Origin of the sequence: Natrinema salinisoli, assembly GCF_020405205.1 — an archaeon.
GTDB classification, from domain to species: domain Archaea; phylum Halobacteriota; class Halobacteria; order Halobacteriales; family Natrialbaceae; genus Natrinema; species Natrinema salinisoli.
This window is the reverse complement of the sequence record NZ_CP084469.1, coordinates 1,410,455-1,466,417: the sequence shown is the minus strand read 5'-3', so window position 1 is coordinate 1,466,417 and position 55,963 is coordinate 1,410,455. Positions and strand designations below refer to the sequence as shown.

General features: G+C 65.3%; 55 protein-coding genes (2 of these 55 cut by a window edge). 28 read left to right on the top strand and 27 right to left on the bottom strand.

Annotated features, from left to right (window positions below; translation table 11 throughout):
- The 4 genes from LDB05_RS07285 to LDB05_RS07270 form a co-directional block, all read right to left on the bottom strand.
- Positions 1 to 572, bottom strand: the beginning of a protein-coding gene (locus tag LDB05_RS07285; RefSeq protein ID WP_226007258.1) for a class I adenylate-forming enzyme family protein. 1,111 nt of this gene lie to the left of the window's left edge; 572 of the gene's 1,683 nt are visible here — the first part of the coding sequence; it begins with the start codon at positions 570 to 572; its stop codon lies beyond the left edge, outside the window.
- A gap of 67 nt (positions 573 to 639) precedes the next feature.
- Positions 640 to 972, bottom strand: a complete 333-nt coding sequence (locus LDB05_RS07280) for a (2Fe-2S) ferredoxin domain-containing protein (protein ID WP_226007257.1) — start codon at positions 970 to 972, stop codon at positions 640 to 642.
- Positions 969 to 1,754 (bottom strand): CbtA family protein, encoded by a 786-nt coding sequence (locus LDB05_RS07275; protein WP_226007256.1) that lies wholly within the window; start codon positions 1,752 to 1,754, stop codon positions 969 to 971. Before LDB05_RS07275 ends, LDB05_RS07280 begins: the two co-directional genes overlap by 4 nt.
- A complete protein-coding gene (locus LDB05_RS07270; protein WP_226007255.1) occupies positions 1,754 to 1,939 on the bottom strand; it encodes a CbtB domain-containing protein in 186 nt (61 codons plus the stop codon). Before LDB05_RS07270 ends, LDB05_RS07275 begins: the two co-directional genes overlap by 1 nt.
- A 240-nt stretch (positions 1,940 to 2,179) precedes the next feature.
- On the opposite strand from LDB05_RS07270, the gene LDB05_RS07265 reads away from it, so the two are divergent.
- The 9 genes from LDB05_RS07265 to LDB05_RS07225 are packed head-to-tail and all read left to right on the top strand — an operon-like array spanning position 2,180 to position 10,623.
- The gene (locus tag LDB05_RS07265) at positions 2,180 to 3,214 is read left to right on the top strand and encodes a monovalent cation/H+ antiporter subunit E (protein ID WP_226007254.1); all 1,035 of its coding nucleotides are present in this window, start codon (positions 2,180 to 2,182) and stop codon (positions 3,212 to 3,214) included.
- Positions 3,214 to 3,492, top strand: a complete 279-nt coding sequence (locus tag LDB05_RS07260; protein ID WP_425498594.1) for a cation:proton antiporter — start codon at positions 3,214 to 3,216, stop codon at positions 3,490 to 3,492. The genes LDB05_RS07265 and LDB05_RS07260 overlap by 1 nt, the downstream gene beginning before the upstream one ends.
- Positions 3,489 to 3,854, top strand: a complete 366-nt coding sequence (gene mnhG, locus LDB05_RS07255; RefSeq protein ID WP_226007252.1) for a monovalent cation/H(+) antiporter subunit G — start codon at positions 3,489 to 3,491, stop codon at positions 3,852 to 3,854. Before LDB05_RS07260 ends, mnhG begins: the two co-directional genes overlap by 4 nt.
- Positions 3,851 to 4,390, top strand: coding sequence for a DUF4040 domain-containing protein (locus LDB05_RS07250; protein ID WP_226007251.1), 540 nt, complete (start codon positions 3,851 to 3,853; stop codon positions 4,388 to 4,390). Before mnhG ends, LDB05_RS07250 begins: the two co-directional genes overlap by 4 nt.
- Positions 4,390 to 4,908: an MnhB domain-containing protein gene (locus tag LDB05_RS07245; protein WP_226007250.1), complete on the top strand. Its 519-nt coding sequence runs from the start codon at positions 4,390 to 4,392 to the stop codon at positions 4,906 to 4,908. The genes LDB05_RS07250 and LDB05_RS07245 overlap by 1 nt, the downstream gene beginning before the upstream one ends.
- Positions 4,901 to 5,278: a cation:proton antiporter subunit C gene (locus LDB05_RS07240; protein WP_226007249.1), complete on the top strand. Its 378-nt coding sequence runs from the start codon at positions 4,901 to 4,903 to the stop codon at positions 5,276 to 5,278. Before LDB05_RS07245 ends, LDB05_RS07240 begins: the two co-directional genes overlap by 8 nt.
- On the top strand, positions 5,271 to 6,854 hold the full coding sequence (locus LDB05_RS07235; protein WP_226007248.1) for a proton-conducting transporter transmembrane domain-containing protein: 1,584 nt from the start codon (positions 5,271 to 5,273) through the stop codon (positions 6,852 to 6,854). Before LDB05_RS07240 ends, LDB05_RS07235 begins: the two co-directional genes overlap by 8 nt.
- Positions 6,854 to 8,767 (top strand): proton-conducting transporter transmembrane domain-containing protein, encoded by a 1,914-nt coding sequence (locus LDB05_RS07230; protein WP_226007247.1) that lies wholly within the window; start codon positions 6,854 to 6,856, stop codon positions 8,765 to 8,767. Before LDB05_RS07235 ends, LDB05_RS07230 begins: the two co-directional genes overlap by 1 nt.
- A complete protein-coding gene (locus LDB05_RS07225) occupies positions 8,767 to 10,623 on the top strand; it encodes a Na(+)/H(+) antiporter subunit D (protein WP_226007246.1) in 1,857 nt (618 codons plus the stop codon). The genes LDB05_RS07230 and LDB05_RS07225 overlap by 1 nt, the downstream gene beginning before the upstream one ends.
- A gap of 82 nt (positions 10,624 to 10,705) precedes the next feature.
- On the opposite strand, the gene LDB05_RS07220 is transcribed toward LDB05_RS07225, so the two are convergent.
- The 4 genes from LDB05_RS07220 to LDB05_RS07205 form a co-directional block, all read right to left on the bottom strand.
- Positions 10,706 to 11,854, bottom strand: coding sequence for a tyrosine-type recombinase/integrase (locus LDB05_RS07220; RefSeq protein WP_226007245.1), 1,149 nt, complete (start codon positions 11,852 to 11,854; stop codon positions 10,706 to 10,708).
- A 335-nt stretch (positions 11,855 to 12,189) separates the two neighbouring features.
- On the bottom strand, positions 12,190 to 12,354 hold the full coding sequence (locus tag LDB05_RS07215; RefSeq protein WP_226007244.1) for a hypothetical protein: 165 nt from the start codon (positions 12,352 to 12,354) through the stop codon (positions 12,190 to 12,192).
- A gap of 95 nt (positions 12,355 to 12,449) precedes the next feature.
- Positions 12,450 to 13,481 (bottom strand): hypothetical protein, encoded by a 1,032-nt coding sequence (locus LDB05_RS07210; protein WP_226007243.1) that lies wholly within the window; start codon positions 13,479 to 13,481, stop codon positions 12,450 to 12,452.
- The gene (locus tag LDB05_RS07205) at positions 13,478 to 14,440 is read right to left on the bottom strand and encodes a S49 family peptidase (protein ID WP_226007242.1); all 963 of its coding nucleotides are present in this window, start codon (positions 14,438 to 14,440) and stop codon (positions 13,478 to 13,480) included. Before LDB05_RS07205 ends, LDB05_RS07210 begins: the two co-directional genes overlap by 4 nt.
- A 193-nt stretch (positions 14,441 to 14,633) precedes the next feature.
- Here LDB05_RS07205 and LDB05_RS07200 point away from each other — a divergent pair, with 193 nt between their 5' ends.
- The 4 genes from LDB05_RS07200 to LDB05_RS07185 all read left to right on the top strand — a co-directional run bounded on the left by LDB05_RS07200 (position 14,634) and on the right by LDB05_RS07185 (position 17,050).
- Positions 14,634 to 15,374: an alpha/beta hydrolase family protein gene (locus LDB05_RS07200; protein ID WP_226007241.1), complete on the top strand. Its 741-nt coding sequence runs from the start codon at positions 14,634 to 14,636 to the stop codon at positions 15,372 to 15,374.
- A 305-nt stretch (positions 15,375 to 15,679) separates the two neighbouring features.
- Positions 15,680 to 16,027, top strand: a complete 348-nt coding sequence (locus tag LDB05_RS07195) for an ArsR/SmtB family transcription factor (protein WP_226007240.1) — start codon at positions 15,680 to 15,682, stop codon at positions 16,025 to 16,027.
- Entirely contained in the window at positions 16,024 to 16,335 is a 312-nt protein-coding gene (locus LDB05_RS07190) for a DUF7521 family protein (protein ID WP_226007239.1), read from the top strand. The genes LDB05_RS07195 and LDB05_RS07190 overlap by 4 nt, the downstream gene beginning before the upstream one ends.
- Positions 16,336 to 16,666: 331 nt before the next feature.
- A complete protein-coding gene (locus LDB05_RS07185) occupies positions 16,667 to 17,050 on the top strand; it encodes a universal stress protein (protein ID WP_226007238.1) in 384 nt (127 codons plus the stop codon).
- A 93-nt stretch (positions 17,051 to 17,143) separates the two neighbouring features.
- Here the strand turns inward: LDB05_RS07185 and LDB05_RS07180 are convergent, their stop codons facing one another.
- The 3 genes from LDB05_RS07180 to LDB05_RS07170 all read right to left on the bottom strand — a co-directional run bounded on the left by LDB05_RS07180 (position 17,144) and on the right by LDB05_RS07170 (position 21,026).
- Positions 17,144 to 17,932 (bottom strand): VOC family protein, encoded by a 789-nt coding sequence (locus tag LDB05_RS07180; RefSeq protein WP_226007237.1) that lies wholly within the window; start codon positions 17,930 to 17,932, stop codon positions 17,144 to 17,146.
- A gap of 48 nt (positions 17,933 to 17,980) precedes the next feature.
- A complete protein-coding gene (locus tag LDB05_RS07175) occupies positions 17,981 to 19,696 on the bottom strand; it encodes a Na+/H+ antiporter NhaC family protein (RefSeq protein WP_226007236.1) in 1,716 nt (571 codons plus the stop codon).
- Between the two features lie 217 nt (positions 19,697 to 19,913).
- Positions 19,914 to 21,026, bottom strand: coding sequence for an OBG GTPase family GTP-binding protein (locus tag LDB05_RS07170; RefSeq protein WP_226007235.1), 1,113 nt, complete (start codon positions 21,024 to 21,026; stop codon positions 19,914 to 19,916).
- 223 nt (positions 21,027 to 21,249) lie between these two features.
- Here LDB05_RS07170 and LDB05_RS07165 point away from each other — a divergent pair, with 223 nt between their 5' ends.
- Entirely contained in the window at positions 21,250 to 22,887 is a 1,638-nt protein-coding gene (locus tag LDB05_RS07165) for a COG1361 family protein (protein WP_226007234.1), read from the top strand.
- A 184-nt stretch (positions 22,888 to 23,071) separates the two neighbouring features.
- Positions 23,072 to 23,275, top strand: coding sequence for a VNG_1110C family protein (locus LDB05_RS07160; protein ID WP_226007233.1), 204 nt, complete (start codon positions 23,072 to 23,074; stop codon positions 23,273 to 23,275).
- A gap of 20 nt (positions 23,276 to 23,295) precedes the next feature.
- On the opposite strand, the gene LDB05_RS07155 is transcribed toward LDB05_RS07160, so the two are convergent.
- A complete protein-coding gene (locus tag LDB05_RS07155) occupies positions 23,296 to 24,609 on the bottom strand; it encodes a tRNA(Ile)(2)-agmatinylcytidine synthase (RefSeq protein ID WP_226007232.1) in 1,314 nt (437 codons plus the stop codon).
- A 167-nt stretch (positions 24,610 to 24,776) separates the two neighbouring features.
- Between LDB05_RS07155 and LDB05_RS07150 the strand changes: the two genes are divergently transcribed.
- A complete protein-coding gene (locus tag LDB05_RS07150) occupies positions 24,777 to 25,742 on the top strand; it encodes a transcriptional regulator (RefSeq protein WP_226007231.1) in 966 nt (321 codons plus the stop codon).
- Between the two features lie 149 nt (positions 25,743 to 25,891).
- Here LDB05_RS07150 and LDB05_RS07145 read toward each other — a convergent pair whose 3' ends face one another.
- Complete coding sequence (locus LDB05_RS07145; protein ID WP_226007230.1) at positions 25,892 to 26,149, bottom strand: glutaredoxin family protein; 258 nt, start codon at positions 26,147 to 26,149, stop codon at positions 25,892 to 25,894.
- Between the two features lie 107 nt (positions 26,150 to 26,256).
- A complete protein-coding gene (locus tag LDB05_RS07140; RefSeq protein ID WP_226007229.1) occupies positions 26,257 to 27,672 on the bottom strand; it encodes an NCS2 family permease in 1,416 nt (471 codons plus the stop codon).
- Positions 27,673 to 27,890: 218 nt separating this feature from the next.
- Here LDB05_RS07140 and LDB05_RS07135 point away from each other — a divergent pair, with 218 nt between their 5' ends.
- Positions 27,891 to 28,553 carry a potassium channel family protein gene (locus LDB05_RS07135; RefSeq protein WP_226007228.1) on the top strand — a complete coding sequence of 221 codons (663 nt, stop codon included), beginning with the start codon at positions 27,891 to 27,893 and terminating at the stop codon, positions 28,551 to 28,553.
- Between the two features lie 184 nt (positions 28,554 to 28,737).
- Here LDB05_RS07135 and LDB05_RS07130 read toward each other — a convergent pair whose 3' ends face one another.
- The gene (locus LDB05_RS07130) at positions 28,738 to 29,850 is read right to left on the bottom strand and encodes a DNA methyltransferase (RefSeq protein WP_226007227.1); all 1,113 of its coding nucleotides are present in this window, start codon (positions 29,848 to 29,850) and stop codon (positions 28,738 to 28,740) included.
- Between the two features lie 117 nt (positions 29,851 to 29,967).
- On the opposite strand from LDB05_RS07130, the gene LDB05_RS07125 reads away from it, so the two are divergent.
- Together LDB05_RS07125 and LDB05_RS07120 are read left to right on the top strand one after the other, a co-directional pair.
- On the top strand, positions 29,968 to 30,942 hold the full coding sequence (locus LDB05_RS07125; protein ID WP_226007226.1) for a calcium/sodium antiporter: 975 nt from the start codon (positions 29,968 to 29,970) through the stop codon (positions 30,940 to 30,942).
- Between the two features lie 99 nt (positions 30,943 to 31,041).
- Positions 31,042 to 32,052, top strand: coding sequence for a glutathione S-transferase family protein (locus LDB05_RS07120; RefSeq protein WP_226007225.1), 1,011 nt, complete (start codon positions 31,042 to 31,044; stop codon positions 32,050 to 32,052).
- A gap of 21 nt (positions 32,053 to 32,073) precedes the next feature.
- Here the strand turns inward: LDB05_RS07120 and LDB05_RS07115 are convergent, their stop codons facing one another.
- The 3 genes from LDB05_RS07115 to LDB05_RS07105 all read right to left on the bottom strand — a co-directional run bounded on the left by LDB05_RS07115 (position 32,074) and on the right by LDB05_RS07105 (position 34,653).
- Positions 32,074 to 32,439, bottom strand: a complete 366-nt coding sequence (locus LDB05_RS07115; RefSeq protein ID WP_226007224.1) for a DUF7535 family protein — start codon at positions 32,437 to 32,439, stop codon at positions 32,074 to 32,076.
- Between the two features lie 108 nt (positions 32,440 to 32,547).
- A complete protein-coding gene (locus tag LDB05_RS07110) occupies positions 32,548 to 33,354 on the bottom strand; it encodes an NAD-dependent epimerase/dehydratase family protein (protein ID WP_226007223.1) in 807 nt (268 codons plus the stop codon).
- A 285-nt stretch (positions 33,355 to 33,639) separates the two neighbouring features.
- Positions 33,640 to 34,653 carry an alcohol dehydrogenase catalytic domain-containing protein gene (locus LDB05_RS07105; protein WP_226007222.1) on the bottom strand — a complete coding sequence of 338 codons (1,014 nt, stop codon included), beginning with the start codon at positions 34,651 to 34,653 and terminating at the stop codon, positions 33,640 to 33,642.
- Between the two features lie 165 nt (positions 34,654 to 34,818).
- Here LDB05_RS07105 and LDB05_RS07100 point away from each other — a divergent pair, with 165 nt between their 5' ends.
- Together LDB05_RS07100 and LDB05_RS07095 are read left to right on the top strand one after the other, a co-directional pair.
- Positions 34,819 to 35,193, top strand: coding sequence for a 2Fe-2S iron-sulfur cluster-binding protein (locus LDB05_RS07100; protein WP_226007221.1), 375 nt, complete (start codon positions 34,819 to 34,821; stop codon positions 35,191 to 35,193).
- 80 nt (positions 35,194 to 35,273) lie between these two features.
- Positions 35,274 to 35,708 carry a DUF393 domain-containing protein gene (locus LDB05_RS07095; protein ID WP_226007220.1) on the top strand — a complete coding sequence of 145 codons (435 nt, stop codon included), beginning with the start codon at positions 35,274 to 35,276 and terminating at the stop codon, positions 35,706 to 35,708.
- Positions 35,709 to 35,830: 122 nt separating this feature from the next.
- Here the strand turns inward: LDB05_RS07095 and LDB05_RS07090 are convergent, their stop codons facing one another.
- The gene (locus tag LDB05_RS07090; protein WP_226007219.1) at positions 35,831 to 37,111 is read right to left on the bottom strand and encodes a DUF7405 family protein; all 1,281 of its coding nucleotides are present in this window, start codon (positions 37,109 to 37,111) and stop codon (positions 35,831 to 35,833) included.
- Between the two features lie 190 nt (positions 37,112 to 37,301).
- Here LDB05_RS07090 and dps point away from each other — a divergent pair, with 190 nt between their 5' ends.
- Both dps and LDB05_RS07080 read left to right on the top strand, forming a co-directional pair.
- The gene (gene dps / locus LDB05_RS07085; RefSeq protein WP_226007218.1) at positions 37,302 to 37,964 is read left to right on the top strand and encodes a DNA protection during starvation protein; all 663 of its coding nucleotides are present in this window, start codon (positions 37,302 to 37,304) and stop codon (positions 37,962 to 37,964) included.
- Between the two features lie 123 nt (positions 37,965 to 38,087).
- Positions 38,088 to 38,582, top strand: coding sequence for an SRPBCC family protein (locus tag LDB05_RS07080; protein ID WP_226007882.1), 495 nt, complete (start codon positions 38,088 to 38,090; stop codon positions 38,580 to 38,582).
- A gap of 42 nt (positions 38,583 to 38,624) precedes the next feature.
- On the opposite strand, the gene LDB05_RS07075 is transcribed toward LDB05_RS07080, so the two are convergent.
- Positions 38,625 to 39,284 (bottom strand): HAD family hydrolase, encoded by a 660-nt coding sequence (locus LDB05_RS07075; protein WP_226007217.1) that lies wholly within the window; start codon positions 39,282 to 39,284, stop codon positions 38,625 to 38,627.
- 180 nt (positions 39,285 to 39,464) lie between these two features.
- On the opposite strand from LDB05_RS07075, the gene LDB05_RS07070 reads away from it, so the two are divergent.
- Together LDB05_RS07070 and LDB05_RS07065 are read left to right on the top strand one after the other, a co-directional pair.
- Positions 39,465 to 41,021 (top strand): HTTM domain-containing protein, encoded by a 1,557-nt coding sequence (locus LDB05_RS07070; RefSeq protein ID WP_226007216.1) that lies wholly within the window; start codon positions 39,465 to 39,467, stop codon positions 41,019 to 41,021.
- Positions 41,022 to 41,222: 201 nt separating this feature from the next.
- A complete protein-coding gene (locus tag LDB05_RS07065) occupies positions 41,223 to 41,813 on the top strand; it encodes a DUF6735 family protein (protein ID WP_226007215.1) in 591 nt (196 codons plus the stop codon).
- Positions 41,814 to 41,852: 39 nt separating this feature from the next.
- On the opposite strand, the gene LDB05_RS07060 is transcribed toward LDB05_RS07065, so the two are convergent.
- Positions 41,853 to 43,628, bottom strand: coding sequence for a MutS-related protein (locus tag LDB05_RS07060; protein ID WP_226007214.1), 1,776 nt, complete (start codon positions 43,626 to 43,628; stop codon positions 41,853 to 41,855).
- Positions 43,629 to 44,025: 397 nt separating this feature from the next.
- Here LDB05_RS07060 and purF point away from each other — a divergent pair, with 397 nt between their 5' ends.
- Entirely contained in the window at positions 44,026 to 45,498 is a 1,473-nt protein-coding gene (gene purF, locus LDB05_RS07055; protein ID WP_226007881.1) for an amidophosphoribosyltransferase, read from the top strand.
- Positions 45,499 to 46,041: 543 nt separating this feature from the next.
- Positions 46,042 to 47,763 (top strand): histidine kinase N-terminal 7TM domain-containing protein, encoded by a 1,722-nt coding sequence (locus tag LDB05_RS07050; RefSeq protein WP_226007213.1) that lies wholly within the window; start codon positions 46,042 to 46,044, stop codon positions 47,761 to 47,763.
- A 453-nt stretch (positions 47,764 to 48,216) separates the two neighbouring features.
- On the opposite strand, the gene LDB05_RS07045 is transcribed toward LDB05_RS07050, so the two are convergent.
- Entirely contained in the window at positions 48,217 to 51,279 is a 3,063-nt protein-coding gene (locus tag LDB05_RS07045) for an FAD-binding and (Fe-S)-binding domain-containing protein (protein WP_226007212.1), read from the bottom strand.
- Between the two features lie 160 nt (positions 51,280 to 51,439).
- Here LDB05_RS07045 and LDB05_RS07040 point away from each other — a divergent pair, with 160 nt between their 5' ends.
- Positions 51,440 to 53,104, top strand: a complete 1,665-nt coding sequence (locus LDB05_RS07040; RefSeq protein ID WP_226007211.1) for a sensor histidine kinase — start codon at positions 51,440 to 51,442, stop codon at positions 53,102 to 53,104.
- A gap of 121 nt (positions 53,105 to 53,225) precedes the next feature.
- Here LDB05_RS07040 and sod read toward each other — a convergent pair whose 3' ends face one another.
- The 5 genes from sod to LDB05_RS07015 form a co-directional block, all read right to left on the bottom strand.
- The gene (sod, locus tag LDB05_RS07035) at positions 53,226 to 53,828 is read right to left on the bottom strand and encodes a superoxide dismutase (RefSeq protein ID WP_226007210.1); all 603 of its coding nucleotides are present in this window, start codon (positions 53,826 to 53,828) and stop codon (positions 53,226 to 53,228) included.
- 205 nt (positions 53,829 to 54,033) lie between these two features.
- On the bottom strand, positions 54,034 to 54,444 hold the full coding sequence (locus tag LDB05_RS07030) for a DUF7344 domain-containing protein (protein WP_226007209.1): 411 nt from the start codon (positions 54,442 to 54,444) through the stop codon (positions 54,034 to 54,036).
- Between the two features lie 538 nt (positions 54,445 to 54,982).
- Entirely contained in the window at positions 54,983 to 55,447 is a 465-nt protein-coding gene (ndk, locus tag LDB05_RS07025) for a nucleoside-diphosphate kinase (RefSeq protein ID WP_226007208.1), read from the bottom strand.
- A complete protein-coding gene (locus tag LDB05_RS07020) occupies positions 55,444 to 55,836 on the bottom strand; it encodes a 50S ribosomal protein L24e (protein ID WP_226007207.1) in 393 nt (130 codons plus the stop codon). The genes ndk and LDB05_RS07020 overlap by 4 nt, the downstream gene beginning before the upstream one ends.
- Positions 55,836 to 55,963: the 3' portion of a 30S ribosomal protein S28e gene (locus LDB05_RS07015; protein WP_006064297.1), read on the bottom strand. 97 nt of this gene lie beyond the right edge of the window; only the last 128 of its 225 coding nucleotides appear in the window; its start codon lies off the right edge, out of view; it ends in the stop codon at positions 55,836 to 55,838. The genes LDB05_RS07020 and LDB05_RS07015 overlap by 1 nt, the downstream gene beginning before the upstream one ends.

The window sequence follows — 55,963 nt, the reverse complement described above, 5'->3', positions numbered from 1 at the left end:
ATCGCCGCCGGCGCGTCTGGGTCGGTCGCCGGCTCGAAGCCGTCTCGGTCCAGTGACCGCCCCGCCTCGAGCACGTCGTCGTAGCCGCGAAGCGCCGGCAGGTCCGGTGACGGCTCGAGACTCACGACCGCCTCGAGCCCCGGGACCGAGTCGGGATCGAACTCGTCGGGCGACTGTTCCTCGAGTTCGGGAACGGCCGTCCCGAGCATCTCGTGGTAGTCGCGATCGAGCAGCGCTCTTTCGGTGACGAGAACGCTCGCGCCCGAATCCGCGAGCATGTACTCGAGTTCGTGGGTCCGATAGCGCGTGTTGACCGCGACCATCGCTGCGCCCAGATACGAGGTCGCGAGCTGGCAAGCGATCCACTCGGGGCGGTTGCCGAGCCAGACCGCGACGACGTCGCCGTCCGAGACGCCGAGGTCGGCGAGGCCGCGGGCGAGCGCACGGCTCTCGTCCAGCAAGTCGCCGTAGCTCCACACCGTTTCGTCGGAGACGACGGCCCGGCTGTCGGGTCGGTCCCTCGCGATCGTCGCGATCCCCTCGTATATCGTCTCTTCCGGCCACGTGAGCATCTGTAACGGGTATGGTATCGAAGACCACAGGTAAAACCGTTGTGTGGCCCTCGACTCGGTCGCTGATTCAGTCCCCGTTGCCGATCCGTTCCGCGTTCGGGCCGAACTCGGACTCGAGTAACTCGGGAACGGTTTCGGGAGTTACGTCCGAGTACCAGGTGTTTCGCGGCTGAATCGAGATCGCGGTACCGCCCTCGCTGCACAGCCCGAGACACGAGGTTTCGCTGACGGAGACCGCCGTCCAGAACGCGTCGCGTTCTCGCAGCCAGTCTTTGACCGCCGTGACCGTCTCCTCGGCACCGACCGCACCGCAGCTCGCGTATTCCGAATCGCGGTCGTTGGTACAGACGAAGACGTGTGCGTCGAGGCGCTCGCGGTGTTCTTCGGTTCGATCCTTCATGGACTGGTCAGCAGATCTTCGCGTCGGTCGGTCGCCGACCGCACGCCGGCTCGAGCCTGGAGCCAGCCGAACGAGCCGGCGACGAGCGTCCAGAGTGCGGCCTGACTGAGCGCGGTCAGGCCGCGGAACGCGGTCACGAGGGCGGTCGGCGTCGAACCGGATTCGACGACCGTCGGCGCCGCAACTGCGGTGATCGCGACGAGCGAAACGATCGGGACTGCCGCTGTGACTACCCCGAGCAGGTCGCTTCTGGTCGAACCACGTCTGTACCCGTAGATCGACGCTGCGGCCGCGGCTGCGCCGACGACCATCATTCCCGCGTAGATCGCGCTCCGGACCGTGGGATCGAACGCCAGTTCGGCACCCGGCGTCGCCGGCGGAAGCACCAGCCACGGCGCGATCGAAACGGTGAGCAACCCTGCGCCGGCCAGCACGTAGGTCTTCAGCCGCCCGCGGCCGGGCAGCGCCGGCTCGAGGAAGTAGAACGCCAGTGCGAAGACGCCTCCGAGCAGGATCCCCCAGAGGACGCCGCTGCCGACGCTCACGACGGCGGTCGTCGCCTCACTGACCGCGTGAGCGTGTTCGGCGGCCTCGTGGGTGTGCTCACCGGCTCCGTGAGTGTGGGATCCGCTTTCGTGGGAGTGGTCGCCGTGTTCACCGCCCTCGGCGAGCCCCTCCATGTAGCCGATCAGCGGGTTCGCGACGATCGCCATATAGACGCCGTACGCGATTCCCGCGATCGCACCGGCGAGCACGCCCCGCTCGAGGTAGTCGACCAGCATCAGTGACAGATGACACCGGCCGCGTGCCGGAAGTTGTGCATCGAGTCGTGAGCTAGGGGGTCCTGGAGGAAGAGCAGCGCGAACGTCGCCGCCGCGACGAACGCGAAAACGGCCAGCAGCTGACCGGTCGATAGTTCGTCGCGTGCGGTCCCGATTCGATCGTGAACGGTTTCAGTCGTCGTCATGCAAATCAGCTTTCCCTACTGAAACTGTGTTTGTAAAACTACCGATCGGCCAGCAGGGTCTGCGGGTTTCACTCCCTCCGGTGGTGTCGTTCCGATCCGACTGCGACGAGCGGGTCGCGAGAATCCGCGGATCGAGTTGCTGCTGGCGAATAACGAAATCGTTTTCCTACGGCTACCGCTTGATTCGGATACCAACGAGAGCCATGAGTATCCAACGACGGTCACCCGGAGGGAGACGCCGTGGCGGTTGAACGCCTGCTCGTCCCGCTGTCGGACACGGTGACCGTCCGGCAAACGGTCGGATACGCCGTCCGATCGGGGCTCGAGGGGGCCGACTCGCTCGAATGCCACCTCGTCGTCGCGATGCCGTACGACGCGGACGTCCCCGAGAGCGACCAGTACGACGAGGACGCCGACGGACTGCTTTCGCGAGCGCGAAACTGGGTCGAGGAAGACGCGGGTGGGGCCGACGTGACGATCGAAACGGCCAGACTCGGCGCGGACGAGTACCTCTTCGGTCCCCGGGACTACGCCGAAATCTTCGACGCTTACGCCGACGAACACGGGATCGACCGGGTCATCCTCGATCCGGAGTACCAGCCCGGCGTCACCGCACAGATGCTCCAGCCCCTCGAGCGCGAACTCGAGCGCATCGGGCTGGCCTACGACGAAGCCCCGGTCGAGCGATCGGCTCGGCGCGGACGACTCGCCGGCGGGACCGAGGACTTCGACCGCCTGTTCGCGGCCTTCCTGATTTCTTACGGCTTCTATCTCCTACTCGGCGACCCCACCTACTGGTTCGATCTGGTCACGGGGGCGGCGGTCGCCGGTATCGTCGCCGTCTCGCTCGCACGGGTGACGTTTACCGTGCCCCTTGATCGCGTCCAGTCGCCGCTCCGAATCGTTCGGTTCGCCATTTACGTACCGTACCTGCTCTGGGAAATCCTCAAGGCCAACATCGCGGTATCGGCCGTGATCCTCCGGCCGTCGATGCCGATCGAGCCCACGCTGACGCGGGTCAACTCTCGGGTCCGAAGCGGACTGCCGCTGACCGCGCTGGCCAACAGCATCACCCTCACGCCGGGGACGCTGACCGTGCGGGCGAACAACCAGCAACTGCTCGTCCACACGCTGATTCCCGCCGCCCAGGAGGACCTCTTCGACGGCGGCCTCGAGCGCGGCATCCGGTACGTCTTCTACGGCCGCGATTCGGCGGCGATTCCCTCGCCGCGCGAGCGCGACGATGCGGAAATCGTCGGGGGTGACGAGCTGTGATGCCGGCGTCGCTCGAGGACGTCTTCCTCGTCGCGGCCGCATTGTTCGTCGTTCTGGCGATCGCAGTGTTTTATCGGGCCGTCGTCGGCCCGACGACGCAGGATCGGCTGCTGGCCGTAAACGTTCTCGGAACGAACACAGTGGTCATCCTCGCGCTGCTCGCGGCGGGGCTCGATCAGGCGTGGTTCCTCGACGTCGCGTTGATCTACGCCCTGCTCAACTTCCTGATGTCGATCGCCATCTCGAAGTTCACCGTCGAGCGGGGTGGTGTGCTGTGATCGAGACGATCCGGTTCTGGCTGATCGCGGTCCTGCTGGGACTGGGCGTGTTCTTCACGCTCGTCTCGACGATCGGCGTCATCCGCCTTCCGGACATCTACGCCCGTGCGCACACCGCCTCGCAGACGGACACGCTCGGTGCGGGCTTCGCACTCGCCGGCGTCGCCCTGGCCTTCGGCTGGGAACAGGCGGCGGTCTACACCGTCCTGTTGTTGTTTTTCGTGTTCATCACGAACCCGACGGCGGCCCACGCGATCGCCCGGTCCGCGGCGGAGACGGGCGTCGAACCGCTCCTCGCCGACGAGGGGACGGACGCGGACGAAACCGACGGCCCCGCGGAAACGGACGGTGAGACGACATGAGTCTGTTCGCCTACTCCCTCGCGGTGTTCATCCTCGCGACCGCCGTCGCGACGGCGCTGTTTCGCGACGTCCTGTCGGTAATCATCGTCTTCGGGGCGTACAGCCTCGGAATGGCGATTCTCTACACCTTCTTGCTGGCTCCCGACGTGGCGATGACCGAGGCCGCGATCGGAGCCGGCGTGACCACGCTCTTGCTGTTGCTGACGATCGCACGCACGACCCGGCCCACGACCGACCGGCTCAGAGAGCGGATCCACCTGCCGGCGGTCGCCGTCGTCGGCGCGTTCGTGGTCCTGCTCTGCGTCGCAGTTCTGCCCGAGATGTACGAGGTCGGTGTCACGGATGCGCCGGTCTGGGATAACGGCGACGTAACCCAGTACTACATCCAGAACACGTATAACGACACGAAGGTACAGAACGCAGTCACGTCCGTCCTCGCCGCCTACCGTGGGTTCGACACCTTCGGCGAGGCGGTCGTCGTCTTCGCCGCCGGCGTCTCGACCCTGCTCGTCCTGAAACGCGAGGTGTTCGCCTAATGTCCGGCTCCATCGACGACACGTACACCGAGAGTCAGGTGATCATGACCGCGGTCAAGATCATCGCACCGTTTACGCTCACCTACGGGCTGTTCATGACCTTCCACGGGGGCGACGCCCCCGGAGGCGGCTTCCAGGGCGGCACTATCGTCGGCGTGACGGTGCTGATGCTCGCCTTCGCCTTCGGGATCGAACCGACCCGACAGTGGCTTCGCAACACCTTCCTCGTCGGGATCATCACCGGCGGCGTCGTCATCTTCGGCGCGGTCGGCCTCGCGATGGTCGCCCTCGGCGGGGACTTCCTCGAGTTCTACCGGCTCTACGAGGTCTTCGGCCAGAAACCCAAGTGGGGGCTCGAGGCAGTCGAGATCGGCGGTATTTCGCTGATCGTCACGGGGACCATCATCAGTCTCTTCTTCACGATGGCGGCGGGCTTCTCGCCGGATCGGCCGAGCGGGACCGGCGGCCTCGAGGAGAACGACGAACCGACCGAGGGAGAGGTGAGCGACGATGATTGAGTACCTCTTCAGTCACTACACGTACGTGCTGATGTTCGTCATCCTGGGAATCGGGATCTACATGGTGATCGCCAGCGAGAACCTCGTCAAGAAGCTGATCGGCGTCAACCTCTTCCAGACGGCCATCTTCCTGTTTTTCGTCTCGATGGCCTACATCGACGTCGAGGGTGCATCCGCACCGATCGTCCCCGCTACGAAAGACCCCGGAAAACTCATGGTCGCCAGTCCACTCCCACAGGTCATCGTGCTGACCGCCATCGTCGTCGGGATCGCACTGACCGCGGTCGGGCTGGCGCTGATCATCCGCATCTACGCGGAGTACGGCACGCTCCGCGAGGACACCCTCAGGGAGGTGCGTGCCGATGAGTAACGTCGATCTGATCCTCCCATTGCTGATCGTCGCCCCGATCCTCGCCGCGACGCTCCCGATCGCGCTGGGCCTCCGGTTCGACCGAACGGGCTGGCCCGTCGCCGGACTCACGACGCTCGGCCTGTTCGGCGCGGCCGGCTATCTCGCGACCGTCGTCTACACCGGCGGGAAGGAAACCCACAAGCTCGGCGGCTACTCCCCCGAGTTCGGAATCCAGCTCGTCGCTGACGAGTTCTCGATGCTGATCGTCCTGCTCATTACGGCCGTCGCAACCGGTGTCCTCGCGTACACCCGACGCGGCGGTCCCCGCGGGAACACGTTCTACACCGCCTACCTCCTGCTGGTCGGCGGCTTGCTCGGCATCTCGCTGACCGGCGACGTGTTCAACCTGTTCGTCTTCCTCGAGATCACGAGCATCGCGACCTACGCGCTCGTCGCGAGCGGCGACGGTCCCGAAGCGGCGGTCGCGTCCCTGAAGTACCTGATCCTGGGAACCGTCGCCGCGTCGATGTACCTGATCGGCGTCGCGTTCGTCTTCATGGCGACGGGGACGCTCAACATGGTCGAACTCGCGACGGCGATTCCAGACGCGAATACCACGTTAGTTCGGACCGGGTTCGGCTTCATCGTCGTCGGCTTCGCCGTCAAGGTCGCCCAGTGGCCGCTGCACACCTGGCAGCCCAGCGCCTACCAGCAGGCCCCCGACGGCGTGACGCCGCTGATCGCGGCGCTGGTCTCGACGGCCTCCGCGTACGCGTTCGGCCGGCTGATCGTCACCGTCTTCGAGGTCGACTACCTCGCCGCCATGCCGAACGCGGCCGCGATCGTCCTCACCGTCGGCTGCGTGAGCGTCCTCGCGGGCACTGCGCTCGCCGTGATCCAGACCGAAGTCAAACGGATGCTGGCCTACTCGTCGGTCTCGCAGTTCGGCCTGGTCATCGCCGCCTACGGAGTCGTCATCGCCGGTAGCTCCGAGACGGCGTTTATCGGGGCCGCGATCCACCTCGTCGGGCACGGGCTCCTGAAAGCCGGCCTCTTCCTCGGGGTCGCACTCGTCGCAGCGAGCTACGGCGCACGCACCGTCGACGAGTACGCCGGCCTCGCGAAAGAGCGGCCGTTCGTCGCCGGTTCGATGGCCGTCCTCCTGTTCTCGCTGGTCGGCGTCCCGCCGGGCGTCGGCTTCGTCGGCAAATGGTACATCGCCCTCGGTGCCGTCGAATCCCAGCTCTGGCCCGTCGCCGCCGTGATCTTCCTCAGTACCATGCTCACCCTCGCCTACGCCGCCCGCCTGCTCGAGAAGATGTACTTCACCCCGCCGGCCGTGGTCGATTCGCCTCACGCACCCGGATCGGTCGCGACCGACGGCGGCGACACTGATGACGATGAGTCCGGCGAACGCACCGTCGACGATACGGAGGCCGCCGCTGCCATCCGCGGGGCGAATACCCACGACGCGGTCTCCGTCGGCATGGTCGCGATCGTCGTCGTCGCCGCGCTCGGCTCCATCGCGCTCGGCTTCGCCGGTGGGACGTTCGCCGACCTGCTCGATCCGTTCCTGACGGAGGTGTTCAACTAATGGTCGAAGACATCCGACCGCTCGCCGCCGTGTTGGTGTCGGCGGTCGCAATCGCTCTGATCGTCGCGTCGCATCGCCGTCCGAACCTCCGGGAGGGGTGGTCCGTACTGGCCGCCCTCGCGAAGTTCGGGATCGTCGCCAGCATGCTCCCGGCGGTCATGGGTGGCGACGTCTTCAAATGGAGTCTCAAGGAGTCTACGGGGATCCAGTTCCTCGAGGGAATCGACTTCGCCCTGCGGGCCGATCCGCTGGGGATCTTCTTCGCGCTGCTCGCGAGCTTCCTCTGGATCTTCACGTCCTTCTACGCCACGGGGTACATGCGCGGGCTCGACGAACACTCCCAGACGCGTTTCTTCGCCTCCTTCGCGGCCAGCCTCTCGGCCGCCGTCGGGATCGCGTTCGCGGCGAATCTGGTGACGATCTTCGTCTTTTACGAACTCCTGTCGCTCGTCACCTACCCGCTGGTCGCTCACAACGAGGACAACGAAGCCCGCATCGCCGGCCGGAAGTACCTCACGTACACGTTCTTCGGCGGCGGGGTCTTCCTGCTCGCCGGCACGGTCATGGTCTACTGGCTGACGAACCAGGTCGGCACACCGACGACCGCCTTCGAAGCGGGCGGGATGGAAGCCCTCGCGACGGCCGCCCAGGCCGAACCGGTCTACGCGCAGGCCGCCTTCTTCCTGCTCATCGCCGGTTTCGGCGTCAAGGCGGCGCTGATGCCGTTGCACTCCTGGCTCGCCGACGCGATGGTCGCGCCGACGCCGGTTTCCGGGCTGCTCCACGCCGTCGCGGTCGTCAAGTCCGGCGCGTTCGGCGTCGCCCGGGTCATTCTCGAGGTACACGGGCCCGGACTGATCCACGACCTGCCGCTGGACGTGCCCGGTATCGGCGAGGTCGGGCTGAACATCCCAGTTGCCATCGTCGCTGCGTTCACGCTGACCGCGGCGAGTATCATCGCGATGCGGAAAGATCACCTCAAGCGCCGGCTCGCGTACTCAACCACGGCACAGCTCTCGTACATCGTCCTCGGGCTCTCGATGCTGCACCCAGCCGCGATGGCCGGGGCGCTGTTCCACATCCCCGCACACGCGTTCGCGAAGCTCACGCTGTTCTTCTGTGCGGGCGCGATCCACGTCGAAACCCACACCGACTACATCAGCGAGATGGCCGGCATCGGCAAACGGATGCCGCTGACGATGACCGCGTTCACAGTCGGCGCGGCCGGTATGGCCGGACTCCCGCCGATCGCCGGCTTCGTCAGCAAGTTCTACATGCTGATCGGCGCCGGCGTCGTCGGCGGCAGCTACTGGCTCTTCGCCGCGGCGCTGTTGCTCTCGGCCGTGCTCAACATCGGATACCTCTGGCCGGTCGTCTATACCGCCTTCTTCGAGAGCGAGGACCGCCACGACGCGAAACCCGTCCTCGAGTTCCCGCGGGGCGGCCTGTTCCGATCCTACGGCGGTGACGAGGAACCGGTCGCCGCCGACGGCGGGGAGCCGACCGACCGGACCGACGCGGCCGACGCGTCGGATTCGGAGCCCGCTACGGAGGAAGAATTCGAGTACGCCGTCGATCAGAACCCGAGCGATCACACGGCCCCCGACGACGCAGACACCGAGTCCGAGGATCACGTCAGTAGCGTCGACCACCACGGCGACCACGACGACCACCTCACCGGCGGGCCCCCGGCTGCCGGCTGGCAACGCCGCTCGCCGTTCGCCGAGAGTACGTGGCTCATGCTCGCGCCCATCGCCGTGATCGCGACGGGTGCGATCGTCCTCGGGATCGGCCCCGATTACGCCGTCTTCCTCGAGTTGGCCTTCCGAATCGTCGAGGACGTCTTCGGCATGCCGTTCGAGGACCTGATCGGTGATCCGCTCGATGAGGTACTCACGGAGGTGAACAACTGATGGAAGCCCAACTCCTGTCGCTGGCGTACCCGCCGCTACTGGTCTTCGCCGCGGCGCTGCTCGTGCTCGTCCTGCCGCGCCTCGCCGGCTTCGCCGTCGGCGCGCTCAGTCTCGCCGCCGTGCTGGCCATCTCGCTGGTCGCGCCCGAAGGGCAGCATCTCGCGGGGACCTTCCTCGGGTTCGAGCGGGTCGTCCCGTTCTACGTCGATGACTTCTCCCGGATGGTCGGCCTCGGGCTTGGCTTCCTCGGCGTCTGCAGCGTTATTTACGCCTACTCGAGCGAGGCGAGCAAGACGCTGGTCGCGTTCGCGCTCGTGTACGTTTCCTCGTCGATCGGGGCGGCCTTCGCCGGCGACTGGCTCGTCCTCCTGTTCATGTGGGAGCTGATGGCCGTGACCAGCACGCTGGTGGTCTGGCACTACGGCGGCGAGGCGGTCCGGGCCGGCTTCCGGTACGCGCTCTTCCACGGCACGGGCGGCGTGCTGGTGATGATGGCGGTCGCCGTCCACTACGTCGAGGTCGGAACGTTCGTCTACAGTGATACTGGAATCGCAAACGGGATCCCGGCGATACTCGCGGTGCTGGGAATGGGCGTCAACGTCGCCTTCGTCGGGTTCCACACCTGGCTGCCCGACACGTACCCGCGACCGCACATCGCGGCCTCCGTCTTCCTCTCGGTGTACACGACGAAGACGAGCGCGTTCGTCCTCTACCGGGCCTTCCCGGTCGATGCCCAGAGCGACATCGGGATCTACATCGCGTACATGGGCGGTCTGATGGCCGTCTACGGCGCGACCTTCGCGCTGTTACAACACGACATGCGGGCGCTGTTGTCCTACCACATCCAGGCCCAGCTCGGATACATCGTCGCCGGGATCGGGATGGGGACGACGGTGTACTCCGAGCTCGCCGTCGCCGGCGCGATGAGCCACCTGTTCAACAACATCCTGTTCAAGAGCCTGCTGTTCATGGCCGTCGGCGTCGTCATCTACCGGACCGGCGAGGAGGACCTGTACAAACTCGGCGGGCTCTGGCGCGAGATGCCCCTGACCGCGATCGGGTTCGGCCTCGGCGCGCTCTCGATCACCGCGATTCCGGGCTTCAACGGCTACGTGAGCAAGGGGATGCTTTTCGACGCGGCCAACCCAAGCCCCAAATATTACGGCGAGCCGGAGTTCCAGGCGCTGTACTGGCTGCTCTACCTCGGCGCGATCGGAACCCTGCTGTCGTTCATCAAGCTCGGCTACTACGTCTTCCTCCACGGCGAGAGCGACATCGAGGTCGCCGACGCCAAACCCGGCCAGACCGTCGCGATGCTCGGTCTGGGCGGCGCCTGCCTCCTCTTCGGCGTCTGGTGGCAGGGGCTGGCCGATCTCGCGCCGACGATCCAGGGGGCCGATTTCGCGTTCGAGTATCCCGGCGGCGAGAGCAACCTCCATCCCTACAGCACCAGTCACCTCGAGACCGCGGGAATCCTGACGGCGATCGGCCTCGTCGGGTTCGCCGTCGTTCGCAAACCGCTCTCGAAGCTCGATCTGGGCGATCCGGCGATGGTCGTCTACCCGGCGACCTACAGCGTCAGCCGCTGGACGATGCTGGCCGTCACCGAGACCTACGCCGCCGTGGACGCCGCCGTCGTCGGCGCGGTCACCCGCTGCTACTGGATCGGGAACAATCCGGTCCTCGCGGTCGACGCGGCCGCGGCCCAACTCCCGGACTGGCTGGTCGACGTCGACGAGCGCCAGCCGACCGACGGCGGCCGCCCGTCGACGATCCATCTCCGGACCGGCATCGGGACGACCGTCTTGCTGTTGACGCTCGTCCTGACGGTGATCCTGTGGCTGCTCGTCGTCTGAGGACAGCGGGTATCACGCGACGAATTTTCGATCCGGCTGTTGCAGAACGTGCTGGAGGTCCGTCTCGATTCGCGCTCCTTCCCTACGTACTGGACTCGTCCGCTGGCTCGTCCGAGCCGCTCCCGTCGATGTCGATCACGGTTCGGTCGATGTCCAGCGACGTCGGTTCCTCCTCGGGAACGACGATCGATCGCTCGGGGACCGTGGCGCGAAGCGTCGCTTTCGACGCCGTCGCCTCGCGCCGGTACTCCGAACCCTCCTGTGCCTGACGGATGCCCCGCGGGGTCAGGTAGTTCCCGTCGACGTCGACGACGGCCGCCTCGCAGAGCCGTTTGAGGACCGACCGGGCACCCTCGGTGGTGATCGCCGGGGGCGCGATCGACCGCTCGCGGGCGAGTTCCGTCGCCGTCGCGTCCTCGAGCAGCGTCTCGATTTCTTCCTCGTCGTACCCCCGCTCGCGCAGGACCGACCGGACCTGCCTGGCGATCGACGGCGCGTGTGCCGTCGGAAACAACGGCCAGTCGTTCGCGGGGGGATCGAGGACGACGCGATACCGCCGGAGCGGCGTCCGTGCGCGGGCGGGAAGCGGCACGTCCTCGAGTCGCTGGGACTTCCCCAGCACCCGGATCGTTCCCGTATAGAAGTCCACGTCGTCCCAGGTCGCACCCGTCCGGCGATCGTCCTCGGGGACGCGGAACAGCTCCGAACCGCGGACGGTCGAGTGGGCGAGGACGGCGACCATCGCGTACTCGCGCAACCGGCTACGGCGTTCGCTCGCCGAGGACGGGGCCTCGAGCGCACGCTCGCGAACGTAGCGTTCGAGCTCGCGACGCTGCTCGGCCGTCCAGAAGTCGCTCCCCTGCCGCTGCTCGGCGGTCGGCAGCGCGGCCTCCGCGCGGTCGGTCGCGGCGGGGTTGGCCTCGAGAATCCCGCCGCGGACACACCACGAGAGGAACGCCCGGACCACTGCGTAGTAGGTGCTGGCGGTCGAGGCCGTGTACTCGCCCCGGCCGGTTCGGCGATCGAGTTCGCCGGCGTACGCGCGCATGTGTTCGACCTCGAGTGCGAACAGCGACGTCAGTCCGTGTTCGCCCTCGAGCCAGTCGGCCCACCGCCGGAGAATCGATTCCGCGTTGGACGCGTAGGCTCCCGCGCCCGATCCGTCCGGATCGCCGACCGCCTTGCGCTGCAGGTAGGCGTCGATCGCGTCCGTGATCGCCACCTCGGTCACGGCGCGATCACCCGGTCGGCGTCCGTCCGGATCGTCGCTACCGATCGCTGGCCTCCGGTCCAGCCGCTGTTCGGTCGCTCGAGGCAGGTACAACGGCGACAAGAGCGGCTCGTGCGGATGGCGTCACGCCTCATCAGTTCGTTCCATTCTGTTGCACGATGCTAAATCTGTGTTTCGGTCCCCGGGACCGAAACGGACGAATCGTTCGAGTCGCACGCGCCGGAGTAGCGAGGGCGGCTCCGATTGCAATCACGGACGATCCGCCGGTCTCTCGTTGCGGTTCCTCCGGGACGAACCGATTCGTACTCGTTGAGTACCGCTCTGTTCGAACGCGGTCAGGACGGATGCTGGTGGCTGATCTTCTCGGCGGTCATCCCCGGCACCGGCGTCCCGCAGTCTTTGCATTTCCAGTTCGGCGTCACCGTCCCCGGTTCTTTGTCCAGATCCTGTTTGAACTCGAGGCGTGCACCACACGGACACTGATAGGTCGTGCGGGTCATGGACGAACCGACCCGATGTGGAAGAATAAACGGTTCGATACCTGTAAACTAGAATACAGCCGTTCGACGCACTCGACTGACGGGAACGTGCCCCGTCAGGACGAGCCGGACGTCTGGCCCGATTGTGGCGGCTGCGTCATCGGTGGTTGATTGGGGCCGCCGACGCCCGAACCGTTGCCGAAGTCGGTATTCGGTTCTTCGCCCGTCACCAGGAAGTCCGCGAGGTTGCCCGCGAGGACGTTGTTGTCGACTCGGTAGACGTTCTCGGGCGTCAGGAAGCTCTCGTCCCCGATTACGGCGACGTTGTCGTTTCGAGCGGCGACGCCGTAGGTGCCCGCCTCTCTGGTCGTCGAGAGCGTCGTTCCGTTGCTCGTCTCGAGGGCAGTTTCACCGCTGCTGGCTCCGACGGGAGTGGCCCCGCGGAGTACGACTCGATCGATGCCCTCAGTCAACGAGGAGTCGCCGGTCGGTTCGGCGTAGACGCCGAGGTGGTTGTTGTCGTTTTCCTCGAGGTTGTACAGGTAGCCGGAATGGGTGTACACTCCGCCCGCCGAAGCGATCTGGGCGGTGTCACCCGTACTGCCGGGATTGGATACGATGAGGGTCCGACCCCCGGAATCGATGAACTGCTCGAGGGTGTTGCGTTCCGTCGGCGTGTAGGTCGCGGAACCGACCGTCAGGAAGGCGTCGGCGTCCTCGAGGGTTTGACTGAGCTTCACGTTCGACGTGGGACCGCCGTCGTAGAAGACGACCTCGTGGCCGTTTTCGACGAGCGCTGAGACGAGCGGGTTCACGTCTCTGTCCACACCGCCGAGCGAACCGACGGAGAGCCGGTGATTGGGCCCATCGTCTCTGATCGGAAGCGACGGTCCCATGCCGAAACTGGATGTCGAGGAACTCCCCGCGTTGACCACGATCGTCTTCCCCGATTCGGTGCTATCCATCTCGATCTCGCCGCCGTCGGGGGCCTGTTCCGGGACGATCGTCTCCGAGTCCCAGTGGTCCGTATCGACCTCGGCTGGCTCTGGCGTGCCGTCGTGGACGACCAGCCCACCGACGGAGACTGCACCGACGATGAGGACGAAGACTGCGACGAACGTTCCGAGGAGGGTCGTCGTCGAACTCATGACCCGTCACCCCCGTCGTCGGTAGCCGCCTCGTTCGGTTCGACGCTCGTACGCGCCTGCTCCGTCGCCGTGTTCGTCCTGTTACCGATGAATAGTGCGTTCCAGAGATCGGGCGTCACGAGTAGCGAACGGTGTGGGTTTATCGCCGAGTCCCCGGACTCGCCGGCGGTCCGGTCACCGCCGTCGGACGCTCCGAGCCCGAACGGCAAGTTCTGTTGTCGTTCGGATTCGCGGATTTCAACGTCGTACGATCCTAATCCGGCCTCCTCGGCGGTATCGGCGATCGCGTCGTCGACGGTACCGATTTCGTCGGCGTACCCGTTTTCGACCGCTTCGATACCGGGATAGGTCTGTGCGTGAGCCACTTTCGTGCGGCTCAGTTCGATCTCGTCACCGCGCTGTTCCATCACGCTCTCGAGGAACGATCGTTTGATCGTCTCGGTCTGTTCCCGGTGGTCGTCGGGGTGGAACGAGCCCTTGTCGGGCGCGCTCGCGCCCTCGTTCGGTCCGGTGGGCTGTGGCGCGGGTCCGATCACGCCGACGCTGCCGACCTCGGCGGTCGGGGTAACGTAGATTTCGTCGGCCGGCAGCATCGTATAGTACGCGCCGGAGGCCCCGATCGTGTCGACGGCCGCGATAACCGGTATTTCTTGCGCCGTTCGCTCGACCGCCATGTACATTCGCTCGCTCGAGCCGGGCGAGCCACCGCCGCTATTGACGTCGAGGACGACCGCGCTCACCGAATCGTTGTGTCGCGCGTCCCTGAGTTCCGTCTCGAGTTCCTGGGCCGTGTTCGAGGTGATGATGCCGTTTACTTCGATCACTGCGACGGTTCCGTCGTCGTCCGTCGTCTCTCCGTACACCTGCGGGGCGACGAGCGCCCCTGTGGCGATAGCGAGTGCTGCCGCGATAGCGACTTGCTGTCGCCGCGAAAGTCGTTCGAGTGGCCATACTGCCATGCGGCGGCGGTTCGTAGCAGCAATACATAATTACGTACTGCCATTTTCTCGGTCAGAAAAAGCCTTGATGGTCGTCGGGACCGTCGCCGTTTCGAGACCAGGTCCCCGGAGCGCATCGGTCGACAGAAGCGGCCGGACACCGCTTGCCGGACCACCGCTGTCAAGGTGTTCGGAACCGTCCGTCGAGAAACGAATGCCCCAATCACACAGCATCCCGATCGAGGGGATGGCAACTGGGACGGATTCGACTCCGACGCTCGCGGCCGTCCATCACGAGAGTGATTCCGACGACTGGCTCGTCTTCTGCCACGGCCTTCGCAGTGACAAGTCCGGCAGCTACGAACGGCGGTGTCAGCGGGCTCGCGAGGCGGGGTACAACGCCGTCCGGTTCGACGCCAGGGGCTGTGGCGAGTCCGCCGGTGAGTTCGTCGACTCGACGCTCGAGGCGCGGCTCGCTGATCTTCGCCACGTCGTGGACTACTTCGACCCGAGCAGCTACGTCCTGTTCGGCTCGAGCTTCGGCGGCAAAGTCGCGCTCCACGCCGCCGCCGAGGACGACCGGGTCGATGCGGTCGCCACACGTGCGCCCGTGTCTACCACCGAGACGTTCGACGAGTATCGAGCGATCGTCGACCGCGAGGGTGAGTGGACGTTCGATACCGGGGAGCGAATCGACCACCGGTTTTTCGACGCCCTCGAGCGGTACCCCTTCGCGGACGTCGTAGAAATGCTCGCGATTCCGGTAGCGATCTTTCACGGCGGTGCCGACGACGTCGTCGACCCCGTCGATAGCTTCGATGCCGCCCGGCGACTCGAGACCGACGTCCTCGTCGAGCGTTTCGCGGGCGAGGGGCACCGGTTTTCGGCTGCCGGCGAAGAACGGCTGCTCGAGCGACTGTTCGGCTGGCTCGAGTGGGTAGACGGTCAAGACTGAACGGAAGCCGGCCGATCGCGGCCGGATACGACGGTCCGTCGGCCCCTCGCTCCACTCCGTGATCGTGTCCGTCATATCGATAGACGGAATCTACCGACCCAGTTTCCGAAACGTCGGACTGGACGGGGATCGGAGATCGGCTCCTGTGGATGAGGGGGCTCGACAGCCGGCGCTACGTCTGCTGGAGCGCTTGTTGAACGCGTTCGTACACGTATTCGCCACCCCGCGGGATTGGGGACCGTATTTTCTCGCCCAGAAAAACCGGACCGCTTTTGATAGCCATGCCGGAACGAACAGCTATACCAGTGAGTGAGGAAACCGACCTATCGACACTGCTCGCAGTGCTCGACGACGAGTATGCGCGAGATATCCTCACCCACACCAGCGTCGAACCCATGTCTGCCAGTACACTGAGCGAACGGTGTGACGCCTCCCTCCCGACGATCTATCGGCGGCTCGACCGCCTCGAGGAGTGTCACCTCGTTACCGAAGAGACGGAGCTCGCACCCGACGGCAACCACTACAGCGTCTACAGTGCGAACCTCGACAGACTGGAGCTCTCGCTGGACGACGGCTCGTTTTCGCTCGACGTGACCTACAGTGAGGAAGACGTCGCCGACAAGTTCACTCGCATGTGGGAGGGGATGCGATGAGTCGGACCGTCGTCAGGATCGATCAGGCGAGCCTGTTTGAGCTGTTGACCGTTGCGAGCCTCTTCCTCGTCGCACTCTTCGGGACGATTATCGCCTATCAGGCTTATCGGGGATACCGACGGAACGATGCCTCGTCGATGCTCTATCTCGCGATCGGACTCCTCCTGTTGACGCTGTGTCCGTTCCTCGTCAACGTCGTGCTCACGACGGTCGTCAGTCCGGATCGGATCGTCATCGCATTCCTCGAGAACGTGAGTCGACTGTGTGGCCTCGTCGCGATTACCTACTCCCTGTACGGCAATCATTGATCGGTTCGTCGCTCACCGGCAACCGTGTCGGGCCGAAGCGATCCCAGTGTCACCGGGGACGGTGACGTGAGGAGGGCCAAGCGACGCGACACGTCCCGAGGAGGCGGTCGGGGGGACGTGTCGGGCACGCGTCGCGGCCCTGGGATGATCGGATGCGGGGAAGTTCGGGGGATCGGGATGTGGGGATGATCTCTCGTCCCCCGTGTGCGTCGTTTCGTGCCGTCGTATTAGTACTACGAGCGCGTTTTCTGGGTCGGAAAATCCACCGCTGTTCCGGTGCGTCGCGCGTGCGGTCCGCAGGTTTCTTCGAGGCCCTCACCGAAGTACCGCTGTGCAGTACCTCGCTGGAACCGACTCCGTCCATACGACGGCAGCGATCTGTGACTACCTCGTCGATCGGGCCGGTCCCGACGACACCGTCACCGTGATCGCCGTCGAATCGCCCGACGACCCGACCGCCCGCCGAGACGGCGAGGAAGCGCTCAACGTCGCCCCCGTTCGGCTCGCGACCGTCGGCGAGGTCGAGACCGAACTTCGAACCGGGACCCCTGCGGAGGCGCTCCGCGAGGCAGCGGCGGCCTCCGACGTCGACGAAATCGTCATCGGAACGCACAGCGGTGATCCCGACGCGACGCGCACGCTCGGATCGACCGCGCGACGGGTTCTCGCCGACGCGGACCGGCCGGTCGTCGTCGTTCCGATACCCGACCTGTAACTCCTCGAGAGGGGATTGCGCCCGAAATAGCAGTCCGCTTCGCACGAGACGGAGAGCGATCGAGGCTCCCGCCGAGACCCGAACGCGGCCGGTTTAGAACGGGAACAGCGAATCGGCCTCGAGGTCGCGCTCGATGAGTTCGATCTCGTGGCCGTCCTGATCCTTCGTGAAGGCGTACATGTCGTCACAGCTCTCGGGATCGCGGTAGTCCGCGGCTTCGCGCACCAGGAGCTGGTCCCAGTCCTCGTGGAGGTCGTCGAGGCGGACACAGAGGTGGCCCCAGGCGTCGCCCATGTCGTAGCTCCGGCCGTCGTAATTGTAGGTGAGTTCGACGGACATCGCCTCGTCAGCGGCGTCCGTGGGCTCGACGAAGTAGTTCGCGAACGTGTCGGACTCCCAGCGGCCGACCTCGTCGTACTCGAACTTGCGCGTCCAGAAGCCCAGCGCCTCGTCGGCGTCCTCGACGCGGATCATGGTGTGATCGAGCGACCAGAGCGCGCCCTCGTCACGTTGGACGATCTCGATCTCGTGGCCGTCGGGATCTTTGACGAAGGCGTAGCGGCCCCCACAGGATTGGGGATCGCGGTAGTCCTCGACGCCCTCGTCCATGAGCTGCTGGTAGTAGTCCTCGAGTTCGCCCTCCGGGACCCGTACCGCGATGTGTCCCCAGGCGTCGCCCACCTCGGGCTCCTCGCCCTCGTTGTGGGTGATCTCGAGCATCGCTCCCTCCTCGTGCATCTCCTCGGGCCCGAGATAGACGATGGTGAAGCCGTCGCCCTCGTGGCGATCCTTCTCCTCGTACTCGAGGTGGGTCCGATACCAGTCGAGCGATTCCTCGAGGTCGGCGACGCGGATCATCGTGTGGTCGAGCGTTCCGTCCATACGCTAGCTCTGTCTTGCGGACGGCAAAAATATGGCGGAGACGGCGGTCTAATCGAGGTCTTCCGGGGCGGATCCGGGTTCGGCCTCGGGCTCTCGACCGGTGCGGTCGACGTCGGTCGAGGAGGCCCTGGGAGCGAGGCCCTTGCGCTGGGCGTCGATCTCCGAGAGCCCGTAGACGAGTCCGACAAGCAGGACGACTCCGAGGGGAAGGAAGACCATCCACGGAACGCCGAGGAAGCCGTAAAGCGCGTAACAGACGACCACGACGAACAGGACGGTTCCGGCGTAGTAGAGCTGCGTGCGGATGTGATCGATGAGATCGGCCCCGGTGAACGTCGCCGAGAGCACCGAGGTGTCGGAGATCGGCGACGAGTGATCGCCGAAGATCGCGCCCGAGAACACCGCCCCGACCATCACCGGCATGAGTTCGAACGTGCCGGTGAGTTCGTAGGCGACGCGGATCGAGATCGGCGTGACGATGCCCATCGTCGCCCACGACGAGCCCATGGTGAACGCGACGAAGGCGGACACGAGCAACACGACGATCGGGAGGACGGCCGGCGAGACGACCCCTTCCGCGACGCCAGCGACGTATCTTCCCGTGCCGAGTTCCTCGGCGACCGCGCTGATCGCCCAGGCGAGGACCAGGATCGTCACCGCGGTCAGCATCAGGGAGAAGCCGTCTAGAATCGTGTCGACACTGTCACCGAGGTCGAAGAGGTCGTAGGCCAGTCCGATGAGGATCAGGGTCGCGACCATCGCGAACGAGCCCCAGACGAGCGCGGCGGCGAAATCCCCCGCGCCGACGACGTCGACCAGTATCTGGATGACGCCGTCGTTTCCGATGGCGGTCTCGAGCGACGTCGTCGCGTCCGCCTCGGCCTGTTCGTCGAGCCACGACTGATAGCCGGTCCAGAACGCCCCGGAGAGCGTGACCGCGACCAGGACGACGATCGGTGCGAAGAACGTCCGGAGCATCGGCCGATCCTCGATCGGCGAGCCCAGATCCTTCTCGACTTCCTGGAGGGGCTGTGCCTCGTCGCGGTTTACCTTCCCGGTCTGCCAGGATCGGTGCTCGGCGTCGAGCATCTCCCCGTAGTCGCGCTGTGAGAGGACGATGACCCCCACCATGACGATCGCGAGCAGGGAGTACGTGTTGAACGGAATCGAGCCGACGAACGTCTCGAACACGCCCGGTGTGTCGGCCGCGGTGACGGCGTAGTCGTCGCTGTCGACGAGGGCAGTGTATCCCTCGTCGATCATCGAGAGCTGGAACGCGACCCAGCTCGAGAGCCCGATCGTCGCGACGGGCGCGGCAGTCGAGTCGACGATGTAGGAGAGTTTTTCGCGGGAGATCCGCATCTGATCGGAAATCTCGCGCATCGTACTGCCGACGATCGCCGTGTTGGCGTAATCGTCGAAAAACAGGAGTATTCCCAGCCCCCACGTCGCCAACCCGGTCTTGCGCTGGGTTTCGAGCCGGCTCGTCGCCCAGTTGCGGACGGCGCTCGCGCCACCGAGTCGCCAGATCAGCGCCACGCCCGATCCGAGCAGGAGGGTGAACACTAGGATATTCGCGTGGAACACGTCCGCGATCGCTCCGGTGATCCACTCGAACGTTTGTCCGATGCCGATGCTTCCGGTCGCGATGACTCCGCCCGACCAGATCCCGAGGAACAGCGACAGGATCGGCCGCCGCGTCCAGATCGCGAGGACGATCGCGAGCAGCGGCGGAGCCAGCGAGAGTGCGCCGAATTCAGCCATACGTACCTAGTCTTCGGGCTGTCGTATATTCTTCACCGTTCCGATCCGAATACTGTCAAATCAATCATTTTAGACTGAGGAGATATATGTGAATGGCCGTATTAGTGGCCTAAACTCTATCATACAGAATATCTGTAATTATTTAAATCGTTTTCCGCGAATACTATTCCGAAGCGAGCGCGGTGACGGATACGAGCGGGCGACCGGGCCGTCCCGGTTATCGCCGCAGAATCAGCTTCAACACGTCCTCGTCCTCGAGCACGTGATCCTTCCCGACCTGTTGCTGGTCGTGGGCCGCGCTGGAACCGGTTACGCGGGCGAAGCGGAAGCGCTCTTCCATCTCGCCGCCGAGTTTTTCGATGGCCTCGCCGACGGTGGTTCCCTGCTCGATGACGAGCGGCTCCTCCCAGTCGATCCCGCGGCCCGGTTTGTCCATGTAAACCCGGATGAGACCCAGTCGCTCCCAGATTCGGTCTTTGAGTACGTCGAGGCCCTTCTCCTCCTCGGCGCTGATGAAGGTGACCTCCTCGGGATCTAAGTCGCGCTCGCGCAACTGCTCGTCGACCGTCTCCTTGTAGTCGGGATCGATCAGGTCGACCTTGTTGACGCAGGTGATCGATGGGATGTACTCGCGGTTCTCCATCAGCCCGTCGACCAGCCGGTCGATGGTGACGTTCTCTTGCAGGTTGACGACGGCGTTGACGTAGCCGTGCTCGCGGATGACCTGCTTGATCGTATCCTCGTCGAGGTCCTGCTCGGTGCTCGAGGTGATCTTGATGCCGTCTTTGATCTTCGGGCGAACCGTGACTTTCGGGGGCTCCTGATCGACGCGGATATTGATGTCGTACAGCTCTTCCTGGAGCCGGTCGTACTGCTCGAGTTCGAACACCGAGAGCATGAAGATGATGAGGTCGGCGTTCCGAACGACCGCGAGCACCTGCTGGCCGCCGCCTTTCCCGGCCGCCGCGCCCTCGATCAGTCCCGGCACGTCGAGCAACTGGATGTTCGCGCCGCGGTGGTTCAGCATCCCCGGATTGACGTCCAGCGTCGTGAACTCGTAGGACCCCGTCTCGCTTTCGGCGTTGGTCAGCGAGTTCAGCAGCGAGGACTTGCCGACGCTCGGGAATCCGACCAGTGCGACCGTGGCATCGCCGTGTTTCTCGACGGAGTAGCCGCCGCCGCCACCCGACCCGGACTGCTGGGTCTCGAGTTTCTCCTTCTTCTCCGCGAGCTTCGACTTCAGCCGGCCGATGTGGGCCTCCGTCGACTTGTTGTAGGGCGTATTGGCTATTTCGTCCTCGATTTCCTCGATTTCGTCCTCGAGCCCCATTTGTCAGTATGCAACCGGCCGGGCCGAAAAACCCTTTCGAGACACACGTTGAGGGAAGGGAAGCGACGGGGTACCGAACCAACTCGTGATTCGTCTTAGCGGCCCTGGCGAGACAAACGTGTCAGTCACGACCTCTCGGTGAGCGACATACTCGTTTCATCAAGTGCGTTCGTATCGCCAAGGTTGTGTTAGCTATACCGCCCTGTATGACGAGTGATACCGTATGCGGCGGCGAGAATACGTTACGGCGGTGGGGGGTAGCATGGGCGCGCTCGCGCCGACGAGGGTCGGAACCGCGCAGACAGTTTCGCTCGAGCGCGTCTGCCCGGTCGACGACGCGACGACAGTTCGACCGGGGGGTGAGATCCTCTTCGAAGCCGCGGCGACTCCCGGCGTCGAACCGACTGCAACGGAGTGGCGAATCGATGCTAGCACTGGGAACGAGATCGACCCGGGCGCGCCGTTCTACAGTTATACCCACGTAACGGGACAGCCGGCCGCTTACGGTCGGTTCGAGGAGCCGGGGCTCTGCGAGGTGAGCGTGACCGTCGACGGGCGGTCCGTCTCCTGGACCGTCGAGGTCACCGAGGCGGCCCCCGGCTCACCGAGCGTCGACGTGACGCCTGACCCGGGACCGGACGCCACGATCACCGTCCGCGACGAGATCGAGGTGTCCGCGTCCGCGGCCGACGATCACGAGACGCTCCAGCAGCTCTTCTGGCAGGAGGGCCGCAACGCGACGTACGTCGATAACGCTGACCTGTCGGGGTCGACGGCGACGGTGACGTACGAGACGACCGGCGGGGACGCCATCTGGTTCATTGGTGAGTATCCGATGATGGGGTGGGTCGCGTGTCGCGACGGCCGGCTATCGACCGCCCGCACCGAGGGCCCGTCGGTCATCGCGTGGCGCGGTGCCACGATTACCGGCACGAACGCGCCGGTCCGGGCAGGCGAGGACCTCCTCGTCGAGGCCGAGATCGAAATCGACGGTAACTCCACGTATCACGGGTTCGTCGACGTGGCGGCCGACCTGATCGTCGGCCACGATCCCACGCACGTCGACAGCGAAACGCTCGAGGTGTTCGCGGGGAACACCGCGACCGTCCGGCTCGAGTTCACGACTGCCACCGTCCGCAACACGCAGACGTTTCCCGTTCGCGTCGAGACGCGAACCGACGCCTCGGAGACGGACGTCACCGTCATCGGAACAGACGACGCCGGTTCACAGGGACAGCTCGAGGTGACGGGCCTCGAGACGAATACGCCGGTGACTGGCGGGGAGCGGCTCGAGGTGACGGCCACGCTGGAGAACACGGGTAACGGACCGGCCGGCCGCGACGTCGAACTCGTCGTCGGCCACGATCCGACGACGGTGGATACGCAGTCGGTGACCGTCGATGAGGGGGATACGACGACGGTTTCGCTGGGGTACGAGACGTATCCCGTGGAAAACGACGACGAGTTCCCCGTTCGGGTGCGGACGGGCGACGATACTGCCTCGCAATCGGTGCTCGTTCACGGCCGTAGCGGGGACGGGAACGAAGAGAGCGGTCAAGTGACGTTCGCAGTCTCGGTAACCGGGACGAACGCGCCGGTGACCGGCGGTGAGTGGCTTTCGGCCACTGCCGCAGTAGAGAACGTCGGAGACGCCGCCGGGACCCACGACGTCGAACTCGTGGTCGGCCGGACGCCCGAGGTCGTCGATGTCACGAGCGTGACGCTCGCACCCGGCGAGACGACGACGGTTTCGCTCGGGTACGAAACCTATCCCGTGCGAAACGACGACACGTTTCCGGTAACGGTGCGCTCGCCGCATGCGAGCGACACGCGGACGGTGACGGTCCACGGAACGAGCTGATGCCGGTATACGGGCGATTGCGGCCACCGTAACAGAGGACGGTACAGCGTTGGAACAACCGGTTGTCGGGTTGCTCTTTCAGGCCGAAGGTTCTGACGCGGGAGGAAACCCCACGACACGACTCAATTACCGATACTAACTCGATTTCGACACACATAAACGACGGGCTATGGACCGACTAGCTATGCCAACCGCGTCGCAGCTGCGTGACAGCACCCAGATCGTCCTCCCGCGGGAGACACTCGAGGGACTCGAGTCGCAGCTCGACGAGGAGTTTACGGTCACCATCGTTCCGGACGGGGACGACCGTTGCCGGATCATCGGCAGTCCCGTCGAGATCAAGGACGCGAGCGAGTTCCTCACGCGTCACGGCGTCACCGTGCGCTGAGTATCGGTGATCGACCGAGGCTACCGCTCCGGATGCGTCCGCGCATCGAACCCGCCTCTGACGAGCGGTTTCGCGATGTGTCGACGCGCACACGGTGGGACCTCGTACCAGCCCTCCTCGAGGTCGCGCTCGAGCGGGCGTTCGACCCTCCCGTCCGTCCCGGTTCCGCAGTCGCGACAGCGATACCCCTGGTCCCGACCGGCGCTTTTCATCGTTCGCTCGCAGTCGGGGCAGGTCGGCGTCACGCGCTCGGTCCGCACGAGGTCGCGGACGGCGAACTTCTCGAGTTTGAGCGTCCCCTCGGAGATCTCGCCGCAGGCGGTGATCCGATCGCCGACTCGCAGCGCGCGCACCCGATCGCGGAACCGTTTCGTGGGCTCGAACGCCGCGCAGGTGAGGCGCTCGTCCGAATTTTCCGAGTTCCCGTCTCCCGAACCCGCCTCCCGCGGCGACTCCAGATCGACGAACACGTGCCCGCCGCGGCGCGTTTCGGGCTCGCTCGCTACCCGGCCCTCGAGTCGGTAGGCGCGTCCGTCCTCGACGTCCTCGATCGAGCCGTCACGAAGGTGGACGTCCGTCCCCTGATTGGTCACGAAGCGCCGACTCGTCGCGACGGGCTCGCTCTCGATGCGCTCGGCGACCGCCCGGACCGCGTCCGGATCGTCGCCGCGGATTCCGTGCAGGATCGGACCGGGCGTGTGCGGGACGCAGACGGTTTCGTCCTCGCCGCGATCGACCGTATCCCAGACCGCTGGATAGCCCGACTCCGCCGCGGCGAAGACGCTCTCGTGATCCACGTCGCGGGGCGTCCCCCAGCGATCGGGCTCGCGATAGGAGATGTACTCGTGAGTCCACTCCTCGAGCGCCCTCCAGGCCCCGATCGCGGCCAGCGCGCCGATCCGGCCGCGACCGTCGCCGGCGTGCCACGACCGATAGCCGTGGCGGTCGATCAGCGCCGCGGCGTCGGCCGGCTCGAGGTGGTCGCGGATCGCCGTCCGCGTGAACCGACCGATTTCGTCCGGAATCGACCTCTCAGCGGGGTCGTGGTCCGCCACGACCAGTCCGGGGTTCGTCCGTTCGTCCTCGGTTTCGGCCAGCGACTCGAGTCGGTCGCGCGCGACCGCGAACGCGCGATCGGGATCGCAGTCGGTGTGAATCGCCAGCGCCGCGTTGCCCCGGGTCTTGTACTCCACGGCGGGGTTGAGTCGCACGAGGAGCAGGCGGGCGACGGTCGATTCCTCGCGGCGCAGTCGCTCGGCGATCGTCGCGGCGACGTAGGTCGTGCACATCCCCCGCTCGCGCGAGTCGGTATCGTCGATCCCGACGATGGTCATCGTCGGCTCTTGGGAGGGGATCGGCTAACAGTTTCGGGATTTCGCGTCGGGTTTCGAGGGGCCGAAACCAGTATATAAGTATACTCCTGATACAGGGCCGAATCGGGACACGGCACCCGGACATCTCGGGGAAAACGTCTTATAGGAGGAATCGCTTACAACCCCGTATGTCCCGCTCCGCACTAGTCGGCAACGTGACCGCGATGTTAGAGGACGCGGGATTCATGGTGAGTGAACGGTGTGCGATTCGGCCGAAGAGCTTCGATATCGCCGCCAGACGCGGCGAGGATCTCATCCTCGTCAAGATCCTCGCCAACATCGACGCGTTCAACCAGGCGACCGGCCAGGAGATGCGGCGGCTGGGAACCTACCTCGACGCGACGCCGCTGGTCATCGGCCTGCGCAGCCGCGACGAGGACCTGAAACCCGACGTCGTCTACTTCCGACACGGCGTTCCGGTGTTCAGTCCCGACACGGCGTACAACCTGTTCATCGAGGAGGTCCCGCCGCTGATCTACGCCGCCCCCGGCGGCCTCTACGTCAACATCGACGGCGACCTGCTGGCCGACGAACGCGAGGACCGCGACTGGAGTCTCGGCCAACTCGCCAGTGAACTCGGCGTCTCTCGACGAACGGTCTCGAAGTACGAAGACGGCATGAACGCCTCCGTCGAGGTCGCGATGGACCTCGAGGAGATGTTCGAAGCGCCCCTGACGAGTCCCGTCGACGTGCTCGAGGGGGCCGACGACGTTCACGAGAGCGAGGCGATGCCGGACGACCCCGAGGCGGATCCCGACGACGAACAGGTGGTCGCCGTCCTCACGCGAGCCGGCTACAGCGTTCACCCGACGGTTCGCTCGCCGTTTACGGCCGTCAGCGAGGACGAAGACGACAGCGACATCGTCCTGACCGGTCACTCGGAGTTCACGAAGGCCGCGGAGAAACGCGCACGGATCATGAGTTCGATCGGGCAGGTTACGCGGACGCGGTCCGTCTACGTCGTCGACCGCGCGAAACAGGACTCCGTCGACGGCACCGCGCTGGTCGAACGGGACGAACTCGCGAAGCTTCGGAACGCCGACGACCTCAGAGACGTCATCCGGGAGCGTTCGGAGCACGAAGAGGCGGCCTGAGCGATCGACGAGGTCCCGGTTTTCGAACTATATCGACCCGTCCGAGCAGCGTCGAGACACCGTCGGCCGGTGCCACCGGCTGACGGCTCGTCGCAATCACTGCGACCGGTACATTTTCGGAGAGAAATCGGCCGAGAGACGGGAAGCGCTTACGCTGCGCCGCTGCCGTAGGTTTCCTCGAGGTACTCGACGATGTCGTCGCTCTCGTTCATGCCGTCGATGCCGTTGGCCTCGTCGACGATGACCGGGACGCCGGTCTGGCCGCTGACCTTCTCCACTTCCGTCCGCTCGCCGTGCGAGCGGGGGACCTCGATGGTGTCGTACTCGAGCTCGAGTTCGTCGAGTTTCGAGCGGACCTTCGCGCAGTACGGACAGCCGGGGAGCTCGTACATAGTGATGTCTGCCATTGTATCTGTAATAAGGGACTCGAGGCGTAAGAGCGCAAGGGTAGCGGCGGTCTCCGCCATCGAGCGGGCGGGTTGCGAACGGACGAAGGACCGATGCGTGACGTGACTCAGCCGACGATGCCGCTCGTGTGGACGTAGAAGTAGCCGACGAGGACGACGGCCATGAGCCACTGGCCGAGGCGGATGTCGTCGAACTCGCCCATCGCGGCCTTGAGTATCGGGAACGCGATGATACCGGCCGCGAGGCCGTTAGCGATCGAGTAGGTCAGCGGCATGATCGTGATCGTCAGCCCCGCGGAGACGGCCCACGCCGGGTCGTCCCAGTCGATGTCGAGGACGCCCTGGAGCATGATGATCCCGACGACGACCAGCGCGATGAACGACGCGTACGCGGGAATCATCGCGATCAGCGGAATGAGTACGAGCGTGGCGAGGAACAGGAGTCCGACGACGAGCGCAGTCAGCCCCGTTCGGCCGCCTTCCTCGACGCCGGTCGAGGATTCGACGTACGTCGTCACGGTTGACGTCCCGACCATCGCGCCGACAGTCGTCCCGATCGCGTCCGCCATCAGTGGCTTGTCGATGTCGGGGAGGTTTCCGTCTTCGTCGAGGAAGCCGCCGAACTGCGAGACGCCGATGAGCGTCCCGGCGGTGTCGAAGAAGTCCACGAAGAAGAACGTGAAGACGACCAGCGTGAACGTGAACGGATCGATATCTCGGAGCCCGTCGACGAACGCGAACAGCAGCGGAGAGATATCGTACTGCGGGGAGGTCACGACGGCAAACGACAACTGGCCCTCGTCGCTCAGTAGCGCCGTCGGCAGAACTGACGACGGGCTGGCCAGCCCCGCGTAGTACGCGAGCCAACCGGCCACGGACGTGCCGAGGATACCGAGGATGATCGATCCGGTGACGTCACGCGCCCAGAGCACGAACGTCAGGAAGAGCCCGAACAGGCCGAGCAGGGCCGCCGGGTTCGTCGCGATGTCACCGAGCGCGACGGCGGTCGCTTCGTCCGGAACCACGACCCCCATCTCCTGCAGACCGATGAACAGCAGGAAGATCCCGATCCCGGCGCCGACGGAAAACTTCACCGGCTCCGGGAACAGCCTGATGACGTACTCCCGAGCGCCGATCGCCGTGATCACGATGAAAATGATCCCCTCGACGAAGACGGCTGCGAGGGCCGTCTCCCACGGGATCCCCATCCCGATGACGACGGTGTACGCGAAGAAGACGTTCAACCCCATGCCGGGTGCGAGTCCGAACGGCCTGTTCGCGTAGAACGCCATGACGAAGATGGCGACCGCCGACGCGATGATCGTCCCGATGGCGATCATCTGGACGACCTGCAAGTAGGAGTATCCGGAAATCTCGATCGCGTCCGCCAGGATGAACGGATTGACCAAGATAATGTACGACATCGCGAGGAACGTCGTCACCCCCGCGATGGTTTCGGTACCGACGTCGGAGTCGTGTTCGGCGAGTCCGAAGTAATTCTCGAGCGTATCGGCGATCCCCATGTTGGACGTTCGAGCATAACCACACCGGTTAGTTAAAGATTCTTGTCCGCCTCGATGGGTAGTATACGCACATTCGTGTATATTAGGTGATGGGACGGGGCTGCGAGTGAGGGCGAGGCGCTGCGGGCGCAGCCGCTCGATTCGGCCACTCGGGTCGAACGGAACAGAGCGGTGAGACGGACCAACGTATTTCACCTCGGAGCGTGTACCACGATACCATGAGGTTTGTCATCGTGGGATACGGTCGGGTTGGCTCGCGGACCGCGACGATCCTCGACGAGGAGGGTCACGAGGTAGTCATCGTCGACAACGACGCGGACCGCGTCGAGCGCGCCACCAACGCGGGCCTCGAGACGGTCCGGGGAGACGGGTCGGACGAAGACGTGCTCGTCGATGCCGGGATCGAGACCGCCGACGCGATCGGCGCGTTCACGCCGGACCTCAACGCCAACTTCGCGGCCTGCATGGTCGGCACCCACCACGGCTGCCGGACCGTCCTGCGGATCGACGAGGATTACCGGGAGGACATCTACGAGAAGTACGCGGAGGAGGTCGACGAAATCATCTACCCCGAACGGCTCGGTGCTGCGGGCGCGAAGACCGCCCTCCTCGGCGGGGACTTCAACGTCGTCGCGGACCTCGCCACGAACCTCCAGTTGACCGTTCTCGAGATCCAGGAGGGGTCCCCGGCGGTCGGTAAACGGATGAGCGAACTCGAACTCCCGGAATCGGCGCGGATCTACGCTCACGGCCGCGCACGCGAATCGCTGACGATCCCGCTTCCGGGCACCCAACTCGAGGTCGGCGACGAGGTCGCCGTCATCACCGAGACGGACCGCGCAGCGGAGGTCCGATCGGCGCTATTGCCCGCGACTGCCTGACTGGGGGACCCTCGATCGGACCGTCTGTCGCTCGAGGCACCGGCCCCGGTATCAAAAGTGGAGAGGAACGGGAGCAGGCGCGCGAACGGCTGGATGGGGGAGGGGTGGGAGGCCGTCTGCGCGCCTATCCGTTCCGTGTTCCCGCTGGCAAATAAAACCGCGTCAGACGATCGACCGACGGGAGTCAGACGGGGCTCGATCGAGACTCCTGCTCGTCTGCAGCGTCGTCCTCGAGGCGAAAGACGAGGACGTTCTGGTGGACCATCGAGGGGACGAAGGAGAACGGGTAGCCGTAGACGTGGAGGTCCTTCGAGGGATCGTACCAGATCAGGTTCGCCGCGAGCGTCAGCGGTGCGTTCGATTCGATCGCACGCGCGAGATCGGCCGAGAGGAACTCGTAGGACTGTTCGCGATACATGTCGCCGATGAAGACGACGACGTGGCCGTCCGGCGCAACGGCGTCGGTAAAGCGATCGAATTTTTCGCCCATCTCGGCGAGCCACTCGGCTTTCGTCTGCCGCTCGCCGGCCTCCTCGCCCGAATCGGGCCCGGAGTCCGCGTCGTCGATATCCGTCGCAGCGCCGTCGGCGTCGGCAGCTCCGTCGAACGACCCCAGCTTGCTCTCACGCGTCTCGCGCTCGTTTCGCGTCTGCTCGAGTTCGTCCATGTGCCAGTAGGGGACGTCGGTCAGCAGGAGGTCGACGGAATCGTCGGCCACGTCGTCGATCAACTCGGCACAGTCGCCGTGTCGCATCTCCTGTTCGGCTAGCGGCGGCTCGCCGCGGGCGCGGCGCTCCTCGTTTTCCGCCTCGAGGACCTCCCGGTAGATCTCGATCCAGCGTTCCGTACGTTCGAAGCCGATCGCGTCCCGGCGGCCGGTCCCCTCGTGTTCGCAGAAACTCGCGCCCAGCAGGGTGCCGCCGACGCCCGCGAAGGGGTCGAGGACTGTATCGCCGGCCTTGCTGAACCGGCCGATCAGCTCCGCACAGAGTCGCGGCGGTTTCTGGCCGCCGTGCTCGCTGCGCAGCTCGTGCTGGACGGCGGGCGGATAGCTCTCGGCGATCACGGACTTCGTGGCGTACTTCCACTCCTTGCCCGTGAGATCGTTCACTCGATTACGCTCGTCGTAGATCCCGCGTCCCTCGACGTAGCGCTGATGGTCGGCCAGGTCGTCGGTATCGATCACCTCGCCGTCCTCGACCGGGAGGGACTCCTCCCGTGCCCGATCGGCGTCGAAATCGCCGTCGTCGTCCGTGAACAGGCGGCTCTGGCGGTGTCGATCCCCGTCGTCTGCCATACCTCGTGTGCTCACGCCGGTCGCTTAAACGCTTGTTCATGACCGCGCGGCGCGGATCGGCCGCCGTTCCGGTTACCCGCCGTTTTTGACGGTCGCCCGCGAAAACCCCTGCTATCGATGGTACTCGTCGGAGACGTCGTCCTGCTCGGTGTCGCTGTCATCGCGCTGTGGATCGGTGCGCGGACGCTCGTCACCGGCGCCTCGAGACTCGCCAGCGCGGCCGGGATATCAGCGCTCGTGATCGGCCTCACCGTCGTCGCCTTCGGCACCTCCGCGCCCGAGGTCGTCGTCTCCACCGGGGCCGCGCTCGAGGGCCAGGGCGACGTCTCGGTGGGAAACGTCGTCGGCTCGAACGTCTTCAACCTCGGCGTGATCCTCGGGCTCGTCGCCGTTATCGCGCCGTTTCGCGTGATGGAGACGCTCCTCCGACGCGACGCGCTCGCGATGGCCGCGTCGACGGTCGTCGCGGCCGTCGTCCTCGCCGACGGCATCGTTTCGCGGCTCGACGGAGCGATCCTCCTCGCACTGCTGGGGTGCTATCTCGGTGCGCTCTGGGTCGCGATTCGTCGGGAGAACGACGGCGTCGGAGGGTCCGAGTCGTCCGACGGGTCGGGGTCCGCTCCCGACGCCCGCGATCGAACCGAGGTCCGATTCGGGCTCGAGGGCGGACGCGTCCTCGCCGGTCTCGTCCTCGTCATCGTCGGGGGGCGCGTATTGGTCGATTCTGCGGTCGGGCTCGCGCTCGCCGCCGGCGTCTCGGAGTGGGCGATCGGCGCGACCGTCGTCGCGGCCGGCACTTCGATTCCGGAGCTCGTGACCTCCGTCGTGGCCGCCCGTCGCGGTGACACGGGTATTGCCGCAGGGAACGTCGTCGGCTCGAACGTCTTCAACGTCCTCGGCGTACTGGGGATCGCCGCAGTCGCCCGGCCGCTGACCGTCGACCCCGCCGTTTTCGTCGGGTTGGTGTGGCTGGGCGTCCTGACCGCGTTCGCGACGGCCGTGCTCGCGACCGGGCGACGATTGACTCGCCTCGAGGGCGTTCTGCTCGTGATCCTCGGCGCGGGCTACTCGGCCGTGAGCCTGCTGGGTTGAGCCGACAGTCGAAAAATCGACCGACGGCGAGCCGTCGTGGGAACCCGGTGACACGAGGGTTAGCGAGAGCCTTTGTCCGTCCGGACCCTTCGTTTTCCTATGAATATGCTCGTCAACGGCGAATGGCGGACCGACGCGTACGAATCGACTGACGACGACGGCTCGTTCGAACGCCAGACGACCCCCTTCCGGGACGAAATCCGGGACGACCCCGACGCTCGGTTCCAACCCGAGTCGGGACGATACCACCTCTACGTCTCCTACGCGTGCCCCTGGGCACACCGGACGCTCGTGACGCGGGCGCTGAAAGGGCTCGAGGACGCGATCTCCGTCTCGATCGTCGATCCGTACCGCGACGACGACGGCTGGCAGTTCACGCCCGAAAAGGAGGGCTGTACGCGGGATCACATCCGTGACGCCGACTACCTGCGGGAACTGTACGTGGCGGCGGATCCGGACGCGACCTGTCGGGTGACGGTGCCGGTCCTCTGGGACACGCACGAGGAGACCATCGTCAACAACGAGTCCAGGGAGATCATGCGGATGCTCGACACCGAATTCGATGACGTCGCCTCTCGAGACGTGGATCTCTACCCCGAGGGCTATCGGGAGGACGTCGACCGAATCATCGACGAGATCTACGAGCCGATCAACAACGGCGTCTACCGCGCCGGGTTCGCCACGAAGCAGGCTCCGTACGACGCGGCGATCGACGACCTCTTTTCGGCGCTCGACCACTGGGACGAGGTGCTGGCCGACCAGCGTTACCTCGCGGGCGATCGGCTGACCGAGGCCGACATCGCGATGTTCACGACGCTCGTCCGGTTCGACAACGTCTACCACACTCACTTCATGTGCAACGTCCAGTACGTCCGCGAGTACGACAATCTCTGGCCGTACCTGCGCGACCTGTATCAGACGCCGGGCGTGGCTGGGACCGTGGATATGGACCACATCAGGGAACACTACTACACGACCCACCCCGACGTGAACCCCCACCGGATCGTCGCCCGCGGCCCCGATCTGGACTTCGAAGCGCCTCACGGCCGTGACGAGCTGTCCGGCGGCCCGCCCTCGGACGTCGGTCGGGCGGCCAACGCCGACGATTAAGGAAGCAACAGAGCCGCGATCTTACGATTCCGCCGTCTTCTGATCTGCGCCGTTTTCACCGCCAGCGTCGACGTCTTCGGCGTCGGCTTCTTCGGGATCGGATTCTTCGCCATCGGTCTCGGCGTCTTCAGCATCGGTCTCGGCGTCCTCGGTCGCTGCGGCCTCGAGCCGGTCGGACCTGCTCCGGCCGGATTCGCGACGCCAGTCCTCGAAGCTGTGTTCGATCTCTTCGTCCGCGACGAATACCTTCCAGAGAAGCCACACGACGGCGATGACGGGCAACACTGGGAGCAAGACGATAACGAGTATCGCGGCCATGATATAACCGAACAACGACATCTGCGTGTTCGGCCCGTAGCCCGTCGACTCGGACACCTTGACTGACATGTGCGACGGTACGAACGTGTCGGTATTCCGTCTTTCGATCCCGCAGGTGATCCGTGCTCCTCGAGACGACCGCATTCCCGAGAAAGAGCCGGATCGTGAACGAGGAAATCAGGTCGTTTCGAGGCCGTCCCGACCGTCCGATTCGTCGCCTAACACGGCTTCGGCGTCGTCCCGCGGCCGATAGTTGAGGTTGCGCATAGTCTCGGCGAGCGAGAGGAACCGTTCGGAGTTATCCGAGATGCCGTGTGCGATCAGCGGCGATCCCCCGATGGTAGCCGTCGCGGCGGCGTTGAGCACTCGTCGGCAGTCACCGGGACTGAGCCACATCGCGCGGGCGTAGCGCTCGCCGGCACCGTCCCGGTCCGCACACTCCTGCCGGAGTTCGTCCCGGGTGAGCAGCCAGCCGATCCGCAGGGTCACCACTTCGAACCCGTGTCGCTTCGCGTAGTACGATCCCATCGCCTCGCCGAAGACCTTCGTGACGCCGTAGTAGGTGTCGGGATCGGTCGGCTCGTCCGGCCGGACGATCTCGGGACTGCCGACGGTCGACTCCGGCCGGATCCCCGAGACGGTGTTTTTCATATTGACCGCGTGGTTCGAACTCGCGAAGACCACCCGCTCGAGCCCGTTCTCCGCCGCGGCCGCGAAGGCGTTGTAGACGCCGTCGACGTTCGGCCCTCGAACCTCGTCCCACTCGGCTCGTGGAGACGGGTTAGCCGCGAGGTGAATGAGCACGTCTTGGTCCTCGAGGGCGTCCAGAAATTCCTCTCTGTCGGTGATCTCGAGGGGCGTTGCATCGAGGTCCTCGGTTTCGCTGTGGGAGAAGAGCGCGAGCTCGTGGTCGTCGGACGGAAACGCGTCGACGGCTTCCCTGCCGACGTTCCCTGCCGCGCCGGTAATGGCGATATTCGTCATACGGGATAGACGATAATCGGGCCGAAATAGCTCGGCCCAGCGCCTTCCGGCCTAGTCGTCTGAACCGCTGTATTTCGGCCCCGTCTTTTCGACGTCGACGGCAATACCCTGAAAGCCCCTTCCGGTCCGGACTCCCGGGCCTCGCTGTGCGCTTCGGTCGTTCGCCAGGCTCACTCCCTGTAGTGCTTGCGTCGTCCGGGTTCGCCCGGACCGGAAGCCCCTTTCATTCCCACCCGATAGTGGAAATGCGGTTGGCTGATACATACTGACAGCGGAACGCGCTGGTTACGGCTCCACGACGATCTTGCCGACGCTCTCCCGGTCTTGCATCGCCGCGAAGGCGTCGCCGGTGTCCTCGAGCGCGTACGTCCGATCGATTTCGGGCGCCACCTCGCCGTCGCCTACGAGATCGACGAGCCGCCGGAGGTCGTCCTGGGTGCCCATCGTGGAGCCGACGACGCGCTTGTGGCCGAGGAAGAGGTTCGAGATGTCGATCGTCGACTCGTTGCCGGCCGTGCGACCGCAGATCGCCATCGTCCCGCCGCGGCGCAGTACCGACTGACCGAGTTCGGTGAACTCGCCACCGAGGTGATTGATGACTGCGTCCGGCGTTCCGATCGCCTCGACTCCCGTGCGGATCTCATCGATCGCCGTCGATTCGATCCCGTGATCGAGTCCGAGCTCGCGGACGCGCTCGAGTTTCGTCGCCGAGGAGGACGTCCCGATCGTCTCGGCACCGAAGACGGCCGCGAGCTGGACGGTGGCGACGCCGACGCCGCCCGTCGCGCCGGGGACGAAGACCAGGTCGCCCGGCCCGACCTCGGCCCGCCGGAGCATGTGGAACGCGGTCATGTACGCCGTCGGAATCGCTGCGGCGGTCGTCGTGTCGACGCCGTCCGGTAACGGAATCAGGCGATCGGCCCGGACGCGGGCGGACTCCGCGAGCCCGCCGTGATACAGGGAGAACCGTTCACAGGTGTTCTCCGGGCCTTCGCGACAGAACCGACAGGTTCCACAGGTCTGGTTCGGACAGAGGACCACCCTGTCGCCGGGCTCTATACCGCGAACGTCGGCGCCGACCTCGCCGACGACGCCGGCCACGTCGAGTCCCGTAACGAACGGCAGGTCGTCGGCGTCGACCATCGCCGAGTCCCCCTCGAGGATGAAGAGGTCGTGGCGATTGATACCGCACGCGTCGACGTCGACCACCGCCTCGCCGGGACCGGGCTTGGGGTCGGGTCGGTCGATGAGGCTCACTCCCTCGGGGCCGATCAGGTCGGTGAAGGCTGCTGCTCGCATCGTTTTCTCGGTCGGTCTCGAGGGCAAAGACCCTAGGGAAGCCGGCACTCGTCCCGTCGGCGAGACGCCCCCTCGATACGTCGTCCGCAGCGACCAGCACCGGTCGCCGCTCGGCTTGCACCTGTCCAGCCCAGGTCTTTGGCTCGGGGACTCGTAGGTGTCGTCGTGACGGACCCCACTACGTGGGACGTCGAACTTCGCGTCCCCGAGGGTGCCGATATGGACGCCGCCGGCGAGTCCAGGACGATCGAGGTCAGCGAGGACGAATCCATCCTCGCGGCAGCCCGCGCTGCGGATATCTGGCTTTCGGCGGACTGTCAGCAGGGCTGGTGTATCACCTGCGGCGCGAAACTCATCTCCGGCGAGGTCGATCACAGTCAGGCCAAGCGCTACTACCCGGAGGACGACGCAGCGAACTTCGTCCTCACCTGCGTCGCTCGCCCCCGCGCCGATTGCGTCATCGAAGTCGAACGGTACGACGAACTGCTCCGGCACCGGGCCGACCACGACAGGCCGCCAGGTCGGTCGAAGCTCGGCTAACGGTCGGTACCGGTCCGGAGAAACTGCCACCAGCACTTGCCCCACGGAACGTTTTCCGGCACCGCGACGTAGGAGCCGATATGACCGAGCCGCGGTTCACCGGCATCCTGATTCACGACGGCGACTGTCCCTTCTGTTCGGCCGCGTCGACCGCGATGCGGCAACTCGAGGGCGTCGGCGCCGTCCCCTGGGACGAGCCGGCTGCACAGGCCTTCCTCGAGGCGCAGTTCGGCGAGATTCCCTTCGCGCTGTTCTTCGTCGATATCGAGGCGGAGACCGTCTGGGCGGGCCGGGCCGCCGCGACCGAACTGTGCGAGCGGGCCGGGATGCCGGTGCTCGTTCGGGATATCGTCGACGAGAACTACGAACGGGTCGCGGATGCGATCAGATTCGTCTCGAGCACTGATCGGGAGATCGACCCCTATCACGACGCATATCCGCTGGCCGACGACGCAGCGGCGCTGTTCGACGACCTTGCAGCTACCGGGAATCGGACGCACGTGCCGGGTGCCTGAGTCGAAACGAGAGGGATCTCACTCGAGTGACCGAGCGGTCCGCTCGAGCGACACGCCGTAGATGCCGATCGCGTTACCGCCGAGAAACCACCACGCGATGGCGTCGATATCGGCCCGGTCCGCTACGCCGGGTTCGGCTCGGGCAAGGCGCGACGGTTCCGCGGCGGCACGAGGTAGTTCGCCCGGTTGCGAACGCTGATGTACTGGAGGATCCCGTTGTTCGTCCGCGACCCGACCGAACCTTCGGTGAGGTCGGTTCCGGTCATCGCCCGCCGCGTCTTCACGAAGTCCGCGATCGAGCGCTGGAGGGAGAGGAAGTGGACGGCCGCTCGATCGTCGTCGGTGGAGTCGAAGTCTCGCCGCAGGACGATCGGCTCGCCGTCCTCGCGCGCTCGAGCTGCCTTCTGGGCGTGGCCGACCGTTCCCTCGCTCCGGGCGTCCTCGGCCGCACTGCCACCGACCTCGGCGACGCGGCTCGAGTCCCCGAGGTTGTTCCCGACGCCCTCGACGAGGTCCTCCTTGGCGTGGGTCGGTGAGAACATCTTTGCGACGCGCTGCTCGCGGCTGTCCTGTTCGTACCACTGGTGGAGGTGAAGCTCGATCTTCGAGAGGTGGATCGTCGTCCCGCCGGCGAAGGGCCCGTCCCGAATCGTTACCCGGTCTTCGCTAGCCTGCGTCTTCCTGAATCCCGATTTGAACCCCATGAACAGCGGCGCGTCTTCCGGGACGGGGTCGCCGTCCGGAATACCGCTGACGCCGGACTGGCGTTCTGCGGGGAGGCCGGGACCGATGAATCCCGTTCGGCGCTCCGCGACGTCGAAGACGCCGTCGAACGTGCCCTCAACCTCGATCCCGTTCAGGTCCTCGAGTTCCCCTTTCAGAGCTTCCTCCGCGCTCAGCGTCACGTGGCCGTAGTCGCTCGCCAGGTGGACGAGCGCGTCGTACTCGTCGATTTTCGGGTCCTCGATCGGCGCGAGCGCTTCGGGGTGAGGGAGGTCGACGTCCTCGGGAAGGCTGGCGTCGAAGCGATCGAAGTACGTGGGACCGTAGCCGATCGCGAACGCCAGTCCTCCGTTTCCGCGCTCGTACGCCCGCTCGAGGGTTCGGAAGGCGGCCTCGAGTTGTTCGCGTTCGCCGTCGGCGGCTGCCGGGCCGTCGCCGACGTAGTCGAGGGCGAGCAGGAGGTGGTGTTCGGGCGGCTCGACGTTGCCGTGGTCGTCCGTCGAGAGGTAGTCGTTCCAGGCGTGTTGCCGACTGGGAAGTTCGTCGGGGGCGAGCGAGGCCTGTGGGACGTCCTCGACGTCTTCGCGCTGGAGGCAAGCGGAGAGTGCGCTCGAACCGCCGATGGCGACTGCACTGCGGACGAACGCGCGACGGGAGAGCCCGCGATCCGAACCGTTCATACACGACCCTCGGGGGCTGACGAGTAAGGATATTGCGGTCGTACCGATCGACCGGAGTCGGCGCAGTCGGTCGCGACTTTTGCTGGAGTCGCGGTTCTAGAATCGCCGTCAAGCGGGCTTCTGGTTACGAGTGGCCGTCGGCAGTTGCAAGCAAAGATTGATGCCTCGAGTTATGGGAGTGACCCGGTGAATGTCCGACGACAAACCACACGCCGGAGGCAACGTCGATGCAGGGGACACGAGCGAACGGGTCGGAATGGCGGTACTTCGCGAACGCGGGCTCGACCCCGAGGAACTGCGCGAGAAACTGATCGATGCGATCGGCGCCGAGTTCACCACCTATTACTACTACACGAACCTCCGAATGCACCTCGCCGGGCACGAGGATTACAAGGAGATCACCGAGGACGCCCGTCTCGAGGACCGGGCGCACTTCGAACTCGTCGCGCCGCGGGTGTACGAACTCGGCGGCCATCTGCCCAACGACATCCGCGACTTCGCCGACCGGGCGTCCTGTCCGGACGCGGAAGTACCCGTCCCGTACGACGACGAGGGCGGTCGTCTCGACATCACCGACCTCACGGCCGAGGACGTCCTCGAGGTCCTGCTCGAGGCCGAGCGCTGTGCGATTCGGACGTGGTCGGAGATCTGCGACATGACCCACGGGAAGGACCCGCGGACTTACGACATGGCTTCGCGCATCCTGCAGGAGGAGATCGAACACGAGGCGTGGTTCGTCGAACTCCTCTCGATGGAACGGGACGGCGAGATCAACCCCGCCGGCCACTTCGTCCGGGGCGAACCCGGCGACGCGCCGTACTCGACGAACCGCCGGTTCAACGACAGCGCGTGAGCGGCCACCAGCGCTCGGAACCTTCGAACGGACACGTGAGCGTCGGACGCAGGTCGGTCACCGTCGGATCCGGTGCGTCACGATCGGTCACGGCTCCCCGTCCAACGCATGGTATTTGACCACCTGAACCAGGTCGAGGTCTTCGTCGAGATCGATGCACCACCGGCGGTCGTCTGGGAGGCCCTCCTCTCCTTCGACACCTATCCCGAATGGGATCCGATCGGCCGGACGATCGAGGGGGTCGTGGTCGATACCGAAACCCGTCGAAGCAGGGATGTCGCGTCCGAGTTCAGTCGGCTCATCGACGGACCCACGGCCATCACCGTCGAACCACACAGACGGCTCGCCTGGCTCGCTCGACTTGTGGTTCCCTTCGCGCTCGATCGCTACCACGAGTTCCACCTCGAGCCGATCGACGGTGACGGATCCGACGGACCGCAATCCACGTCGGAATCGCGGTCCGAAGACGGTCGGCGGACGCGGTTGCTCCAGCGGGAGACCGTCCGCGGTGCGTTCGTTCCGTTCATGTTCGACGAGGTTCGCGTGGAAGGTGCGTTCATCGAAATGAACGAGGCCATCGCGGCCCGTGCGGAACGACGTGCGAGCGCGACCGCCTGAGCGCGCTCACCGCTGATCTCGAGAGATCGGTCGAATACCCGATCAGACGAACTCGGGAAGCGCCGCCAGCGACTCGATTTCGTGCGTCGGCTCCGCGGAGAGTTCGTAGCCGGTGCGGTGATCGCGACGGATGAACGCCGCGTCGATCCCGGCCGCGTCGGCCGCGGCGATATCGACCCGACTATCGCCCACGAACAGCGGGTTCTCGACCCCGAGGTCCGCGAGCGCCCGCTCGAGGTAGTACGGCCTCGGTTTCTTCCGCTCGATCCCCTCGAGCGTCGGCTCGCGGCCGTACCAGACGTCGAACGCCGCGAGTGCGCAGTGCTCGAGCACGTTGCCGATCGTCTCGTGTTGGTTGTTACTGACGATCGCCGTGGGTACCGACAGCGACTCGAGCGCCGTGACGTCGTCGTAGTGGCGTTTCCGCCCGGTCCGAAGCTCCGCGAGCTGGGCCGCGATCGCGGCGTTTTCGCGGGCAGTCCAGAGCTCGTCGGGATCGATACCGTGGTCGGCCGCGACTCGTCGGAGCGACGGCACGTCGGGGCTGAGAAGCGTATCGACGTCGTCCGGAGACGGATCCACGACGCCGACGGTCTCGAACGCGTCGCGCATGGCGTCGATCAGCACGTCGCGATCAGTCGGCGTCGTCAGCACGCCGTCGTTGTCGAAGATTACTGCATCGTACGTGGTCCGAGCTCCCATGTGGGTCCAGTAGTGGGCGGAGAGGTTTCGGCGTTGTGTCCGCGCTCGAACGGTGCCGCCGTCCGGAACGGTGGCCGCGCGAGTGCTCCACCGACGTCCCGCGCCGATTTCCAGGGCCGGGATTCGGGAGAAAATACTTATATACCGGCTGACAACCGAGGAGCGACTTCGTCCCTCCCCATGACAGCGGCATCATCCGAATCGACGACCGCGACCGACGCTGACGCGTCGAGGCTCGCATCGTTTCGAACGCGTGTTCGGTCGCGTTTCGGGATCGACCCGCGAGCGCTCGCTGCGTTCCGAATCGGACTCGGACTCGTCGTCCTGTTCGATCTGCTTTTCCTCCGGGCTCCGGGTCTGGTGGCGTTCTACACGGACGAGGGTGTCCTCCCCCGATCCACACTCGCGGAGACGACGCCGGTACTCGCCCGGTGGTCGCTCCACGCCCTGTCGGGCTCGGTCTGGATACAGGCCCTGTTGCTCGGGGCGACCGGTGTCCTCGCGGCCTGCGTGCTCGTCGGCTACAGGCACCGACTCGCGGCTCTCGGCACGGCGCTCCTCCTCGCGTCGCTGCACGCGCGCAACCCGTATCTGGTCAACGGAGGGGACACGATTCTCCTCTCGCTGCTCGCTTTCGCGGCACTCCTCCCGCTCGAGATGCGGTGGTCGCTTCGTCCGCGTCGCTCCGGGACCCGGGGTACCAGCGATTCACGTCGTGATGACGACCGCGTCGTTTCGGTCGCGACTGCGATCCTCCTCCTGCACGTCGTCGTCATCTACGCGATCAACGCGATCCTCAAGTTCCAGAGCGAGGCCTGGATGGCCGGCGTCGGAGCTCAGCGGATCTTGCAGCTCGAGGATTTCGTCTATCTGTTGGGGCCGGCGATGGCGGAGGTTCCCGCCGTCCTAGTCGCGATCAACTGGCTCTGGACCGCCACCCTCGCTGCGTCGGTACTGCTCGTGCTCGCGACCGGCTGGCTCCGGACCGCGACGGTCGCTGCGTTCGTCGCGGCACACCTCGGTATGGCGGTCACGATGCGGCTGGGGGCCTTTCCGTTCGTCATGGTCGCGGTCCTGCTCGTCTTCCTCCCGCCGCAGTTCTGGGACCGCGTCGACCGGTACGGTTCGACGGCCGGGCTCGGACAGCGTCTCGAGTCGTTCGTGACGGGTGCACGGATCGACCGGAAGAGAGAGTCCGCGAGCGAAGAGAACGCCGCGGCCGGTGCAGCATCGTCCGGAACGGTACTGTCACCGGGTCTTCGGCGCAGTGTCCGACTCGCTGCGTCTGTGCTCCTCGTCTGTGTTTTCGTCGCCATCGTGGGCTGGCAGGTCGCCGCAGCAGGGCTGGTCGATACGCCGGTTTCGGGAGACGATAGCACGCTGGGAAGTGCGAGCTGGGCCTTCTTCGCGCCGGATCCGCCGGATTCCTACAGCTGGTACGTCGTCGAAGCGACGGACGAGTCCGGGGAATCGACCGATCTCGTCACCGGCGGTCCGGTCACGTTCGACCGACCGCCCAACGCGATGGATCGATACCCGTCGACGCTCTGGAAGCGATACGGGACGAAAGCACAGGGCACGGGCGATCCCGTCCTCGAGTCGGCGGGCGCGTACTTCTGTGACCGCGCACCCGGTGGGATCGAGTCGGTGACCATCTACCGTGTCGAACAACCGGTCGACGCGGACGGTCCAGTCGGGAAGCCGATTCCGCACCAGCGAGTCTCACGCGCGTGCTGACGTGACTCCGACCGATCCCTCGAGAAGCGTGCATGCGATCGGTCGTCGCTGGTCCGTATTTTCGGTCGGAATCGGGCCGGGCTCTTGACCCCGTCCGCAGGTTCAAGTAGGGACGGGCGACCAGAGTCCTCGTGACCCGCGACACGGTACCCCATTCGAGCGTCGGGCGGATCGATTCACGCGATTTCGAGCGGGTGAACGATGGGACATAGAGCGCTCGTCGCCTACGGGCGACCGGATCGGCTCTACGATCTGCGCTACAGTCACTGGGGCGGCGAGGACCTCACACTCGCGACCGAGATCACTGCGGCGACGCCGCTCGCCGGCGGCGCGATCGAGGGCTCCCTGGTAGCGGATTCGATCGCCCGCGATCGGATCCTCTCCAACTATCTCGACCCCTGTGTGTACGAGGCACTGTACCTCGTCGATCCGGCAGCGGACTACGAGGTCGACCCCTACCGGGTCTGTTGGCTGGAGTGGGGTGACGGCCGCGACGGCGGCCGCGGGGCGATCGTTGCGACCCGGCCCGACGACAGCACCGTCGGGCGCTGGTTTCGCGCGACCAAGACCGCCCTGGCCGATATTGTCGAGATGGGGGCGCTCTCGCGACGGGCCGCACAGGCGTATCTCGAGGCGCGCGTGTGCGAGGAGCGAAACGGGATCCTCTATACCTACGAGGAGTCGATCGAAGACGGCGACCCGACGTATACGCCCACACCTGACCGCTGGCTCGAGCGTGACCGTCGGGAGAGCGATGGACCGACGGACGGTATCGACGAATCCGACGAGTAACGGAGAGACGAGTAGCGACGTCGGACCCGGCGCGCGTGCTCACTCGTCGGCCGTCCAGCGGGCGTCCGCGAGCGTCCGCTGGACGACCTCGTTGCCGACCGCTTCCGCCAACGTCTCGAACCCGTCCCGCTCGCCCCGGTCGCCGGCGTTGGCGACGAGTCGGGACACGATGAACTCCGGCGTCGACCGTCCCACGGTACCGAACCGCGGCTGGTAGTCGACGAGCAACTCGAGGTCGGGATTCAGCCCCTCCGCGAAGATGCCGTCGACCCGCGCCTCGGGCGGGAGCGGCTCGAGGTCGTCCGCGAGGTGCGTGACGAACACGCCGAGGGCCTCGCGGTCGACGGAGAGCGTCACGAGGCCGTGTAACAGGTCCGCCGCGCTTCCTGGCTCGGTGATCGCCTCGAACTCGTCGACCAACATTAGCGTGCGCCCGCCCGACGAGAGCGGCGGCACGATCGATCGAAGGGTCGACTCGAGGACGCCCGCGTTGAAACTCGCGTGCCGGCGGTGGAAGACCAGCGAGTCGACGGGCGTGACCTCGGCCCGGTCGGCGGGAACCGGGAGCCCCATGGTGGCCAGCAGGACGACCTGGCATACGGTCTCGAGCAACGTCGTCTTCCCGCCGCTGTTCGCGCCCGTCAGGACGGCGACGCGTTCCTGACCGGGGACCGCGTTTACTCCAGCGGGAACGCTCGTCACGCCGTGCTCGCCGAGCGCGTAGGTGACCGGTTGAACGGATTCGTCGTCGTGCGCTGCGAGCGTGAGATTCCGCGCGTTGACGACGGACACTGCAGCGTCCTCCCCGTCTAGGAAGACGGGCCGTGTACAGTCGTACTCGAGCGCGAAACGAGCCAGCGAGAGGTGCAGGGCGATGTCGTCGACCGCGCTGACGGCTCGGTCGACGGCGTCGCGTGCCTCCGCGAGCGTTTCCTCGAACTCGCTCGCAACGGCTCGCTCGCGTTCGTCGACCGCTTCGGTGAGGTCGCTCCGGAGCGTCCGGAGGGTTCCGCCGACGAAGTCGGTCGCGTCCGTCGCGTCGGTCGGCATCGCGTCCCGAACCCGATCGATCGTCACGCCCGTCTCGGTCAGCAGGCGGTCCTCGAAGGACTGCCGAAATCCCTCGACGTCGCGGACGCCCTCCGAACGGAGGTCCTCGATCAGCGCGAGCACGTTCGCGTCCATGTCCTCGACGGCGCCCAGCGCGTCTCGGAGGCGGTCGAGTTCCTCGTCCGCACCGTCTCGCACCCGTCCGTCGTCGAGCGCCGCCAGCGCGTCGGCCGCGTCCTCGAGCCGGTCCCGCTCGAGGTCCGCGATCGCGGCGAACGGGCCGGAGTCGACGCCGGCCGCGAGCAGTGCGAGCGCGGCCTCGACGGCCGCGTGCTCGCTGCCGTCGCGCTCGTCGTAGCGCTCGTAGGCCTCGAGCACGGCGGTTCGGTCGTCGTCCGCGAGGTCGGCCCAGGCGTCTCGGGCCGCGAGTACGTCGTCGAGGCGAGCGGTCATTTCCTCGCGGCTGTCGAGTGGCGTGAGAACTCGAATTCGATCGGCTGCGCGCTGCGTGACGGTGTGTTCGACCGCGAGATCGAGCAGCTCCTTGTACGCCGACCGGGCGTCACTGGTCGCGAGAATATCCATCCCCGCGCCGCCGGTCGCTCGGCGGAGGATTCGCGTCGCCCGACCGCGGGCGAGCCCGGCGTCGGCCAGCGCCCGCACGTCGCCGCTCTCGATCGCCCGAATCGCCTGCTCTCTTCCGAGTTCGTCGACCAACGTCTCCCGCGTCTTCGGGCCGACCCCCCAGTACTCCTCGAGTCGCATACTCGTCGGATTCGAGGCGACCGTCTTGAACACTGTGTCATCGGTCGCCGAGATCCGGTGCTCGGTGGCGGGACGCCCGATCGGTCTTTCCAGATGTACTCACGTTCGTGGATCCATGCTCGCCTCGCTGGCGCTCCGTCGGCCGTCCGATCGATAGGTGCAGGGCGTCGTCTCCCATCGACGCTCGTTCGAAACGGAGGTGGCTCGTTACTCGAGGAATCGATCGGCCCGCTCACGCGAGCGCTGTCACGCGTTCGCCCGCGATATATGCATGATAGTGGGTAAAAGTCTGGTCAGCGGAGAGTCGAACAGGCACAAACACGGGGCTTTTTATCGTCTCGGTGCCCTACTGACTTCCATGACTGATGGGCGGGGCGAGACTCCCCGGCGAACAGGAATGACCGAAAAGTGCGGCGTCGTCGGCGTCTCACTGGACGGTCGAAACGCGGCACGTCCGTTGTACTATGCGCTCTATGCACTCCAGCATCGCGGCCAGGAATCCGCGGGGATCGTTACCCACGACGGATTCCAACAACACAGCCACGTCGAAATGGGGCTCGTGGGAGACGCCTTCGACGAGGACGATCTCGACACGCTCAACGGATCCGCAGGGATCGGCCACGTCCGGTATCCGACGGCCGGCTCGGTCGACTCCTCCTGCGCACAGCCCTTCTCCGTCTCGTTCAAGAGCGGCTCGCTCGGGCTCTCCCACAACGGCAACCTCGTCAACGCCGACGAGATCCGCGACGAACTCGCCGGCGCGGGACACGCCTTCACCAGCGACGGCGACACCGAGGTCATCGCCCACGACCTCGCGCGGAACCTCCTGGAGGAGGACCTCGTACGGGCCGTCAAACACACGATGGGCCGCATTCACGGCTCCTACTCGCTGACAATCACCCACGACGACACCGTCCTCGGCGTGCGCGATCCGGAAGGGAATCGCCCGCTGTGTATCGGGAAACTCGAGGATGGCTACATCCTCGCCTCGGAGTCGGCCGCGATCGACACGCTCGACGGCGAACTCGTCCGCGACGTTCGACCGGGCGAACTGGTGGTCCTGCAGGACGACGGCGAGGGCTTCGACTCCTACCAACTCGTCGAGAACGAGAACACCGCACACTGCTTCTTCGAACACGTCTACTTCGCGCGACCCGACAGCGTCATCGACGACACGCTCGTCTACGAGGCGCGACGCAACCTCGGACGGAAGCTCTGGGAGGAAAGCGGCGTCGAGACGGACGTCGTGATGCCCGTCCCCGACTCCGGGCGCGCGTTCGCCGCCGGCTATGCGGACGCCGCGAGCGAGACGACCGCCGACGGCGAGCGACGAGCCGCGGACGACGACGGCGTCGAGTTCGCGGAGGGACTAATGAAGAACCGCTACGTCGGCCGCACGTTCATCATGCCGACGCAGGACGAGCGCGAACGCGCGGTGCGGTTGAAGCTCAACCCGATCAAGTCAACGATCGAGGGCAAGACCGTCACCGTCATCGACGACTCGATCGTCCGCGGGACGACCTCGACCCAGCTCGTCCAGCTGCTCAAGGACTGCGGGGCCGAGGAGGTCCACGTCCGCATCGGCGCCCCCGCGATCGTCGCCCCCTGTTACATGGGGATCGACATGGCCACCCGCGAGGAACTGATCGCGTCGGACAAATCCACCGCCGAGATCCGCGACGAGATAGACGCCGACAGCCTCGCCTACCTCTCGACCGACGCCGTCGCCGAGGTCCTCGAGAAGGACCGCATCGATCTCTGTCTGGGCTGCGTGACGGGAGAGTACCCCTACGATATCGACGGCGAGGAAACCGACCGCGACGTCAGTCGTCCCGACACCGTCGGGGAACAGGTCCCCGCGGACGACTGACGAGGTTTCACGCTGTCGTTCGAGGACACGAAGCGTCTTTCGTGATCAAGCGAACGCTTCGCGTTCGCGGACATCGCGAATCCTGGCGGGACGTACGTCCCGCTGACCTCGCATGAGCTTCGCTCCCGCTTAGGGTCGATTCGCTCAGTCACGAGACGGCGAGGTCGTCTCGAACGGCGCCCTATCGCGATCGCGACGATTTGCGACCGCGGTGTCCCTCGGTGAAATCTGCAACGGAGTGCGAAGCGCTCCGTTGGACCAGGTGATACCTTCGAAATCGCTTGCTCAGTTTCGATCAACGTACGCCTCCTTCTCCGCCGCTCGCTTCTCGCGGCGCGTTGCGCCGCGTCTGGCTCCGCTCGCGATTGTAAGCGGTGTCTCCGCGACACTCGAGGATTGAAACCCAGGAATCTCTGACACGATATTTGATACCCCTGTTATGACAATGACTAGTTTTATATTCCAGCTCTTTTTCTGACGGAATCTGGTCCTTCGAAGGCTAGTGGCCACAAATTTTTATAATTCAGACGAACGATTGAGCCTGTGGAATTCACTCCCGACCTCGGCCTGATCGTCTACTTCGTTGCGACGGCGGTCGCTGCCGTCCTCACCGGTGTCGTCTGGCGTCATCGGGAGAAAAGCGGAGCCACCTGGTTAACGGTAGGGTTGGCCGGCGCGGCGTTCTGGGCGGGAACGCTGGTCGTGCGTACCATGGCCAGGGGAGATGCACTGGCGGAGTTCATGGCCCGACTGCTCTACGTCGGTGTCGGACCCAGCGTCCTCGGGACGTTCCTCTTCGTTCTCGCCTACAGCGGGCGGGAACACCTCATTACGCGGAAGACGGTCGCGCTCCTCTCGATCGAGCCGGTGGTGCTCATCCTGTTCGCGTTCGTGAATCCCGGCAACCTGTTTTTCAAATCGTTCGATTACAATTCGAGCGCCGTCGCCGGCATTACATACGAAACTGGAATCGCGTTCGACGTCCACGTCCTCTACTCGTACGGCCTCTCTCTCGCCGGGATGGCGATGATCATCGAGTTACTGTACAACTCACGGGCGCTGTATCGCGGCCAGGCGGGAGCGTTACTCGGAGCCACAATGCTCCCGGTACTGTTGAACGCGATCCACATCTTCGACATTTTTGGCGAGATCCCGTTCGATACGACGCCCGTCGGGTTCATCCTCTCCGGCACGATGTACGCGATTGCGATCGTCCGCTACCGCCTGGTCGACATCGTTCCGATCGCTCGCGACCGCGTCCTGGACAACGTCACTGACGGCGTCTTCGTCGTCGACACGCAAAATCGGCTCATCGACATCAATCCCGTGGCCCGGGAGATGCTCGAGGATATCGACGAATCGCCGATCGGAGCGAGCCTCGACTCGCTGCTCGAGGGGATTCCCGAATTACGCGACGAGTACCACGAACTTACGGAACATCCCGTCGAGACCGACCGCGAACTGGCACTGTTTGGCGGCCACTATCACATCCGGGCAACGCCGATCGAGGACGGGCGCGACCGCCACGCCGGCTGGCTGCTCATCGTTCGCGACATTACCGAACGCAAACGTCGTGAAGCGCAGTTACAGCGCCAGAACGAACGCCTCGAGCGGTTCGCCGACCTCGTCTCTCACGACCTGCGCAATCCGTTGAACGTCGCGGACGGCTACCTCGACCTCGCTCGCGAGGACGAGGATCCCGAGGCGTATCTCGACGAGATCGAACGGTCCCACGAGCGGATGGAGACGATCATCGAGGACGTCCTCGCGCTCGCTCGTGAGGGGGCCGACGTTACCGACCCGGTGCCGGTCTCCCTCACTGACGTCGCGGAGCGGGCGTGGAACGGCGTCGCTACCGGGGAAGCAACGATCGAGATCGACACCGACGGTTCGATCCTCGCCGATCCGAATCGGACCGCGCGAGTGTTCGAGAACCTGTTCCGCAATTCGATCGAGCACGGGACGGAGCCCGGTGACGGGGCCGACCTCGAGATCACGGTTGGAACGCTCGGCGACGCAGCCGACGGATCGGTCGAGGGGTTTTTCGTCGCAGACGACGGGCGGGGCTTTCCCGACGAGGGAACCCGCGTCTTCGAGGAGGGATACACGGCCGACGACGACGGAACGGGATTCGGTCTGAGCATCGTCGAGGAGATCGCGACCGCGCACGGGTGGACGGTCGATGCCACCGAGAGCGAGGCCGGCGGGGCTCGGTTCGAGTTTACGGGCGTCGAGCCCGTCCGAGCGGATCGGGCCGACGCTTGATACTGACCGGACACTCGACTGCAACGTGGGTTCGACGGCCATCGCACGGTACGTAGCTCCCGCGGGATGTTCTCGAGCAGTGCTCGAGCGGTCCTAGCCGTCTTCCCGCTCTCCGAGCGAGACGAGTCACGTCATGGCCACACGATTCTACCGACCGTCCAATCGGGTTCGAGCGACAGTATTGGCCGGAGGGTAGTATTACGTCCCGGCGTCCGTATCGACGATGGCTGACGGAACGGTCAACACCGCGACGATCTACGCTCTCGGCTACTGGGATCGGTAGCGTCGGGACCCCCTCTGACCGTGTGCCGTTCCCTGATCGGCTCGCCGTCGGCCACGTTCCGAATCGTCGAGACCACCCGACGGTCCTCGAGGAGTCCCTTCGAACGGCCGGCATCGAGGACGAGCGAGAATCGTCGGTTTCGCTCGGGATTCGACTCTCCACGGGGCCGACTACGGCTCGAGCCCCCGCGCGAGCAATTCGACGGGATGGGCCGGTCGATCGTAGCCTTCGAAGTCACCGATCTGGGTCCGACAGGAGGTGCCCGGTGCGACGACGGTCGTCTCCTCGTCCGGTTGCGACCGATTGCTCGCTGAATCGCGAGCCCCGCTCGCCTCGAGTTTCTCCCGAAGCAACGAGCCGATCGCCGCCGAGAGGTCGTAGTGGTCGGCCTCGTAGCCGAAGCTGCCGGCCATGCCACAGCAGCCCGAATCGACGGGGTCGACGGCGTATCCCGCTCGCCGGAGCACACCGACTGCGTGGTGGTCCGCGCCGCGAGCCTTCTGGTGGCAGTGGCCGTGGAACGTCAGTTGCGCCTCCGCGGTCGCGGACCGATCGAACGACAGCTCCTCGTCCAGCCGATGTTCGTCGAGGTACTCGCAGACGCCGTACGCGTTCGACGCGAGCGTCTCGACTCGGTCGTCCCCGAGCAACGACCGGTACTCGTCGACGACCATGGCTGCGTCCGAGGGTTCGACGAACAGCACGGACCAGCCCCGGTCGAGGTACGGCTCGAGGTCGTCCAGGAGTGCCCGCCCCTGTTCCGCAGCGTCGTCGAGCATCCCCGTTGAGTACGCCGCCCGCCCGGTTGGACCGAGGTCGGGGATAGTGACGTGGATACCGGTGGCCTCGAGGACTTCGACGGCGGCCTTCCCGAGTTCGGGGTTCGAGTAATTCGTGTCCGTATCGGGGAAGAGGACGACCCCCGCGGTCGCGCTTTCGGGGTCGACCCGGGAGCCTCGCCCCTCGAACCAGTCGACCAGCGACTCCCGCCGAAACGTCGGTAGCGTTCGATCGGCCGCGATCCCGAGGGTCTTCTCGAGCGCGGTCCGCGCACCCGGCAGTTCGGTCGCGCGGTTGGCGACCGGCGCGAGGGTGCTTCCGATCGCGGCCAGCCGGTCGACGTTCGCGAACAGGCGTTCCCGGAGACTCGTCCCCTCGCGGTCGTGGTACTGGTGTTTGACTTCGGCCTTGAGCTTCGCGAGGTCGACTCCGGTGGGACAGTCGCTCTGACAGCCCTTGCAGCCGATACAGAGGTCGAGCACTTCCGCTTGGAACTGCTCGCCGTAGAGTTCCTCGGGGTCGATCTCGCCGCTGATCGCCGCCCGGAGCAGGTTCGCTCGCCCTCGCGTGGTCGCGATCTCTTCCTCGGTCGCTCGGTACGTCGGACACATCACGTCGCCGTCGGTCTGCCGGCAGGTGCCACAGCCGTTACAGAGCTCCACGAGGTGGGAAAATCCGCCCTCGTCGTCGAAATCGAGCGTCGTCTGCGGCTCGAGCGAGGCGTAGTCCGGCCCGTATCGGAGATGCTCGCGAATGTCCGTGGGGTCGTCCTCCCGATACACGACCTTTCCGGGATTCAGCCGCCAGTCGGGATCGAACGCGGACTTGAGGTCCTGAAAGGCTTCCCAGAGGTCGGGGCCGTACAGCTTGGGGTTGAACTCCGTCCGCGCGAGGCCGTCGCCGTGTTCGCCCGAAAAGGAGCCGTTGTGCTCGCGGACGAGGTCGGTGACGTCGTCGGCGATCGCGCGCATCTTCTCGACGTCGTCCCCGTCTTTGAGGTTCAACACCGGCCGGATGTGGAGCGTGCCGACCCCCGCGTGTGCGAAGTAGGCCGCCGTCGTGTCGTGGTTCTCGAGGATCTCCTGAAAGCCCGCGACGTACGCTGCGAGCTCGTCCGGGGGCACGGAGGCGTCTTCGACGAACGGGTACGGCTTCGGGTCGCCCTCCATGCTCATCAACAGCGGGATTGCGGCCTTCCGGAGCTTCCAGAGGCGATCCTGTTTCGCCTGCGAGAACGCTTCGATCGAGCCGAACGCGTTTCCCCCGTCGACCAGCGCGGTCGTCGCGCCCCCGATCGCGTCCGACAGGTCGTCGACGACCTCGGAATCGAACTCGAGCATCAACGCCGCCTCGGTCCCGTCGGGAATGGGCTCCGCGTACTCGGCGTACTCCGCCGACTCCGCGGCGAGCCGGAACACCTCTCGATCCATGAGTTCCACGGCGCTGGCCTCGAGCTCGAGGGCGTCCGGGACCGCGGCCAGCGCCTCGAGCAGGTCGTCGTAACAGTAGACCGCGAGCGCGGTCTCCTCGGGCCGGGTCACGAGGGAGAGCGTGGCCTCGACGACGACGCCGAGGGTGCCTTCCGCTCCGACGAGCAGTTTCGAGAGGTTGATGATCCGAGTACCCTCCTCGCGGGCCTCGCCCGCTCGGCCGTCCGAGGCGGCTGTCACCGCCTCGCTCTCCTCGCCTTCCCGGATCACCTTCTGCAGGTTGTACCCGCTGACGCTCCGTTTGAGGTCCGGATACCGCGACTCGATTTCGTCGGCGTTGTCCTCGACGAGCGCTCGGACCGTCCGGTAGAGTTCGGCCTCGCGATCGTCCTTCGACACGATTCGATCCCACTCGGGGCTGTCGAGGACGATATCTCGAGTTCGAATCAACGAGCCGTCCGCGAGGACGACCGCGCACTCGTCGACGTAGGCGTCCGTGATACCGTAGCGGACCGAGTGAGCGCCGGTCGAGTTGTTCCCGATCCCGCCGCCGATTGTCGCCCGGTTCGAGGAGGCGGGGTCGGGCGCGAAGCGGAGGCCGTGGGGCTCGAGTGCGGCGTCGAGATCGTCCTGTACGACGCCCGGCTGGACGACGGCGGTCCGTTCGTTGGGGTCGATATTCAGGATCCCATCCATGTGGCGCGACAGATCGAGGACGACACAGCCGGGACCGACCGTCTGTCCGGCGAGCGACGAGCCGGCTCCGCGCGGGAGGACCGGCACACCGTGGTCGGCCGCGACGCGCATCGCCGCGCGGACGTCGTCGGTATCCCGCGGAAAGACGACCCCGGCCGGCTGGGCGCTGTAAATGCTGCCGTCCGTCGCGTAGAGGACGCGCGTGTACTCGTCGAACCGCACGTCGCCGTCGACGGCCGCGCGGAGGGCCGCCGGAAGCGAGCGGTCGTCCTCACGTGCCACTGCACCCTCGGCGGAACGAGCGTGGTCCCTGTGCTCAAGTGCCATATGCTATCCCCGGAGTACACGACCAAAACAGTTAGCCGTACTTGCAGCCCTGAACCGAACCCCCATACGGGCGGCCCGACTCCGTCGAATCGAACGTAACGCTCTCGTGCCGATCGAATCGGCCGTAGCCTTTTATGTGTTGTCTCGACGAGTACAGATGATGACTGAGCTCTTCGTCCTGATCGTACTGGCGATAAACGCGCTGTCGCCGCCGATCGCGATCGGGCTCAGTTACATCGTCTGGCAACACCGAGACAATCCGGGCGCTCCGTTTTTGCTCGTCGTGCTTATCGGAACCGTTCTCTGGGGCGGGTCACTGTTGATCTTTTCCGTAACGACCGATCCGAGGATCGGTGCGATCACGCTTCGGACTATGTTCACCTCGGCCTTCGCGACGGTGGGGATGCTCCTGTTCGCACTGGCGTACACTGGCCTCTCCCGACTTCTCACCGCCAAGACGATTGCGCTGGCGGCGTGCTATCCGATTCTCGTTCTCTCGGTGGCGACGATCAACCCGAACGGTATCTTCATCGAGACGTTCGCGGTCGATCCGACGGCTCCCGGCGGGTTCGCACTCGCGTTCGGCCCCGCGTTCTGGTGGCATATCGTGATCTCCTACGTGCTGGGAGCACTCGTCTCAGGACTGTTTCTCGGCTCGTACGCCCACTCACAGAATCGGTATCGCGGACAGTATCTCGTCCTCGCGGTCGGAACGATGGCTCCGATCGTCGCGAACGCGGCTCAGGTGTTCGGCCCGTTCATCGTTGACACCACGCCGATCGGGCTCGTCGTCGCCGGCGTCGCGTACACCTGGGCGTTCAGACGCTACCGGTTCATGGATCTCGTTCCCGTCGCCCGCGATAGGGTGCTCGAGTCCATCGATCACGGCGTGCTCCTGTTCGATCCCGAGAACAGGCTGATCGACGTGAATCGATCCGGACGACGGTTCATCGGCACGGACGACGTGGACCCCATCGGCCTCGAGGCCGAAGACGCCCTCGAGACGGTACCGGAGCTCCGCGACTGGTACGCCGGGGCTACCAGTGAGCGAACCGAACTGACGCTCGACGATCGACACGTCGAAGCGGTAACGCGATCGCTCGAGGGCGTCGACGGTGCTGCCGGCGGAACGCTGCTCCTGCTTCACGACGTCACCGAGCAGAAACGCCAGCAGCGCGTCCTCGAGCGTCGCAACGAACAACTGGACCAGTTCGCGGCAATCGTCAGTCACGACCTCCGTAACCCGCTGAACGTCGCTGACGGCTACGTCGATATCGCTCGGGACACCGGGGACCTCACGGCGCTCGAGGAAGTCGACCGATCCCTCGACCGAATGGACGCGATCATCGACGGGGTACTCACGCTCACCCGGGCGGACGAGGACGCCATCGACCCCGAACCCGTCTCCCTCGCTGGCATCGCTCGGACGGCCTGGGAGACGGTCGATACCGGCGATGCGACGCTCGAGGGGAGGCCCGAGGTGTCCGTCCTGGCGGATCCCGAGCCGCTCACGCGACTGCTCGAGAACCTGTACCGCAACGCCGTCGAACACGGGGGCGACGACGTGTCTGTGCGAGTCGACACGACGCCGACGGGGGACGGGTTCGTCGTCTCGGACGACGGTCCCGGGATTCCCGCTGGTGAACGGGAACGGGTGCTCGAGGGGGGATACACGACCGGTAACGGAACTGGATTGGGGCTGGCGATCGTCGAACAGATCGCGAGCGCCCACGGCTGGGAGGTACGCGTAACCGAGAGTCAGTCGGGCGGTGCTGCCTTCGAGTTCACCGAGATCGAGACGGCAGCGGCTCCCGTTGAGTGCTGATACACGGATCTTACAAGCCAGCGGGTCGACGATCCGGTTACCGGAGACGGTGCGGTCGCTCAGCGGCGATCACTCGAAAAAAACCGAGATTGACTAGCTCGTCACGGGGTCGCAGGCGACGTTACTCGAAGTGGCCGAGACACGTCTGGTACTCCTCTTCGACCTTCTCCCAGTTGACGACGTCGAAGAAGGCGTCGATGAAGTCCCCGCGGTCCGGACCGTAGTCGTAGTAGTAGGAGTGTTCCCAGACGTCCAGCGCGAGGATGGGGTGGGAGCCCCAGAGCGCGCCCTGGTCGTGTTTGTCGACCGCGACGTTGCGCAGCTGCTTGGACACCGGGTCGTACACCAGCAGTGCCCAGCCGCCGGCGGCACCGGCTGCGGCTTCGAACTCGCCCTTCCAGCCCTCGTAGGACCCGAAGTCCTCCTCGATGCGGTCGGCGAGGTCGCCCTCCGGCTCGCCGCCGCCGTTCGGCGACATGTTCTCCCAGAACAGCGTGTGGAGGTAGTGCCCACAGCCGTTGTGGGTGACGTTCTTGAGGGCGCCGGGCGTCGAGCCGAAGTCGCCCTCCTCGCGGTTTGCCGCGAGGGTTTCCTCGGCCGAATTGAGGCCGTTGACGTATCCCTGATGGTGCGTATCGTGATGCCAGGTGAGTACCTGCTCGGACAGTGCCGGTTCGAGCGCGTCGTAATCGTACGGAAGTGGTGGAAGTTCGTGTTCAGTCATAGTATGCACCTCACGTGCTGTATCGGTATCTCGCTTGTTAAGTTTTGAGGAGTGAGACGATATCACACCCCACAAAGGTACGACCGTCCTCTCTTGCGATTCACCGACGCTCCACTGGATCCACCACGGGCCTAATATTAAACCTTTCAACGATTCTGCTCGGCATGTCTACCACCACGCAGACGCTGCCGAGACCGTCTCCTCCCTATCCCATCTCCTTGTACTGGGCGTGCTCGAGCCACTCCTCGAGCGACGGTTGCCGCCAGTAGCGGACCATCTCGCTTCGTCGATCGTGCTCGATGATGCCCGCCTCCTCGAGTTTCGGCAGGTGGACGTGCTGGAGTTCCAGCTGCACCCCCGATTGCAACTCCGACGAGTCGGTCTCAAGCGCTCCCCCCACAGTCTGATTCCCACTCACATCACCGGTCTCTGTCGTCCGTTCGAGTGTGATGACGTTCGTGGCGAGCTCTTCGATCGTCGCTACACCATCCGGTTGGTCGTTGAGATGGTAGAGCGCGTACCGCCGTCGACTATTCGAGAGCAGATCGAAAAGGAGATCCAGTGACGGAGTCGTACTCGCCGGTAATCCTGTTCTCCCACCCTTCGTTTCACGCATCCACGAACCACCTACCGTATGTTACCATTCGAAACCACCACCGGCCTCTTCTCCACCCGTCACATTAGGCCTTACGTCTTATTAGCGCTATAAATGAATTAAATAATATAAAAATAAGAATATAATAATACCATATGCTGTACACATCGGTTACGAATTTTGTGAAAACGATCAGTATGTCTATTTTCCAGGTATAACGGACGCGAGCCGACACTGACGGGGTACGGTCTATCCGAGTCCTCTACGCCGTCCGATCTCCCTGGTATCGCACCGTTCGCGTTCGTATCGGGTCGCCTACTGTGTCTGAGTCGAAGGCTGAAACCGCTCCACGTTTCCCCAGTCGTTCACGATCGGTGCTGCCGAACGGTCCGACGACTGTCGGCCGAGATCTCTCGACCCCTGAGTATAGGTGCTGTCGGGTCGTAGCTGTCTCGCCGACGGCTCTCCGAACAGGAGGCCATCACCAAGAATAGCCGCGTCAGAATCGGTCTCGATACGACGTGACCGAAATAGTACGGTCGTTAGACCGTTGTCGTGGTTACTCGTAGAGCCACTCGGCGTCGTGCTGATCGTACTCGATCAGTTCCTCGTCGTCGAAGTGGATGCCGATCTCACGTTCGTTTGCGCCCTCGTCCTCGTGGTCGGCCGCGTGGACGACGTTTCGACCGAGATCGAGCGCGTAATCGCCACGGATCGTTCCGGGCTCGGCCTCGAGCGGGTCGGTCTCGCCGATCATCTGGCGGACCTGACGGGTCGCGTCCTGGCCCTCCCAGACCATCGGGACGACCGGGCCCGAGGTGATGAAGTCCACGAGGTCGCCGTAGAACGGCTTGTCCTCGTGTTCGCTGTAGTGTTCTTCCGCCCGTTCGCGGGGCATGTTCTCGACCTTGATGCCGACGAGCTTGAGCCCGCGGTCCTCGAGTCGGGAGATGACCTCGCCCACGAGGCCGCGCGCGAAGGCGTCGGGCTTGACCATCACGAAGGTGCGCTCGTGATCGCTCATGCTTCGGTTTCCTCGGTTTCGGCCTCGTCAGCCTCATCAGCCTCGTCAGCCTCGTCGGCCTCGTCGGCCTCCGTTTCCTCGGTCTCGTCTACGGATTCGTCCCCGGCGGGCACGTCTTCCTCGTCGTCGACCGCGTCGGCCTCAGGTTCGAGGTCCTCGTCTTCGCTGGTCTCGTCCTCGTCAACAGGCGTGTCGGCCTGCGACGGACCCTTGCCGCGACGTCCGTCCTCTGTCCACTCGAGATCGCGCGGTTCGCGCCCGAGCTTGTAGTTTTTCTCCGCCTTGGAGTCGACGAAGTGGAGTACGGACCCGTCGTTCTTGACGTACATGATGCCCGTACCGGGTTCGATCTCTTCGCCCGTGTAGTCGCAGGTTCGTTTCTCGACCATTATTGTCCTCCGATGGAGTCGGCCTCGCGGGCGGTCTCGCGAAGCTGGAGTACGTCCCCTTCGCGGACCGGCCCGAGGCAGTTACGGGTGATGATGCGTCCCTGGTTCTCGCCCTCCTTGATTCGGC

Excerpts from the sequence above, each read along its gene's own strand:
- LDB05_RS07280 (WP_226007257.1), bottom strand. The coding sequence starts at position 972 with ATGAAGGATCGAACCGAAGAACACCGCGAGCGCCTCGACGCACACGTC.
- LDB05_RS07275 (WP_226007256.1), bottom strand. The coding sequence starts at position 1,754 with ATGCTGGTCGACTACCTCGAGCGGGGCGTGCTCGCCGGTGCGATCGCG.
- LDB05_RS07270 (WP_226007255.1), bottom strand. The coding sequence starts at position 1,939 with ATGACGACGACTGAAACCGTTCACGATCGAATCGGGACCGCACGCGAC.
- LDB05_RS07260 (WP_425498594.1), top strand. The coding sequence starts at position 3,214 with ATGCCGGCGTCGCTCGAGGACGTCTTCCTCGTCGCGGCCGCATTGTTC.
- LDB05_RS07250 (WP_226007251.1), top strand. The coding sequence starts at position 3,851 with ATGAGTCTGTTCGCCTACTCCCTCGCGGTGTTCATCCTCGCGACCGCC.
- LDB05_RS07245 (WP_226007250.1), top strand. The coding sequence starts at position 4,390 with ATGTCCGGCTCCATCGACGACACGTACACCGAGAGTCAGGTGATCATG.
- LDB05_RS07240 (WP_226007249.1), top strand. The coding sequence starts at position 4,901 with ATGATTGAGTACCTCTTCAGTCACTACACGTACGTGCTGATGTTCGTC.
- LDB05_RS07235 (WP_226007248.1), top strand. The coding sequence starts at position 5,271 with ATGAGTAACGTCGATCTGATCCTCCCATTGCTGATCGTCGCCCCGATC.
- LDB05_RS07230 (WP_226007247.1), top strand. The coding sequence starts at position 6,854 with ATGGTCGAAGACATCCGACCGCTCGCCGCCGTGTTGGTGTCGGCGGTC.
- LDB05_RS07225 (WP_226007246.1), top strand. The coding sequence starts at position 8,767 with ATGGAAGCCCAACTCCTGTCGCTGGCGTACCCGCCGCTACTGGTCTTC.
- LDB05_RS07215 (WP_226007244.1), bottom strand. The coding sequence starts at position 12,354 with ATGACCCGCACGACCTATCAGTGTCCGTGTGGTGCACGCCTCGAGTTC.
- LDB05_RS07210 (WP_226007243.1), bottom strand. The coding sequence starts at position 13,481 with ATGAGTTCGACGACGACCCTCCTCGGAACGTTCGTCGCAGTCTTCGTC.
- LDB05_RS07205 (WP_226007242.1), bottom strand. The coding sequence starts at position 14,440 with ATGGCAGTATGGCCACTCGAACGACTTTCGCGGCGACAGCAAGTCGCT.
- LDB05_RS07200 (WP_226007241.1), top strand. The coding sequence starts at position 14,634 with ATGCCCCAATCACACAGCATCCCGATCGAGGGGATGGCAACTGGGACG.
- LDB05_RS07190 (WP_226007239.1), top strand. The coding sequence starts at position 16,024 with ATGAGTCGGACCGTCGTCAGGATCGATCAGGCGAGCCTGTTTGAGCTG.
- LDB05_RS07180 (WP_226007237.1), bottom strand. The coding sequence starts at position 17,932 with ATGGACGGAACGCTCGACCACACGATGATCCGCGTCGCCGACCTCGAG.
- LDB05_RS07175 (WP_226007236.1), bottom strand. The coding sequence starts at position 19,696 with ATGGCTGAATTCGGCGCACTCTCGCTGGCTCCGCCGCTGCTCGCGATC.
- LDB05_RS07170 (WP_226007235.1), bottom strand. The coding sequence starts at position 21,026 with ATGGGGCTCGAGGACGAAATCGAGGAAATCGAGGACGAAATAGCCAAT.
- LDB05_RS07165 (WP_226007234.1), top strand. The coding sequence starts at position 21,250 with ATGCGGCGGCGAGAATACGTTACGGCGGTGGGGGGTAGCATGGGCGCG.
- LDB05_RS07160 (WP_226007233.1), top strand. The coding sequence starts at position 23,072 with ATGCCAACCGCGTCGCAGCTGCGTGACAGCACCCAGATCGTCCTCCCG.
- LDB05_RS07155 (WP_226007232.1), bottom strand. The coding sequence starts at position 24,609 with ATGACCATCGTCGGGATCGACGATACCGACTCGCGCGAGCGGGGGATG.
- LDB05_RS07150 (WP_226007231.1), top strand. The coding sequence starts at position 24,777 with ATGTCCCGCTCCGCACTAGTCGGCAACGTGACCGCGATGTTAGAGGAC.
- LDB05_RS07145 (WP_226007230.1), bottom strand. The coding sequence starts at position 26,149 with ATGGCAGACATCACTATGTACGAGCTCCCCGGCTGTCCGTACTGCGCG.
- LDB05_RS07140 (WP_226007229.1), bottom strand. The coding sequence starts at position 27,672 with ATGGGGATCGCCGATACGCTCGAGAATTACTTCGGACTCGCCGAACAC.
- LDB05_RS07135 (WP_226007228.1), top strand. The coding sequence starts at position 27,891 with ATGAGGTTTGTCATCGTGGGATACGGTCGGGTTGGCTCGCGGACCGCG.
- LDB05_RS07130 (WP_226007227.1), bottom strand. The coding sequence starts at position 29,850 with ATGGCAGACGACGGGGATCGACACCGCCAGAGCCGCCTGTTCACGGAC.
- LDB05_RS07125 (WP_226007226.1), top strand. The coding sequence starts at position 29,968 with ATGGTACTCGTCGGAGACGTCGTCCTGCTCGGTGTCGCTGTCATCGCG.
- LDB05_RS07120 (WP_226007225.1), top strand. The coding sequence starts at position 31,042 with ATGAATATGCTCGTCAACGGCGAATGGCGGACCGACGCGTACGAATCG.
- LDB05_RS07115 (WP_226007224.1), bottom strand. The coding sequence starts at position 32,439 with ATGTCAGTCAAGGTGTCCGAGTCGACGGGCTACGGGCCGAACACGCAG.
- LDB05_RS07110 (WP_226007223.1), bottom strand. The coding sequence starts at position 33,354 with ATGACGAATATCGCCATTACCGGCGCGGCAGGGAACGTCGGCAGGGAA.
- LDB05_RS07105 (WP_226007222.1), bottom strand. The coding sequence starts at position 34,653 with ATGCGAGCAGCAGCCTTCACCGACCTGATCGGCCCCGAGGGAGTGAGC.
- LDB05_RS07095 (WP_226007220.1), top strand. The coding sequence starts at position 35,274 with ATGACCGAGCCGCGGTTCACCGGCATCCTGATTCACGACGGCGACTGT.
- LDB05_RS07090 (WP_226007219.1), bottom strand. The coding sequence starts at position 37,111 with ATGAACGGTTCGGATCGCGGGCTCTCCCGTCGCGCGTTCGTCCGCAGT.
- dps (WP_226007218.1), top strand. The coding sequence starts at position 37,302 with ATGTCCGACGACAAACCACACGCCGGAGGCAACGTCGATGCAGGGGAC.
- LDB05_RS07075 (WP_226007217.1), bottom strand. The coding sequence starts at position 39,284 with ATGGGAGCTCGGACCACGTACGATGCAGTAATCTTCGACAACGACGGC.
- LDB05_RS07070 (WP_226007216.1), top strand. The coding sequence starts at position 39,465 with ATGACAGCGGCATCATCCGAATCGACGACCGCGACCGACGCTGACGCG.
- LDB05_RS07065 (WP_226007215.1), top strand. The coding sequence starts at position 41,223 with ATGGGACATAGAGCGCTCGTCGCCTACGGGCGACCGGATCGGCTCTAC.
- LDB05_RS07060 (WP_226007214.1), bottom strand. The coding sequence starts at position 43,628 with ATGCGACTCGAGGAGTACTGGGGGGTCGGCCCGAAGACGCGGGAGACG.
- purF (WP_226007881.1), top strand. The coding sequence starts at position 44,026 with ATGACCGAAAAGTGCGGCGTCGTCGGCGTCTCACTGGACGGTCGAAAC.
- LDB05_RS07045 (WP_226007212.1), bottom strand. The coding sequence starts at position 51,279 with ATGGCACTTGAGCACAGGGACCACGCTCGTTCCGCCGAGGGTGCAGTG.
- LDB05_RS07040 (WP_226007211.1), top strand. The coding sequence starts at position 51,440 with ATGACTGAGCTCTTCGTCCTGATCGTACTGGCGATAAACGCGCTGTCG.
- sod (WP_226007210.1), bottom strand. The coding sequence starts at position 53,828 with ATGACTGAACACGAACTTCCACCACTTCCGTACGATTACGACGCGCTC.
- LDB05_RS07030 (WP_226007209.1), bottom strand. The coding sequence starts at position 54,444 with ATGCGTGAAACGAAGGGTGGGAGAACAGGATTACCGGCGAGTACGACT.
- ndk (WP_226007208.1), bottom strand. The coding sequence starts at position 55,447 with ATGAGCGATCACGAGCGCACCTTCGTGATGGTCAAGCCCGACGCCTTC.
- LDB05_RS07020 (WP_226007207.1), bottom strand. The coding sequence starts at position 55,836 with ATGGTCGAGAAACGAACCTGCGACTACACGGGCGAAGAGATCGAACCC.